The 57,671-nt window shown below is 69.6% G+C and carries 42 protein-coding genes (2 of these 42 only partly in view); 17 read left to right on the forward strand and 25 right to left on the reverse strand.

Annotated features, from left to right (window positions below; genetic code table 11):
* Both KY501_RS25085 and recA read left to right on the forward strand, forming a co-directional pair.
* A protein-coding gene (locus tag KY501_RS25085) for a hypothetical protein (protein WP_224365882.1) crosses the window boundary here: on the forward strand, positions 1-222 show its final stretch. The gene continues 708 nt to the left of window position 1, outside the view; the window shows 222 of its 930 coding nt (coding positions 709-930); its start codon lies beyond the left edge, outside the window; it ends in the stop codon at positions 220-222.
* Positions 223-451: 229 nt separating this feature from the next.
* Entirely contained in the window at positions 452-1,486 is a 1,035-nt protein-coding gene (gene recA / locus KY501_RS25090) for a recombinase RecA (protein WP_224365883.1), read from the forward strand.
* A 61-nt stretch (positions 1,487-1,547) separates the two neighbouring features.
* Here the strand turns inward: recA and KY501_RS25095 are convergent, their stop codons facing one another.
* The 4 genes from KY501_RS25095 to pssA all read right to left on the reverse strand — a co-directional run bounded on the left by KY501_RS25095 (position 1,548) and on the right by pssA (position 5,816).
* On the reverse strand, positions 1,548-2,051 hold the full coding sequence (locus tag KY501_RS25095) for a DUF1285 domain-containing protein (RefSeq protein WP_224365884.1): 504 nt from the start codon (positions 2,049-2,051) through the stop codon (positions 1,548-1,550).
* A gap of 54 nt (positions 2,052-2,105) precedes the next feature.
* Positions 2,106-3,629 carry a hypothetical protein gene (locus KY501_RS25100; protein ID WP_224365886.1) on the reverse strand — a complete coding sequence of 508 codons (1,524 nt, stop codon included), beginning with the start codon at positions 3,627-3,629 and terminating at the stop codon, positions 2,106-2,108.
* Positions 3,626-4,891 carry a CinA family nicotinamide mononucleotide deamidase-related protein gene (locus tag KY501_RS25105; RefSeq protein ID WP_224365888.1) on the reverse strand — a complete coding sequence of 422 codons (1,266 nt, stop codon included), beginning with the start codon at positions 4,889-4,891 and terminating at the stop codon, positions 3,626-3,628. Before KY501_RS25105 ends, KY501_RS25100 begins: the two co-directional genes overlap by 4 nt.
* Before the next feature lie 70 nt (positions 4,892-4,961).
* Positions 4,962-5,816, reverse strand: coding sequence for a CDP-diacylglycerol--serine O-phosphatidyltransferase (gene pssA / locus KY501_RS25110; RefSeq protein ID WP_224365890.1), 855 nt, complete (start codon positions 5,814-5,816; stop codon positions 4,962-4,964).
* Between the two features lie 90 nt (positions 5,817-5,906).
* Between pssA and KY501_RS25115 the strand changes: the two genes are divergently transcribed.
* Positions 5,907-7,034 carry an alpha/beta fold hydrolase gene (locus KY501_RS25115; RefSeq protein ID WP_224365892.1) on the forward strand — a complete coding sequence of 376 codons (1,128 nt, stop codon included), beginning with the start codon at positions 5,907-5,909 and terminating at the stop codon, positions 7,032-7,034.
* On the opposite strand, the gene KY501_RS25120 is transcribed toward KY501_RS25115, so the two are convergent.
* Positions 7,021-8,451: a DUF1565 domain-containing protein gene (locus KY501_RS25120; RefSeq protein WP_224365894.1), complete on the reverse strand. Its 1,431-nt coding sequence runs from the start codon at positions 8,449-8,451 to the stop codon at positions 7,021-7,023. The genes KY501_RS25115 and KY501_RS25120 overlap by 14 nt on opposite strands.
* A gap of 317 nt (positions 8,452-8,768) precedes the next feature.
* Between KY501_RS25120 and KY501_RS25125 the strand changes: the two genes are divergently transcribed.
* On the forward strand, positions 8,769-9,038 hold the full coding sequence (locus KY501_RS25125; protein ID WP_224365895.1) for an HU family DNA-binding protein: 270 nt from the start codon (positions 8,769-8,771) through the stop codon (positions 9,036-9,038).
* A gap of 56 nt (positions 9,039-9,094) precedes the next feature.
* Here KY501_RS25125 and KY501_RS25130 read toward each other — a convergent pair whose 3' ends face one another.
* Both KY501_RS25130 and ltaE read right to left on the reverse strand, forming a co-directional pair.
* A complete protein-coding gene (locus KY501_RS25130) occupies positions 9,095-10,126 on the reverse strand; it encodes a M23 family metallopeptidase (protein ID WP_224365897.1) in 1,032 nt (343 codons plus the stop codon).
* Between the two features lie 32 nt (positions 10,127-10,158).
* Complete coding sequence (ltaE, locus tag KY501_RS25135; protein ID WP_224365899.1) at positions 10,159-11,184, reverse strand: low-specificity L-threonine aldolase; 1,026 nt, start codon at positions 11,182-11,184, stop codon at positions 10,159-10,161.
* A gap of 71 nt (positions 11,185-11,255) precedes the next feature.
* Between ltaE and nth the strand changes: the two genes are divergently transcribed.
* Entirely contained in the window at positions 11,256-11,948 is a 693-nt protein-coding gene (gene nth, locus KY501_RS25140; protein WP_224365901.1) for an endonuclease III, read from the forward strand.
* On the opposite strand, the gene def is transcribed toward nth, so the two are convergent.
* The 5 genes from def to KY501_RS25165 all read right to left on the reverse strand — a co-directional run bounded on the left by def (position 11,914) and on the right by KY501_RS25165 (position 22,216).
* Complete coding sequence (gene def, locus KY501_RS25145; RefSeq protein ID WP_224365903.1) at positions 11,914-12,435, reverse strand: peptide deformylase; 522 nt, start codon at positions 12,433-12,435, stop codon at positions 11,914-11,916. The two genes, nth and def, sit on opposite strands and share 35 nt — an antisense overlap.
* Before the next feature lie 56 nt (positions 12,436-12,491).
* Entirely contained in the window at positions 12,492-12,953 is a 462-nt protein-coding gene (locus tag KY501_RS25150; protein ID WP_224365905.1) for an inorganic diphosphatase, read from the reverse strand.
* Positions 12,954-12,961: 8 nt separating this feature from the next.
* Positions 12,962-18,793, reverse strand: a complete 5,832-nt coding sequence (locus KY501_RS25155) for a hypothetical protein (RefSeq protein WP_224365907.1) — start codon at positions 18,791-18,793, stop codon at positions 12,962-12,964.
* A 15-nt stretch (positions 18,794-18,808) separates the two neighbouring features.
* On the reverse strand, positions 18,809-21,091 hold the full coding sequence (gene priA / locus KY501_RS25160) for a replication restart helicase PriA (protein ID WP_224366144.1): 2,283 nt from the start codon (positions 21,089-21,091) through the stop codon (positions 18,809-18,811).
* 150 nt (positions 21,092-21,241) lie between these two features.
* A complete protein-coding gene (locus tag KY501_RS25165; RefSeq protein ID WP_224365909.1) occupies positions 21,242-22,216 on the reverse strand; it encodes a zinc-binding dehydrogenase in 975 nt (324 codons plus the stop codon).
* 119 nt (positions 22,217-22,335) lie between these two features.
* Between KY501_RS25165 and soxR the strand changes: the two genes are divergently transcribed.
* Together soxR and KY501_RS25175 are read left to right on the forward strand one after the other, a co-directional pair.
* Positions 22,336-22,788 (forward strand): redox-sensitive transcriptional activator SoxR, encoded by a 453-nt coding sequence (gene soxR / locus KY501_RS25170; RefSeq protein WP_224365911.1) that lies wholly within the window; start codon positions 22,336-22,338, stop codon positions 22,786-22,788.
* Between the two features lie 127 nt (positions 22,789-22,915).
* The gene (locus tag KY501_RS25175; RefSeq protein WP_224365913.1) at positions 22,916-23,737 is read left to right on the forward strand and encodes an SDR family NAD(P)-dependent oxidoreductase; all 822 of its coding nucleotides are present in this window, start codon (positions 22,916-22,918) and stop codon (positions 23,735-23,737) included.
* Between the two features lie 12 nt (positions 23,738-23,749).
* Here KY501_RS25175 and KY501_RS25180 read toward each other — a convergent pair whose 3' ends face one another.
* A complete protein-coding gene (locus KY501_RS25180; protein WP_224365915.1) occupies positions 23,750-25,048 on the reverse strand; it encodes a hypothetical protein in 1,299 nt (432 codons plus the stop codon).
* A 303-nt stretch (positions 25,049-25,351) separates the two neighbouring features.
* On the opposite strand from KY501_RS25180, the gene agmC reads away from it, so the two are divergent.
* Positions 25,352-27,370 (forward strand): adventurous gliding motility protein AgmC, encoded by a 2,019-nt coding sequence (agmC, locus tag KY501_RS53235; protein WP_255636828.1) that lies wholly within the window; start codon positions 25,352-25,354, stop codon positions 27,368-27,370.
* 12 nt (positions 27,371-27,382) lie between these two features.
* Here agmC and KY501_RS25195 read toward each other — a convergent pair whose 3' ends face one another.
* The 5 genes from KY501_RS25195 to galU form a co-directional block, all read right to left on the reverse strand.
* Complete coding sequence (locus KY501_RS25195; protein ID WP_224365919.1) at positions 27,383-29,707, reverse strand: bifunctional SulP family inorganic anion transporter/carbonic anhydrase; 2,325 nt, start codon at positions 29,705-29,707, stop codon at positions 27,383-27,385.
* Between the two features lie 606 nt (positions 29,708-30,313).
* Positions 30,314-32,809: an HD domain-containing protein gene (locus KY501_RS25200; protein ID WP_224365921.1), complete on the reverse strand. Its 2,496-nt coding sequence runs from the start codon at positions 32,807-32,809 to the stop codon at positions 30,314-30,316.
* 39 nt (positions 32,810-32,848) lie between these two features.
* Positions 32,849-33,571, reverse strand: coding sequence for a lysozyme family protein (locus KY501_RS25205; RefSeq protein WP_224365922.1), 723 nt, complete (start codon positions 33,569-33,571; stop codon positions 32,849-32,851).
* Positions 33,572-33,774: 203 nt separating this feature from the next.
* Positions 33,775-34,533 carry a LolA-like protein gene (locus KY501_RS25210; protein ID WP_224365923.1) on the reverse strand — a complete coding sequence of 253 codons (759 nt, stop codon included), beginning with the start codon at positions 34,531-34,533 and terminating at the stop codon, positions 33,775-33,777.
* Positions 34,530-35,432 (reverse strand): UTP--glucose-1-phosphate uridylyltransferase GalU, encoded by a 903-nt coding sequence (galU, locus tag KY501_RS25215; protein WP_224365924.1) that lies wholly within the window; start codon positions 35,430-35,432, stop codon positions 34,530-34,532. The genes KY501_RS25210 and galU overlap by 4 nt, the downstream gene beginning before the upstream one ends.
* Before the next feature lie 59 nt (positions 35,433-35,491).
* Between galU and KY501_RS25220 the strand changes: the two genes are divergently transcribed.
* A complete protein-coding gene (locus tag KY501_RS25220; protein WP_224365926.1) occupies positions 35,492-36,340 on the forward strand; it encodes a PorV/PorQ family protein in 849 nt (282 codons plus the stop codon).
* 6 nt (positions 36,341-36,346) lie between these two features.
* Here KY501_RS25220 and KY501_RS25225 read toward each other — a convergent pair whose 3' ends face one another.
* Complete coding sequence (locus KY501_RS25225; protein WP_224365928.1) at positions 36,347-41,203, reverse strand: tetratricopeptide repeat protein; 4,857 nt, start codon at positions 41,201-41,203, stop codon at positions 36,347-36,349.
* 21 nt (positions 41,204-41,224) lie between these two features.
* Between KY501_RS25225 and KY501_RS25230 the strand changes: the two genes are divergently transcribed.
* Positions 41,225-42,238, forward strand: a complete 1,014-nt coding sequence (locus KY501_RS25230) for a glycosyltransferase family 2 protein (RefSeq protein WP_224365930.1) — start codon at positions 41,225-41,227, stop codon at positions 42,236-42,238.
* On the opposite strand, the gene KY501_RS25235 is transcribed toward KY501_RS25230, so the two are convergent.
* The gene (locus KY501_RS25235; protein WP_224365932.1) at positions 42,189-43,163 is read right to left on the reverse strand and encodes an RluA family pseudouridine synthase; all 975 of its coding nucleotides are present in this window, start codon (positions 43,161-43,163) and stop codon (positions 42,189-42,191) included. The two genes, KY501_RS25230 and KY501_RS25235, sit on opposite strands and share 50 nt — an antisense overlap.
* Positions 43,164-43,237: 74 nt before the next feature.
* On the opposite strand from KY501_RS25235, the gene KY501_RS25240 reads away from it, so the two are divergent.
* Positions 43,238-44,758 carry a gluzincin family metallopeptidase gene (locus tag KY501_RS25240; RefSeq protein WP_224365934.1) on the forward strand — a complete coding sequence of 507 codons (1,521 nt, stop codon included), beginning with the start codon at positions 43,238-43,240 and terminating at the stop codon, positions 44,756-44,758.
* 14 nt (positions 44,759-44,772) lie between these two features.
* Here KY501_RS25240 and KY501_RS25245 read toward each other — a convergent pair whose 3' ends face one another.
* The 3 genes from KY501_RS25245 to KY501_RS25255 all read right to left on the reverse strand — a co-directional run bounded on the left by KY501_RS25245 (position 44,773) and on the right by KY501_RS25255 (position 47,001).
* Positions 44,773-45,114, reverse strand: a complete 342-nt coding sequence (locus KY501_RS25245; RefSeq protein WP_224365935.1) for a hypothetical protein — start codon at positions 45,112-45,114, stop codon at positions 44,773-44,775.
* Between the two features lie 150 nt (positions 45,115-45,264).
* Positions 45,265-45,783, reverse strand: a complete 519-nt coding sequence (locus KY501_RS25250) for a hypothetical protein (RefSeq protein WP_224365937.1) — start codon at positions 45,781-45,783, stop codon at positions 45,265-45,267.
* Positions 45,784-45,975: 192 nt separating this feature from the next.
* Entirely contained in the window at positions 45,976-47,001 is a 1,026-nt protein-coding gene (locus KY501_RS25255; RefSeq protein WP_224365939.1) for a hypothetical protein, read from the reverse strand.
* A gap of 101 nt (positions 47,002-47,102) precedes the next feature.
* Here KY501_RS25255 and KY501_RS25260 point away from each other — a divergent pair, with 101 nt between their 5' ends.
* Complete coding sequence (locus tag KY501_RS25260; RefSeq protein ID WP_224365941.1) at positions 47,103-47,900, forward strand: hypothetical protein; 798 nt, start codon at positions 47,103-47,105, stop codon at positions 47,898-47,900.
* 65 nt (positions 47,901-47,965) lie between these two features.
* Here KY501_RS25260 and KY501_RS25265 read toward each other — a convergent pair whose 3' ends face one another.
* The gene (locus KY501_RS25265; RefSeq protein ID WP_224365942.1) at positions 47,966-49,147 is read right to left on the reverse strand and encodes an acyl-CoA dehydrogenase family protein; all 1,182 of its coding nucleotides are present in this window, start codon (positions 49,145-49,147) and stop codon (positions 47,966-47,968) included.
* Between the two features lie 119 nt (positions 49,148-49,266).
* On the opposite strand from KY501_RS25265, the gene KY501_RS25270 reads away from it, so the two are divergent.
* From KY501_RS25270 to KY501_RS53985, 4 genes are all read left to right on the forward strand, one after another.
* Positions 49,267-50,031: an SDR family NAD(P)-dependent oxidoreductase gene (locus KY501_RS25270; RefSeq protein WP_224365943.1), complete on the forward strand. Its 765-nt coding sequence runs from the start codon at positions 49,267-49,269 to the stop codon at positions 50,029-50,031.
* Positions 50,032-50,132: 101 nt separating this feature from the next.
* Complete coding sequence (locus tag KY501_RS53980; protein WP_224365944.1) at positions 50,133-51,929, forward strand: outer membrane protein assembly factor BamB family protein; 1,797 nt, start codon at positions 50,133-50,135, stop codon at positions 51,927-51,929.
* 107 nt (positions 51,930-52,036) lie between these two features.
* Positions 52,037-52,486: a hypothetical protein gene (locus KY501_RS25280; RefSeq protein ID WP_224365946.1), complete on the forward strand. Its 450-nt coding sequence runs from the start codon at positions 52,037-52,039 to the stop codon at positions 52,484-52,486.
* Complete coding sequence (locus KY501_RS53985; protein WP_224365948.1) at positions 52,479-53,066, forward strand: beta-sandwich domain-containing protein; 588 nt, start codon at positions 52,479-52,481, stop codon at positions 53,064-53,066. The genes KY501_RS25280 and KY501_RS53985 overlap by 8 nt, the downstream gene beginning before the upstream one ends.
* A gap of 18 nt (positions 53,067-53,084) precedes the next feature.
* On the opposite strand, the gene KY501_RS25290 is transcribed toward KY501_RS53985, so the two are convergent.
* Positions 53,085-54,917 carry a methyl-accepting chemotaxis protein gene (locus tag KY501_RS25290; RefSeq protein ID WP_224365950.1) on the reverse strand — a complete coding sequence of 611 codons (1,833 nt, stop codon included), beginning with the start codon at positions 54,915-54,917 and terminating at the stop codon, positions 53,085-53,087.
* 223 nt (positions 54,918-55,140) lie between these two features.
* Here KY501_RS25290 and KY501_RS25295 point away from each other — a divergent pair, with 223 nt between their 5' ends.
* On the forward strand, positions 55,141-57,671 hold the 5' portion of the coding sequence (locus KY501_RS25295) for a hypothetical protein (protein WP_224365952.1). Its footprint extends 811 nt past the window's final position; 2,531 of the gene's 3,342 nt are visible here — the first part of the coding sequence; its start codon is at positions 55,141-55,143; its stop codon lies off the right edge, out of view.

Consider the following 57,671-nt stretch of genomic DNA (forward strand, 5'->3'; position numbering starts at 1 on the left):
TACCCGGTCGTGAACCGCTACTACTACGGCTACGGCGGCAGGCCTCACTACTACCGCCCCAGCTATCGCGACGGATACCGAGAGAGGGACCCGCGCGGCGGATACCGAGAGCGGGACTCGCGCGACGGATACCGAGAACGGGACCACCGTGGGCCGCCTCCCGGGAACTACCACCCCGCGACTCCCGCCCGTGAGAACCGGGGCGGAGGCCGGCACCACTAAGCTCCTTCAGGCCCGTCCCGAAGGGGTTCGAGTTCACGTCGTCCACGCGCACCGTCTCACGGCATCCACGGCCGTGGACGGTGCGCGCGCGTTTTGGGCGTCTCGCGCCTCTGCTTCAGAGGGGAAGGCTCACGGCATGCTCATTGCTCATGGCTCCACGCGATGCGTTCGGCGGCGTTCCACCCGAGCGCAGCACTCATGTCCCGAGAAGGGCGGCGTTGGAGAAGCGATGAACAAGGTGACGGAGAAGTTGAAGGCGGTGGCGGCGGCGGTGGCGGCGATCGAGAAGCAGTTCGGCAAAGGGGCGGTGATGCCTCTGGGAGGCGAGGCACAGGAGCAGAAGGTGGCGGTCATTCCCTCGGGCTCGGTGAGCCTGGATCGGGCACTGGGGGTGGGCGGCTATCCGCGTGGGCGCGTGGTGGAGATCTTCGGCAACGAGTCCTCCGGCAAGACGACGCTCACGCTGCACGCCATCGCGCAGGTGCAGGCAGCGGGCGGCGTGGCTGCCTTCATCGATGCGGAGCATGCGCTGGATGTCCACTACGCGCGCAAGCTGGGCGTGCGTGTGGAGGAGTTGCTCATCTCGCAGCCCGACACGGGCGAGCAGGCGCTGGAGATCACCGAGCACCTCGTCCGCTCGGGGGCAGTGGACCTGATCGTGGTGGACTCGGTGGCGGCGCTGGTGCCGCGAGCCGAGATCGAGGGTGAGATGGGCGATGCGCACATGGGCGTGCAGGCCCGGCTGATGAGTCAGGCCCTGCGCAAGCTCACGGGCGCGGTGAGCCGTTCGGGTGCGTGCATCATCTTCATCAACCAGATCCGCATGAAGATCGGAGTGATGTTCGGCAACCCGGAGACGACCACGGGCGGCAACGCGCTGAAGTTCTACTCCTCGATGCGGCTGGAGATCCGGCGCACGGGCAACCTCAAGGATGGAGAGAACGTCATCGGGACTCGGGCAAAAGTGAAGGTGGTGAAGAACAAGCTGGCCCCGCCCTTCCAGGAGGCCGAGTTCGACCTGGTGTACGGCGTGGGCATCCACCGCGCGGGCGAGGTACTGGACCTGGGCGTCCAGGCGGGTCTCATCGAGAAGTCCGGCAGCCACTTCAGCCTGCGGGGCGAGCGGATCGGCCAGGGCCGTGAGCGGGCCGCCGAGTGGCTGCGCGAGCACCCCGAGGCGCTGGAGGGGCTGGCCACCGAGTTGATCGGCGTGGCTCCGCCCGTCCCGGCAGCAGCGTCCGAACCGACAGAGGCGGTGGCTTGAGAATCGCCTGAGAACAGGAGGCCGGGTCCTTCATGAGCCCCGACCTCTTCGTTTCTTTTGCTCAGGCCGACGGCGACTCGAGCGACACGGGCAGCGCCAGGCGGCTCTGCCCAGCTCGGAGGAAGAGGCGGCCTCCCTCCCCTTCCTCCAGCAGCTCGCCCAACTGGTGCTGGGCATCTCGAGAGAAGCGGGCCTTGGCCCGGCCTCGCTTGACCCGGCAAGAGAAGACACCATCCGGATCCAGCGCGAGCGTGGCGAGATCGAGCGCCTCAGCCGTGCGGTCGCTCAAGCGAACGGACACACGCTCGTCTGGCGTCACGTCCACCGTGCGGACCTCGTAGGCGGCGTCTTCCACCTGGATGAAGCACCAGTCCTGGCCGATGCGCAGTTGGTAGCGCCCGTCGTCATCGATCACCAGCGAGGTGTTGAAGAGCTCGATGATCTTCGGATGCTCGATGGGCTCGTCGTCGTGCCACCAGCGCAAGGCCTTGTCGAGACGGATGCCACTGTCCTCGCGCGTGTGCCAGCGCTTGCCGAAGGGAGGCTGACCGGTAGGCGGTTGCATGACGCTCCTTATGTGCACTCGCGGCCTGGCGGACGCAACCCAAGCGGTGCCCAGCTACCAGTTCCGGACGTACTCGGTGTAACCATGGAAGGCTGCGGCGCCCCAGAAGTTCACCAGCACGCCGAGCCCCACGGCCACCTGCACCCAGCGGTTGCGCAGGGCCCAGCCCCCAACGGCGAAGAGCAGCAGCAGGTAGGGCGTGTAGTCGAGGCTGAAGCGGAAGCCGAACTGCATGTAGCCCGTGTTCTGGTAGAAGAGCCCCGGCAGCGCACACACCGCCACGGTGAGCCACAACGGCCAGTGCAGCCGCGGGCGCGTCTTCGGGATGACCAGGAAGACGAGCAGCGGCAGCGTCAGTAGCAACGTCATCCCATACGGGTCGTAGCCCAGCTCGAGCGGGTGCAAGGACACGCGCGGAAGCTTGAGGAACGCCGCTTCCAGGTTGCGCTGGAGATAGGTCAGGTTGAAGAGCCCATACCGATCGATGTCCGTGTTGACGCGGTTGTTGTAGAGGAATGCGTGGCCGAACTCGCCGGGCCTCCCGAAGCGGTAGAGGTTGTAGGCGGCTGCCAGGACTGCGAGCGGCGCCGCCCCCAGGGCGAAGAGGCCCACCTTGCGAGCCGCAGGCTTCCAGTGGCTCGACAGGGCACGGAGCTGCGCGAGCCGGTCCGGCCCCGGGCACAGCGCCTCCAGCACGAAGAAGAGGCCCGAGAAGAGCAGGGGCGTACGGGTGAGCGTCGCCATGGAGAAGAACACCCCGGCCAGCACGGGACGGTGCGCTCGGACGGCGTTGCGCGCGTAGAGGCACGTCAGCGCCACCCCCATCACCTCCGCGCTGAACCACACCTCTCCGCGGATCGCGCAGTAGAAGAACAGCGTGCCGAAGGCGAGGATCAGCGCGAGCGCGATGTTCTCGTTCCGGTTCCTTGGCGACTCGCCCTCCTGGGCGAGGTAGCGCAGCAGCGAGTAGAAGAGCGCCACGGCCAGCGCTCCGATGATCACCCCAAACGAGGTGTCATTGAACTGGTACCCATGCAGCGCCACGAAGGGCAGCATCGCCACCGCCGGGAACGACGGAAAGCTCACGAACCAGCGATCCGTCGGCAGCGGCCGACCCTCGCAGCGGACCTTCGCTCCGCCCACCACTCGCACGCAGGCCCAGTCTTCCAGGTTGGGCAGCACCTCCGGATCCACGTCCAGCCGCCCCTCCATCCAGGACTGTGCCTGGTAGATGAAGTGAGGGGCCGCGCTCTGGCGCAGGAATCGCTGCGAGCTGAAGCTCGCCAGCACCACGAAGCTCACCAGGAAGAGCAGCACCTCCACCCGATACGCGGAGAACCAGATGCGCGCGGCCGCCCAAGCTCCCTCACCCGGTGATGCCGCGACAGGCTCGGGTGGATCACCCGGCTTGTCCGATACGGCGGCATGAGGCTCGGGCTGGGAAACCTGCACTGCCTGCGCAGAGCCTGCCTCCGGGGCAGGAGCCGGAACGGGTTCGGCGGACAACGGAGGCGAGGCCGGCGAGGAAGCCTCCTCGGAAGAGGAGTCCTTCTTGGAACGCTTGGACTTGCGGCTCATGGAACGGAGGCTCGCGAGAGAAGATGCTGACGCAGGAGTTCGAGCGCTGAGTTGGCCGCAAAGAGGCGCACGCGCTCTCGATCTCCCACGAAAGTGAAACGCTCACAGTGGGTCGGGTGCCCCTCGGCGGCGAACCCACAATAGACGGTGCCCACGGGATCCTCGGGCGTGCCTCCCGTAGGCCCCGCATAGCCCGTCACCGACAGGCTGTAGGTCGTCCCACAGGCGGTACGCACACCCTCGGCCATGGCCACCGCCGCCTCTCGCGACACGGCGGTGTGGCGATCCAGCACCTCCGGGGGAACTCCCACCCAGGCCATCTTCACCTTCTCCGAGTATGAAACCGCGCCTCCTATGAAGAAGGCGCTCGACCCCGGCACCGCGGTGAGCTGGGTAGCGATGAGGCCTCCCGTGCAGCTCTCCGCGGTGGACAGTGTGGCCTTCGCCTCGGTCAGCATCCTGGCGATCACCGCGGCGTAGTCCTCGTCATCCACGCCGAAGACCTTCGTTCCGACCACCTGCCGGGAAGCCGCCTCGGCGGCTGCGAGCGCCGCATCCGCCTCGGCCTGCGTGCCAGCCGTCGCCATCAGCTTGAGGTGGTTCTCCGGAGCATGGGTGCGAAAGCCAAACACCACCTGGGGATGCCGCGGAACCAAGGGAGCCACACTCGCATCCAGTTGGGACTCGGGAATGCCCACGGTCTTCAGCAACCGGAAGGCCCGGTAGACGCGCTCCGAGTCCTTCTCCAGCGCCGCTCGGATGCGCGGCAGCACCTCATCCTCGGCCAGGGCCTTGTACTCGCGAGGCACTCCCGGCACGAAGAAGAGCTGGCAACGCCCCAGCCGGAAGAGGACCAGGGGCGCGGAGCCCACGGGGTTGCGCACCACCTCGGCCCCTCGAGGAATCCGCGCCATGCGGAAGGCGCCCGGGTTCAGCGGAAGGGAGCGCTTCGCATACCGCTCGCGAATCCACTCCATCGCCTGGGGACTCTCCTCCAGAGGAACGCCCGCCGCCGCAGCGGCGCACTCGAGCGTGAAGTCGTCCATCGTCGGGCCCAGTCCTCCCGAGACGAGCGCCACGTCCGCGCGGGAGGCCACCTCCAGCAGTGCCTGGGTGATGTCCGGGCGAACGTCGCCCACGAGGAGCACCCGCTCCACCTTCACGCCCAGTTGGAAGAGCTTGTCCTCGAACCAGGGACTGTTGGTGTCCGTAATGAGCCCGGTGACGAGTTCATCACCGGTACACAGGAGCTCGACGCGCATGGGCGGAGCATCCTAGCGGCACTGCCGGAAACGCCAAGGTGCGGCGGAACGGCTCAGCGGGAAACCCGGTTCAGGAGCCAGCAGCCTCTTCCGCGGCCTCCTCGTCCTCATCCTCGTCCTCATCCACCTCTTCCTCGAGGACCGCCGCGGCAGCGACCACCCCCGCAGCCCCCACCTTGCGCGCCACCAGCCGCTTGCGCACCAGGAACGCGGACTCGATGAGCCCCATGGCCAGGTACGCGGAGGAGTACGCCACCAGCACATACGCCGGGCGCAGCTGCGTGCCGATGGCCAGCCCGCTCAGCGCCACGAGCATGAACACCACCGCGGACTTCTTCGACAGCCGCAGGTCCTTGAACGTGCGGTAGCGCACCGTGGACACCATCAGCAGCGCCAGCAGCCCCACCACCGCCGCGATCGGGCCCCGAACCGCGGAGGCCGGCTCGGCCCCGACGATGACGTGGTGGGTGATGATCATCGACACCAGCACGCCCGCGGCCAGCGGGATGGGAAGGCCGACGAAGAAGTTGCCGCCACCACCGTGCGGGTTGCGCATGGCCAGAACATTGAAGCGCGCCAGGCGCATCGCGCCGCACGCCGCGAACGAGAACGAGATGAACAGCCCCAGGAAGCCCAGAGGCGCCAGCGCCCACTTGTAGACCAGGAGGGCAGGCGCCGCGCCAAAGGACACCACGTCCGCCAGGCTGTCGAGCTGCATGCCAAAGTCGCTCTGCGTCTTCGTCAGCCGCGCCACGCGCCCGTCGAACCCGTCGAAGAACATGGCGAAGAGGATGGCCAGCGCCGCCTGATAAAGCTGGACAGGCGTGGCCTCACCGGCGCACAGCGTGATGGCGTAGAAGCCACAGAAGATGGAGGTGACCGTGAAGAGGTTGGGAAGGACGAACATCAGTTTCCTCAGCTTCATCGGTCGCCTCTCTCTCCAGATGCCCGTTGGCACTTGCACGGCGGGGTGAACGGACCATAGCAAGGTTTTATTGCGTCCACGGAGGGTTGGATGGATCCGGGAAGTTGGGTGCTCTGGGGACTGCTGCTCCTGCTGGCCGTCGTCCTCGGAAATGTGGTCTGGGTGCTGGGGGTTCGCCGCCTCTACCGTCCCCGTACAGCACCACCACAACTGCTCAGGGCGCGCTGCCAGGACGGGTGGGAGATTGCCGTTCATGCCCGCCGGTCGCTGAAGCGGCGCTTCGAGGAGCCTGTCCTGCTGTGCCATGGACTGGCCGCCAACCGCTACACCTTCGACTTCGCGCCTCCCTATTCCGTGGCGCACTACCTGGCCGAGGCCGGGTTCGACTGCTTCAGCGTCGAGTGGCGCGGCACGGCGCACTCGCGCCTCCCGCCTCCGGGACGCCGGTACACCGACTTCTCCATTGATGATCACATCCTCCAGGACGCCCCCGCTCTGCTGGAGTTCGCGCTGAAGGAGACCGGCGCGAAGCGGGCCTTCTGGCTGGGGCACTCGATGGGCGGACTGGTCGGGTATGCCGCGGCCCAGGGTCCTCTGGGACCCCAGCTGGCGGGGTTGTTGGTGCTGGGCTCCCCCGTGTTCCTCAAATCCGAACCCCTGCTGCGCTCCCTGCTGGGACTCGGAGTGCGCGCCGCGTGGCCCGGGCGCCTCCGGCAGGAGTGGATGAGCGCTACGTTGGCTCCCTTCCTCGGCTACGTCACCCTGCCGCTGTCGGATCTGCTCGTGAACCCCCAGCACATGCCTCCGCAGATCCAACGGCAGGTCTTCGCCACCATGCTGTCGTCCATGAGCCGCAAGGTGCTCCTCCAGTTCCAGGATTGGATCGAGCACGACTCGTTCCGCTCCTATGACGGCAAGGTGGACTGGCGCGCGGGCATCTCCCGCCTCAACCTGCCCGTGCTGGTGATGGGGGGCAGCAGCGATCGGCTCGCCACCGCGGAGAACCTCCGCAAGCAGTACGAGCTGCTCACCACCCCGGACCGCACGCTCCACGTCTTCGGCCGCGACCGCGGAGACAAGATGGACTACGGCCACGGGGACCTGATGTTCGGCACCGGCGCCCCGATGGAAGTCTATCCACTCATCCGCGCCTGGCTCGAAGCCCGGGCCACGCCGCTGCCCGAGCCCGTGGAGCCACCCGCGCTCACCTCGCCGTGACACAGGAGGCCGTCAGGCCTCGGCGATCCTCTGTCCTCAGGCGCCCCAGGTGGACCTGCGCCGTCCCCTCGCACTCGGCCCAGACCAGGCCCTCGGCGAGCCCGCTCGCGGTGAGCACATCCACCCAGACCTCGCCGTCCCGGAGCACCGCCAGCGCCACTCCCTTCGTGTCACGCACCTCGAGCCCCGTGGCGCTCACCCGCGCCAGGCTCTCCGCCTCGAGCCCCGCCTGCTGGCACCGCACCAGCGTCACGTCTCGAAGGGTGACCTCCGCGCCCTGGGCCGCCAGCACTCCGACTCCGGGCGCATCACGCACCTCCACGCTCTCGACGTCCGCCACCACTCCGCGCAGGTGCAGGCCATCTCCCGTGAAGCCCTCCTTCGAGCGCAGCCGGGTGATGCTCCCATCGCGCGCCCGCAGCTTCCCCTTCGTGGCTGCCACGCCGTAGCCGTCCACATCGTCCAGCCGGAAGTCGCGCACCTCCAGGTCCGAGTCCACGAACTGCAGCGCCCCGAAGCTCCCGCTCTGGCGCACGTGGATGTCCTCAAGCCGCCCCGTGGACCGGGTGAGCCCCATGCCCGCGCGCTCCGCTCGCACCGAGGTGAACCCTCGTACGTCGAGCCTCGCCCCGTGGCTGGCCAGCCCGTACTCGTGGCCGATGACCTGCGCCTCGTCGATCTCCAGCGTCCCGTCCGTCACCAGCAGCCCCGGCCCCCGCCCTGCCTCCACCGTCACCCGTCTCAGCCGCGCACGGCCACCCTCCTGGTCCAGCGCCATCACCGCGTCCTGGAACCGCACTCCTTCCAGCACCACCTCGGCGGCCCCCTGCATGCGCACCCCACGCCTCCAGGGCCCCACGAAGGTGCTCTCCCGGACGTCCACGCTGCCCGGGCCCTCCACGGAGACTCCCACCGTCTCCGAGAGGCTCGCCTCGAACCGCGCCCCCTTCGCCACCAGCCGGCCTCCGATCATCCGGACCGCTCCCTCCCGCTGGCCGCTGAAGGCCACGCCCTCGAGCTCCAACGTCCCATCGGTCTCCACGGCCCAGCCCCCTCCCTGAAGCGCCAGCCGCTCGAGCCGAGCCCCCACCTCCATCCGGAGCACGGGCTCCCGGCCCTCCACGTACAACACCGTGCCCTCTCCCTCCCCCACCAGACGTGTCCCCGCGGGGAGCACAAAGGGCCCGGCGTAGAGGCCTCGGGCGACGTGCACGGTGGGTGCGGGACGCACCACCAACCCCTCCGCCAGGGTCCGGAACGGCCGCTCCCGCGAGCCATCCCCGGACGCCCCCCGAGCCCCATCCACCCACACCTCGGCTCCCGGGGGTGGAGGCGTCAACGGGACGACAGGCGGCACGGAGGGTGCCCGGCAGGCGGCGATCAGCAGCAGCGCGAAAACGAGGGGGCGCGGGCTCATGGAGCCCCCCACTCTAGCCCCACCCCACCCATGCCGCTGGATCAGCGGAGCCCCGTAAGCGATCGAAATGACAAAGAAAAACCAGCTCACCCGATCACAATCCCTCTCAATGCATCGCATGCGTGCCATGTGACGGTGTATCGGATTTCGCGATCATTTCCTCTCTACGCTCGTTGTCTCAGTCGTCAATAAATCGGAGGCCGCGCCCATTTTCAGGGAGGGGGGTCAGGTCTATCATTGACAGGGAAAAGAGCGATTTGTTACCAACCGCAACCAGGTTGCGGTTCCAAGCCAGACAACCCTAGACGGAGGGGAGAATGACCAAGGCAGAGCTCGTGGAGGTGGTGGCCGCGCAGTCCAAGCTGACGAAGAAGTCGGCGGCGGAGATCATCGACATCGTCTTCGGCAACATCGGCAAGGCGGTGAAGAAGGACTCGCGCTTCAGCTACCCCGGGTTCGGGACCTGGTCGGTTCGCTCCCGCAAGGCGCGGAAGATCCGCAACCCGCAAACCAACGAGATGATGAAGCTGAAGGCCTCGAAGACCATCGGCTTCCGTCCCGCCAAGGAGCTGAAGAACTCGCTGTAGTCCCGGTGCCAGCCTCCTGAGCGCCCGCCTCGGCTGGCGCGCTCGGCGGCATCACCTCAGGGGCGTCGTCCTACTGGGCGGCGCCCCTGTCGCTTTTCAGAGGGCGGCGCGGCTTCGAGCGACACGGTGCCAATCTCCACCGCGTCTCCACGGTCCAGCTCGTCCAGCGGATCCCTCGCCCGGCCGTCCTTCCACACCTCGAAGTGCAGGTGCACGCCGGTGGCCATGCCGGTGTCCCCGGCCAGCCCCACCAAGTCCCCTCGCTCGAGGATCTGCCCCGGCTCCACCATCACCCGCGCCAGGTGGCTGTAGCGCGTGGTGATGCGCGCGGCGTGCTGGATCTCCACCTGGTAGCCATAGCCACCGTTCCATCCGGCGTTGAGCACCACGCCCGGCGCCGCGGCCACCACCGCCTGGCCACGCCTCGCCGCGAGGTCCACCCCCAGGTGCTCCTTCATCTCTCCCAGGATGGGGTGCGCCCGCTCTCCGAAGCCGCTCGTCACGGAGACAGGAGAGATGGGCCAGGTGAAGCGCGGCGGCGCATCCACCGTCTTCACCATCAGGCGACGCACGTCCGCCATGCGCGCCACCAGCTCGCTCACCCGCGTCATCACCGACTCGGCGAGCTCTTCGGGGATGTCACCGTAGGAGCGCGCGTCCTCCTCGAGTTCCGCCTCCAGCGTCACCCGGGCACGGACGATGTCCATGGCGGAGGTCTTCTCCGCCGGGCGGAGCAGGAAGGTGTCCAGGGCGCCCGTCACCTGGACCCAGTTCTCCTCCTGCTCCCCGGGCATGGGGCTGCCCCGCTTCACCTGCCGGCGGTACTCCCGGGCCTTGTTCACGAACGCGGCGAGCGCCGCTTGGAGCTCCGGCGAGGTGCTCGCCGTGGGCAGGTCCTTTCCAGGCGCCTTCAAGTCCCGTGTCCGGTTGCGCACCCGGGCCCTGGGTGCCTGCACCTGCATGGGAGCCGCCTCTGGCTCCTCCGGAGCCGGGCCGAACGCCTCATCGAAGCTGATCTTGTCGTCCGCGCGCGAGGTGACGCACGCGGACAGCAGCGCGATCAGAGAGAGGGCAATCAGGCGAGACAAGGCTCCTGGAGCCTACCACGCCCTCTCCAGGATCAAGATTCGAGGGCCTTGCGGATCCGGGTGAGCGCCTCGTCGATGTCGGAGGCCGACACATCCAGGTGGCACACCAGGCGCGCGGTGTGCGTGCCCGTGGCATTCAGGAGGACCCCCAGGGTCGCCAGCCGCGACACCATTTCACTGGCCGGACGCGTGAACTCGACCAGCAGGATGTTGGTCTCCACCCGAGCGGGCTCCACCTTCACGCCCTGCAGCTCCGCCAGCCCCGCCGCCAGCCGGCGCGCGTTGGCGTGGTCCTCGGCCAGCCGGTCCACGTGGTGCTCCAGCGCGTGGAGCGCCGCGGCGGCAAGGATGCCTGCCTGCCGCATGCCGCCTCCCAGGCGCTTGCGGAGCCGCTGCGCCTCGCGGATGAGCGCCGCCGAGCCCGCCAGCGCCGAGCCCACCGGTGCGCCCAGCCCCTTGGAGAAGCAGACCGAGGTGGTGTCCGTCAGCTTCGCCCAGGCCGAAGCCGGGGTGCCCGTGGCCATCTGGGCGTTGAAGAGGCGCGCCCCATCCAGGTGCACCGCGAGCCCCGCCTTGCGAGCCGCCTCCACCACCGACTGGAAGCGCTCCAGCGGCCACACCGTGCCACCTCCCCGGTTGTGGGTGTTCTCCAGCGACAGCAGCTTCGAGCGCGGCGCGTGGATGTTCTCCCCTCGCACCGCCTCCGCCACCTGCGCCGCCGTCAGCAGCCCGCGCTCCCCAGGCAGCCCCTGCGGCTGGATGCCCCAGAGCGCCGACAGCGCGCCGCCCTCGTACTGGACGATGTGGCTGCCTACCTCGGTGATCACCTCGTCGGACGGGCGGCAGTGCAGGCCCATGGCAATCTGGTTGGCCTGCGTGCCAGAGGGCACGAAGATGGCCGCCTCCAGCCCCAGGCGCTCGGCGACCCGCTCCTGGAGCCGGTTCACCATGGGGTCCTCTCCATAGACGTCGTCCCCCACCTCTGCGTCCGCCATGGCGCGGCGCATGGCGGGAGTGGGCTTCGTCACGGTGTCCGAGCGGAAGTCGATGGGCTTCATGAGTTTTCCTACCTACCTGGTGGGTGGGTTCCCTCTTCTGTGACGAGGGCGGTTATGTCATACAACGAAGCGTGGGACGCGAGACTCTCGAGGCGAAGCGAAGGCGGGCAAGCACGGTGCTGGATCGGCTGGAAGCCGAGATGCCGGAGGTGCGCATCGAGCTCGACTATCGCACGCCGCTGGAGCTGCTGGTGGCCGTCATCCTCTCCGCCCAGTGCACCGACAAGCGGGTGAACATGGTGACTCCCGCCCTCTTCGAGCGCTTCCCGGATGCCCAGGCCTTCGCCTCGGTGAAGCCCGAGTTGGTGGAGCCCTTCATCCAGACGTGCGGCCTGCACCGCGCCAAGGCGAAGAACATCGTCGCGGCGGCCCAGGCGCTGGTGGCTCAGCATGGTGGACAGGTGCCCTCCTCCCGCGAGGCGCTGGAGCAGTTGCCAGGTGTAGGGAGAAAGACGGCGGGGGTGGTGTGCATCCACCTGGGAGGGGATTCGGCCTTCCCCGTGGACACCCACGTGAAGCGGCTGGCGGGCCGGCTCGACTTCTCCCGGCAACAGCACCCCGACAAGATCGAGAAGGACCTTCAGGCCGTGGTGCCGCAGGAGCGGTGGATGAAGGGCCACCAGCTCCTGGTGTGGCATGGGCGAAGGACGTGCTTTGCCCGCTCGCCCGAGTGCGCACGCTGCGTGGTGGCGGACCTGTGCCCCAAGCGCAGAGTGCGCGTGAAGCCGACTACGCCGACGGACGCTCCTCGCGCTCGGACTTGAGGCGCTTCATCCGCTTGCGGATGAGCTCACGCTTGAGCGTGGACACGTGGTCCACGAACACCGTGCCGTTCAAGTGGTCCGTCTCGTGCTGCACCGCGATGGCCAGCAGCCCGTCGCACTTCAGCGTCTGCTCCTGGCCCTCCGGGTCGAGGAACTTCACGGTGACCACGGCCGCGCGGTCCACGTCCTCGGCCTCGCCGGGGATGGAGAGGCAACCCTCCGTGTAGGTGGTCTCGCCCTCCATGGCGATGAGCTCCGGGTTGATCATCGCGATGGGCTTGGACTCCGGCTGCCGGGGCGTGGTGTCCAGGACGATGATGCGCTGCAGGATTCCAATCTGCGGCGCCGCGAGGCCTACGCCGTCCGCGGCATACATCGTCTCGAACATGTCCTTCACCAAGGTGCGGACGGCGTCGTCCACCTTGGTCACGGGCTTCGCCTTCTGCTTCAGGATGGGATCAGGCCAGATGAGGATCTCGCGAACCATAGGGGTTCCTCTTAACCCTCCTGGGGCGAGCGGGCAACCCAGGCAAGCGCCCGGCGTCACCCGTTCCGCAGCCCACCGTCCGGGGCGACGAGCCACCCCCGAAAGCGGGTGTCCGGTACCTGACCGCGCACCCGCTGGAGCACCCGCTTGAAGCGCGCATAGAAGCGGAAGAAGCGCTCCACCCCCACCCGCTCCCGCTCTCCCAGCGGCCGGTGGCTGCAGATGACCTTGGGGTCCCCTCGCCCCGCGTCGATGAAGTCCACCACGCCCACGACGGGGACGTGCAGGCGCTCGCCCTGGCGCAAGCGCGGACCGAGCACCAGCGCATCCAGTGGATCTCCGTCATCGGACGCGAAGCCGGGGATGCAGCCGTAGTTGTAGGGGTTTGGCACCGGCGAGATGAAGTCGATGCTCCCGTCCGCCCTCCGCTTCACCAGGGACCAGCGCGGGCACTCGATGAGGACCTCGGGCTCTCGGGGCAGCCCGGGCAGCGGAGAAGTCTCGGGTCCAGCGGCCATCTCTCGCCTCAGTCCAGCAGGTTGCGGGCGTACTCCGCGCGGAGCTTGTCGTCGGCAAGAGCGCGCGCCGCCTCGGCCAGCACGTCGCGGATCTGCTGAGCGCGGTACTGGAGCGAGGCGTCCGGGTGGCCCGCGAACCTCAACGGGTGGAACTCCGTGGAGAGCCGCTCGAAGGCGCGCTTCACTTCCTCTCCTCCCGCCGTGCGGGCCAGGCCCAGCACCGTGAAGTAGTCCGCTTCCTGGATCTCCTCGAACTTGGCCTCGAGTCGACGGACGTCCAGCTCGGGCGGCAGCTCGCCGGCCGGTTCGGTCGAGGGACGCAGCGAGACCAGGCCCAGCGCCCTCGCCACCGCGAACGTCTTGAGCACCGTCTCCTGGGGCAGCCCTGCTCCCAGCAGCAGCTCCTCCAACGTCCGCTCTCCGTCCACCTTCGCCAGCAACTGGAGTTCTCGCGATGGGAGCCCGAAGCCCTCCGGCTGGAGCCCCGCATCCCCCCGTGAAACCACGGCCCGCAGTCCGCCGACCTCCGTCACGAAGGACTCCACGGAGATCGAGTTGCGCAGCGCCTCGGCCAGCAGGTGCAATGGTGGACGCGTGGCCGCCGCGAGCGCCACCTCGTGTGGAGGCGCCTCATCCGTCACCCGGTAGAGGGTAGACGCCTCGGAGAAGGCATCCAGGAAGACCTGCTCCGTGTAGCGCTGCACCAGCGGCACGGCCTCGGCTTCGCGCACGTAGCCCCGGCCTCGCAGCGCTTCGAGCAGTGCGCCCGTGGAGGTGGAGCGCACCAGGCGCAGCTCGTTCTCCTGGCGCGCGTTGATGAGCCCATCGCGGCGCGCTCGATCCACCAGCGTCTCTCCCGGCGCCGACGAGAGCGCGCCCACGAGGCTGCCCCTCCTCAACCAGAGCACTCGCAGAGCGTCGGTCGCCTTGAGCTCCAGGCGCACATTGGCGTTCCCCTCGCAGAGCCGCAGGAGCAGGTGCGCCAGTCCTTCCTGCGTCACGCTGCCGCCTCGCGGCACGATGACCCGATGCTGCCCCGCCGCTTCGATCTGCAGGACGGCGGACTGCATGCGCGCGGCCAGCTCCTCGGCCTCCGCCTTCGCCTTAGCGACGGCCTCCACCTCGCGGCGTCCAGCCTCCTCGGTCTCCCGGCGCGTGCGCTCGGCGGCGGCCAGACGCTCCGCAGCCTCGGCCTCGGCTCGCGTCTTTTCCGCGTTCAGTTGCTCCAGCTCCTGGGAGAGCCGCTCACGCTCCTGGCGCACGCTGGCGACTTCAGACTCCAGCCGCGCAAGCTGCTCCTGGAACTGTCTCTGGCGCTCAGCGGCCTCGGCCGCCGCCTGGCGTGCCGCTTCGTCGAGCTGCCGCGCCTGGGCCTTCCAGTGGGCGAGTTCCTCGGACGCGCGGGTGGCCTCGGTCTCCGCTTCGGCCTGAAGCCGCTCGAGTTCCTCTCGCAACTGCTCCTCGGCCGAGGCACGCGTCTGGAGTTCGGACTGGAGCCGGGCCTCCGCCGCGAGGCGCTTCTCCCGCTCCTGCCTGGCACGCGCGTCGAGGTCCGCCCGAGCCTTCAACGCGGCCTCGAGGCGCGTCCGCAGCTCCTCGTTCGCCTGGGCCTCGGCGCTCGCTCTCTCCTCTGTGAGCGATTGAGCGTGCACCAGAGCCTGAAGCTGCTGCTCGACCTCCGCATGCTTGCGCGCGGCGGCCTCTGCACGGGTTTCCGCGACGACCCGGGCCTGCTGCTCTTCCTTCGCACGGGCTTGCGCGGCAGCGCGCGCCTGCTCCTGCTCCTGCGTACGGGCCTCCGCGGCAGTGCGCGCCTGGAGCTCCTGCTCGGCACGGGTCTCCGCGGCCGTCCGCGCCCGACCCTCTTCCACCGCACGCGCCTCCGCCGCTGCGCGCGCCCGGCGCTCTTCCTGGATCCGGGTCTGCGCCTCGCTTCCGGCCTGCTGCCCCTCTTCCGCCCGCGCATCCGCCACGGCTCGGGCCTGGCGCTCCTGCTCAAGGAGAGCCTCCGCCGCGGCTCGGGCCTGACGCTCCGCCTCGGCCTGGGCTTCTGCTTCAGCCCGAGCCTGATGCGCCTCCTCCGCCTGCTCCTCCGCGGCGGCTTGCGCCTGCAGGGCGGTGGCCATGGCGGCTTCGGCATCGGCCCTGCGCCGCGACTCTGCCTCCGCGTTCGCTTGTGCCTCCTCGCGGGCTCGCGCCTCGGCATCCGCCCGGGCCTCCGCCTCCGTGCGAGCCTGCTCGGCCGCCTTGGCCCGGCCTTCCAGCTCGGCCCGAGCCAGCGCCTCCGCCTCGGCCTGGGCCTCGGCCTCCGCGCGAGCCAGGGCTTCCGTATCGGCATGGGCTTCCAGCTCCGCGCTGCGCTGGGACTCCGAGGCCGCGCGCGCCTCGGCATGCTGGCGTGCCTGAGCCTCCGCCTCCACCTGTCCTTCCGCCTCGTCCCGGCCCTGCCGCTCCGCCTCGAGGTGGGCCTCCGCCGCGACTCGGGCCTGACGCTCCGCCTCGGCCTGAGCCTCCGCTTCGGTCCGGGCCTGACGCTCCGCCTCCAGCTGCGCTTCCGCCTGAGTCCGAGCCTGCTTCTCCTCCTCAACCTGGGCTTCCGCTTCGGTCCGGGTCTGACGCTCCGCCTCCAACTGCGCTTCCGCCTGAGCCCGGGCCTGATGCTCCGCCTCGGCCTGGGCTTCCGCTTCGGTCCGGGTCTGACGCTCCGCCTCCAGCTGCGCTTCCGCCGCGAGCCGGGCCTGCTTCTCCGCCTCGGCCCCCGCTTCCGCCTCCTGGCGCGCCCGCCCCTCGGTCTCGGCCCGCTCCTCGGCCTCCGTCCTCGCCTGGAGGGCTGCGTTCACCCGAGTCTCGGTCGCCGCCCGCGCCTTCGCCTCCCGCTGGAGCCGGGCTTCCATCTCCGCCCGCTTCTGCTCCTCCTCGCTCGCGCGCTCCTCGGCCTTGGTCCGAGCCAGGGCCTCCGCGTCCGCGCGCACCTGGGCATCGAAGCGCGCCAGCTCCTCCTCACTGACCCGAGCCTCGATCTCGGACCGCGCCCTCGCCGCCCGCGACTCCGCTTCGGCCTGCGCCCGGGCTGCCGCCTCTACCCGCGACTCCGCCTCGGTGCGGCCCTGGGCCTCGGCCTCGGCGCGAGACTCCGCATCGGCCTGCGCCTGCGCCGAGCGCTCCGCCGCCGCCTCCGCTTCCCGGCGCTTCCGGGACTCCTCCTGGACTCGTGTTTCCAGTTCGGCCCGCTGGCGGCTCTGCTCGCCCGTCTCCTTCTGGAGCGCCGCCAGCTGCGTACGGAGCTGCACCAGCTCCTCATCCTGCGCCTGGAGCCGAGTCTCCTTGGCGCGAGCCGCCTCGGCCTCGGACTCCATGGCCTTGCGGCGCTTCTCCTCCTCAGCGCGAGCCTTGGCGATCGTCGCCTCGCGGCCGCGGAACTCCATGACCCAGCGCTCCGCCTCGGCACGGAGTCTCGCCTCGTGGTCGCGATCCTTCGTCAGCTGCGCGAGCCGGGTCTTCAGCTCCTGAGCCTCCTGCTCAGCCTGGTGCCGGAGTTCCTCTTCCGCCCGCCGCAGCGCCTCTTCCCGGCCACGCTCGGTCTCCGCCTCCAATTGGGCGGCTTCTGCCAGGGCCCGGAGCGCGACCTCCCGCTCGAACTCGCTCTGCAGCGCCGTCGTGCGGTTCCGCTCCACCTCGGCCTCGTGCTCGGCCTGCAGCCGGAGCGTGGCCTCCTTCTCCAGCTCGGTCCGAGCCGCCCTCATCAGCTCGCGAGACTCGGTGTCCTCCGGTTTCGGTGCCTCCTCCTGCGCCGGAGCCTCCTCCTCCACCGGAGGCGCCGCCACGTCATCCTCCACGGGCGGCGGCGCGCTGTCCGGTACCAGGTCTCCCAGCTCCTGCGACAGCACCTCCGACACGGAGGGCTCGGCCGACGTGGTGCCCGGCTCCACCCACTGCAGCGAATGCGTCGCCTGCTCCTCGGACGCCTTGGGCAGGGGCGTGCCGAACTGCACCCAGCGCGCCGTCCGCTCCATCCGCTCCTGGAGCGTGGAATCCGGCGCCTCGGCGAAACGAGCCCAGCGCTGCGTCCGCTCCATCCCCTCCTGCGAGGTGAGGGGCACGTCTCCGAAATGGGCCCAGCGCTGCGTCCGCTCCATCCGCTCCTGCGGAGTGAGAGCGGCGGACGGATCCGCGGCCTCGGCTGTCGGCGCATCTTCCTCGGGAGGCGCCTCCTCGGGCGCGGCAGCCGAAACCGGAGCCGGAGCTTCCCCACGCAGAGCGCGCAACTCCGCCTCTGCCGCCTCCAGCGCCTGAGCCCTCGCATCCTCCGCCGCGCTGGGACCAGACGGCTCGGTATCGAAGAAGCCTTCTTCTCCCAGCCGAGGCTCCGCAGCCACGGGCGCTGCTGGAGGAACGGTCTCTTCCGCAGCCGCCGGAACCTCCGCGACAGGCGGGGCCACGGACGCAGCCGCCGTCTCCGCGGCCAGACGCTCCCGCTCCCGCTCGAGCGCGGCGTCGATCTCGAGCTGAGCCAAGCGCTCGGCCTCGGCCCGCAGCTCAGCCTCCACGCTCCCGCCCGGCTCGCTCGTCCCCGAGCCAATCCCCGACCAGCCCTGCGCGCGGGCCAGCTCCTCCTCCGGAATCTCCTCTTCCCCCGAGAGCGAGAACGCCTCGTCCTCGGGAGTCACGAACGCCTCTTCCAGCCCCTTCTGCGCAGCAGGGGCCTCGGCGGCAGCACTGTCCTGGGAAGAAGCCGCAGCGGGCGCAACAGCCTCGGAGGAGTTCTCCTGCTTCCGGCGCCGCCGCTCGGCAGCCTCGCGGCGCACCTCCTCTTCCATGCGGAGCAGTTCGTCCTCGTCGCCGTCCGTGTCAGGCGCGGCCTGCGGAGCCTCCTCCTCCGGTGCAGCCGCCTCCGGAGCAGTCTCCACGGCCACCGGCGGGGCCGCCGGATCCTGCACGGTGATCTCCTCGGCCGCGGAGAAGTCCACGCCGGACGAGGAGTCGAGAGTCGCCGGCATGGCCTCCACGGCGCCCGGGACATCCAGCCTCATGTCCACCGGATCCAGGTGGTGGTGGATGGGATCCGCGGAGACGGCCAGCGCCTCCTGCTCGGAAACCGGCTCACTGCCCACGAAGGTGAACGGAGAAGCCGCGTGCGGCTCCGCCTCGGCGGCCGGCACCGGCGCCGGAGCCTCCTGAGGGGCGAACGGCGACTCCAGCGAGGCCCCCGCTTCGGCCTCCATCTCCGGGTGAGCCTGATCGAAGGCCGCCTCCATGGCGAAGGAGGCGTGCTGCGCGACCGGGACCTCGGGCGCGGGAGCCGGCGCCTGCGCACCGGGGCCCGAAGCCCAATCCACCGGCGGAGGCGTCCCCATGTCCCCGAAGAGGGCATTGGCCAGCGCGGGGTTGCTCCGCTCCGAGGGCGGAGGCACCTGCCACGGGTCGGCCTCCACCGACGCCTCGGCGTGGGGAACCGGGAAGGAGTGCTGCTCCTGGACGCGCCAGTCCTCGGCTTGCGCAGGGGCGCGCACCAGCTGGTTGACCGTCTCGATGAAGCCCTGCCCATCCAGCGGCAGGGGCGCCACCGGCAGGCTGTAGCCCTCAATGGGCTCGCCCAGCAGCAACAGCCGGGCCTTGTGCCCCTCCGGATGCTGGGCCAACTCCTCGAGCACCAACTGCCCCCGGCTGCTCTCGACCGTGGGCGCCAGGATGATGAGCGAGGGCTGGTAGTGGCCGAAGGCGATCAGCGCGTCCGCGACGGACGTGGCGAGGATGACCTCATGCCCCTCGCGCGAGAGCAGCCGGCGGACGGTGGCAATGGTGGCGATGTCGTCGTGGACGAGGAGGACCGGGGCGGCCATGGAAGCCGCCCGAGTCTACAGCATCGCACCCGGATCCACGTCGATCGTGACCTTGACCCCCGACGGAATGTCTTCCAGCTTCACCTCCAGCCGGGCGAGCAAAGGGGCGAGGGCCGCATGGTTGGGCCCCTTGAGCAGCAGTTGCCAGCGCGTCCGGCCCCGGAGGCGGGAGATGGGCGCCAGCGCCGGTCCCAACAGGCGCACACCGGCGGAGGGGGGAGGCATGCGCCGCGAGAGGAAGTCCCCCAGCATCCGGGCCACACTGGCAGTCTGTTCCGGGTGCTCCCCCTCGAGCCGGATGGCCGCCATGCGGGTGAAGGGGGGATAGGCCAGGGCCTTGCGCCATTCCAGTTCCTGCTGGGCGAAGCCCTCGAAGTCATGGGCGAGCACCCGCCTCACGGGCTCGGAGTCCGGGTTGTAGGTCTGCACCAGCACGCGGCCCGGATCCTTGCCCCGACCTGCCCGGCCGGCCACCTGGGTGAGCAGGTGGACGGTGCGCTCGGCGGCGCGGAAGTCCGGGATGGCCAGGGAGGTGTCCGCCATGACCACGCACACCAGGGTGACGCCGGGGAAGTCATGGCCCTTGGCCACCATCTGCGTGCCCACCAGGATGTCGATCTCCCTGCGCGCGAAGGCGGCCAGCAGTTCGGTGACGCGCTCGCCGCTGGTGGCCGCATCCCGGTCCAGCCGGGCAACACGGGCCTGGGGGAAGCGCTCGGCCACCTCCGTCTCCACGCGCTCGGTGCCAATGCCCAGCCGGAGCATGGGGCCGGTGCACTCGCGGCAGCGCTCGGGCACGGGGGTGGCCAGGCCGCAGTAGTGGCACATGACGCGCGAGGCCGCTCGGTGGAGCGTGAGGCACACATCACACTCGGAGCACTTGAGCGTCAGCCCACACACCTCGCACAGCATGAAGGTGCTGTGGCCGCGGCGGTTGAGGAAGAGGATGGTCTGCTGCCCCTTGTCCAGCGTCTCCTGCATCGCATCCAGCAGCGGCTGCGAGAGGATGGGTGCCTCTTCGGTGACGGGCCCCCCGTCGCGCGGGCGCTCGATGCGCAGGTCCACCATCTCGATGCTCGGCATGGGCCGGTCATCGACACGGTGCTTCATCTCCAGCAGCTTGTAGCGGCCCCGGTGCACGTTCTCCAGGGACTCCAGCGAGGGCGTGGCCGAGCCGAGCACCACCAGCGCCCCGGCCTGCTTGCCGCGCATGACGGCCATGTCGCGCGCGTTGTAGCGGAGCTTGTCCTCCTGCTTGAACGAAGGGTCATGCTCCTCGTCCACGACGACGAGGCCCAGGTTCTCCACGGGAGCCCAGATGGCCGAGCGCACGCCCACGGCGATGCGCACCGTGCCCTTGCGCAGCGCCTGCCAATGGAAGAGCCGCTCCCGGTCCTTCAAGCCCGAGTGCAGCACCGCCACGTCCGATCCGAAGCGGCTGCGGAAGCGGCCCACCAGCTGCGGGGTGAGGGCGATCTCCGGCACGAGGATGAGGCTGCCCTTGCCCTGCGCGAGCGTGTGCTCCACCGCGCGCAGATACACCTCTGTCTTCCCACTGCCGGTGACACCGTGCAGCAGCACCGTCTGGAAGCCGCCCATGTCGAGCGAGTACTGCAGGGCCTTCACCGCGACATCCTGCTCGGGGGTGAGCACCTCCGGGCGGTTCTGGCCGAGCCCCTCGCGGACACCCGGCTTGAGCACCTGCTCCTCCAGGCGCACCAGCCCGCGCTGGGCCAGCTTCTTCAGCGTCTCGCGGCCCCCGGGGATGGAGTGGGCCACCTCCTCCACCGGAGCGCGGCCTCCCACGGCGAGCAGATAGGCGAGCGCGGCGGACTGGGCGGGAGCGCGGCGCAGCTCCGGCGGGGTCTCGGCGACGAGCGCCACCGCGAAGTGCTGCACATCCGGCCGGGCCTCCTTCTCGTCCTCGGCCTTGGCGAGCCCGGGCGGAAGCGCGCCGCGGATCACCTCACCGAGCGGATAACGGTAGTGCTCGGCGGCGAAGCGCAGCAGCGCGATGAGGTCCGGCGGGAGCGAGGGCGACTCCTCGAGCACGCGCTGGATGGGCTTGAGCTGGATCCCCTCCTCGGCAGGCGAGGAGGCAGGCCCCAGGAAGAACCCCAGCGCCGTGCCGCGCCCGAAGGGCACCAGCACCCGCTGACCGGGGGCCAGGCGCCCCGAGAGTGTCTCTGGGACGACATAGGTGAACTCGCCCCGGACAGGGCGGCCCACAGCGACAGAAGCAAGGGAAGCGGACGAGCTCACGGGGACCACAGTAGCGGAGTGATCCGACACGACCATTTCCTGCCAGGTCGCGCAACCCCGAGTGTGATCCACCGTCCCACTGGGAGTGGGCAGCAGCTCCAGTTCCCCGCTACCGCGAGAGGGCGAGTGGTCCATGTCCCAGGAACGCGCGGGGAGCCCCTCGCCGTCCTGCCCGCCGGAAGATTGTCATTCGATGACCAGAAGGGCCTTGCCGAGAACCTGCCGGGCCTCGAGGGCGGCGTGTGCGTCGGCGGCACGCTCCAGGGGGAAGCTCTGCCCGATGATCGGCCGGAGCCGGCCCGCCGCCGCTTCCGACAGCGCCTTCTCGACCCACCGCTGCTTCTCCGCGCCCTTCATCTGCACGTCCTGGATTCCGCGCAGGGTCACCCCTCGCTGCTCGGCCTCTTTCGGATCAATCCGGGCGAACCCGCCACTGGGAGCCCCGTGCGCGGAGAACCAGGCTCCACGGGCTGCCACTTCGAACGCGGCCCGGCCGAGCTGACCGCCAGCGCCATCGAAGACCACATCCGCGCCATGGCCGCCAGTGGCCTTGCGCACCTGCTCGACCCAATCTGGCTCGGAGTAGTCGACCACCGCGTCGGCACCGAGCTCCCGGACCAGGCTCAGCTTCCGCTTGCCGCGAGCAGCGCCGATGACCCGTGCGCCGGCCTGATGCGCCAGTTGCACCAGCAGCGCGCCGAGCCCACCCGCCGCCGCCACCACCAGCACCCACTGGTGGGGCTGGATCCGGGCGGCGTGGGCCAGCGCCATCGCGGTGGTGCCGTCGTGCATGAGCGCCGCGGCTTCGGGCAGGCCCAGCCCCTGGGGAACGGCGATCAACGCCTCCGCCGCGACCACGGCCTTCTCGGCATAGCCTCCGCGCCGACCGGTATCGGCGATGACGCGCCGCCCGATCCAGCCCGGATCCACACCCTCCCCGACGGCAAGCACCTGTCCGCCCACTCCGAAGCCCGGCACGTATGGGGGCTTCATATGGAAGTACTCGGCGCCCCAGCCGCTCCGGATCTGCGTCTCGACGAACAGGATGTCCGCGACGGAGACACCCACCACGGCCTGCCCGGCCCCTGCCACCGGATCGGGCGCCTCGGTGGGAACGAGCACTTCAGGCCCTCCGAACTGAGATACCTGGATCACACGCATGGCTACCGCTCTCCTTTCCGAGCCGTCCGGCCACATGAGCGCCCCGAACGGCGGTAGCCACAAACCATGCATCTTCAAGTTCACTTGAAGTCAAGGGGATGTGGCGCCCATATTCGGACATGTCCGACCTGCTCACGATTGGAGAGCTCGCACGCCGCACGGGCGTGGCGACGTCCGCGCTTCGCTTCTACGAGGAGCGAGACCTCATCCGCTCGGAGCGCACCTCGGCCGGCCATCGCCGCTTCGCGCGCCCGATGATCCGGCGCGTGGCGTTCATCGTCTTCGCCCAGCGAGTGGGGCTCAACCTGGAGGAGATCGGCCAGGAGCTCGCGAAGCTACCCACTGACAGCGTGCCGAGCCGGAATGACTGGTCCAAGCTCTCGCAGACCTGGCGCTCGCGGATCGACGAGCGGATTGGCGAACTCGAGCGGCTCAGGGATGGCCTGGCGGAGTGCATCGGCTGCGGCTGCCTCTCGCTCGATCGCTGCCGCTACGCGAACCCCGGAGACCGGGCCGCGGCTTATGGGCCTGGGCCGCTCTTCTGGATCCGGCCTCGGCGGCCAGTTGGGTAAGCCCCGTGCTCGGCAGGCTGCTCTCCGGTACGACGACCGGCGCGCCAGCGCTCCACCATGGCCGCCTGCACGCATCATCCGAAGATTGAGCCGAGGTTCTTCACCCCTTCACTCCAGGAGAAGGTTGATGACTCCCTCGGAATCCGGAATCACCCGACCGTTCGCCGTCGTCACGGGCGCATCGAGCGGCATCGGCTATGAGCTCGCCCAGCAGTTCGTCCAGAACGGGTTCGACGTGCTCATCTGCGCGGAGGACAGCGGCATCATCGAGGCCGCGAAGAGGCTCTCCGATGGCTCGCACGTCGAGGGCCTGCAGGTGGATCTCGCCCACTACGACGGCGTGGAGAGGCTCTATGGGAAGATCCAGTCGATCGGCCGGCCCATTGACGCGATCGCGATCAACGCGGGCGTCGGTGTCGGTGGAGATTTCGCGCGAGATACGAGCCTGGAGGAGGAGCTCAACCTCATCAACCTGAACGTCACCTCGGCGGTCCACCTGGCCAAGCGCGTGGCTCGGGACATGGTCAGGCGTGGCAGCGGACGGATCCTCTTCACCTCATCGATCGCGGCGATCATGCCCGCGCCGTTCGAGGCAGTGTACGGCGCGTCGAAGGCCTTCCTGCTGTCCTTCTCGGAAGCGCTCCGCAACGAGCTCGCCGATGCCGGCATCACGGTGACGGCCTTGATGCCAGGCCCCACCGACACCCAATTCTTCCACCGCGCCGGCATGGACGACACCAAGGTGGGCCAGGAGGAGAAGGATGACCCGGCCCAGGTGGCTCGACAGGGCTTCGAGGCGCTGATGGCCGGCAAGGACAAGGTCATCGCGGGCTCGCTCAAGACCCGGGCCATGGCCGCGGCTTCGAAGCTGCTGAGCGATCCTGTCAAGAGCCAGGCGCACCGGCGCATGTCCGAGCCGGGCTCCGGGCTCAAGCCGGATCACAAGTAGCGAGCCTTTGGCTCAGTCCGCTCCGGTGGGACGGCCATCGGGGCGGATGAGCGGAGGTGGCGCCACCCACAGTGCCGTGGGGTGCTGGTAGCCCAACTCGAAGGACTGGAGGATGGGCGGCCAGCGGTCCGCGAACACGGCCCAGTTGTACTCGGTGGCCTGCGAGGTGAGGAACCGCCCATCCCGATCCCTCTGCTTGCATGCGTAATCGGTGAACTTCCACATGACGGGCCCCATCTCCAGGCAGATCAGCGGCGTGAGGGCCTGCATCAGCTCGGCGCGAGGCACCTCCTCCGGGAAGGGCTTGGGCGGCATGAAGGCGGGCTGCACCGCGGTGAACTGCTCCTGGTAGGCGAGGAAGTTGTTCGCGATGCCGATGAGGGCGTCTCGCACGGAGGGGCTGGGGGACAGCCGGGATTGCTCGTAGAGGGCGAAGGCCGCCACCACCAGGCTCTCCGAAGCCACATCGGGCAGCAGGCGCGCGAACTCCGCGGGGCGGGGCGCGTCATGGGCGTGCTCCAGCGCGAAGGTGTAGGCGCGCTGGGCCTGGTCTGGATGGGAGCCGGGGCGGGAGAACTCGGCGAGGACGCGAGCGGCAGGCGGCGAGCCGACGTTCTGTCTCCAGTGGAGATACAGCTCCGCCGAACCGCCGATGTCCGTGAAGATGAAGACGTTGCCCTGGTTGAGGCAGCGCTCCAGGGTGGCCACCACGGCCTCGGCCTTGGCGAGTGGGTCCTTGCCCGGCGCCTCCATATAGAGCTTGGCGAAGCGCTGCGCGGTGCACCAGAGGGTGCGTGGGTCCCCGAGCCCCTCGATGTTCAGCGCTCCGTTCATCGAGGCGAGGGCCGCGGCCACATCGCGCGGCAGGCCGTACCAGGTCAGCGCATGGGAGAGGGATTCGATGAGGAAGCGCTGAGGGAGTTGGAGGCCGACTCGATCCAGCGCCGAGGGAACGGAGGGCGAGGGCTCCCCCTGCGCGGCGTCGATGATGCGGTGGGCGATGGTCGCGCCCAGGATGCCCTTGCCGGCCTCCTGCGAGGCATGCGGGGCGAAGCCGAACCAGTTGGGCATCATCCGGCTGACGCCCCCGGGACGAAACTCCGGGTCGATGATGGCCTGCATGGCATGAGCGATGCGCAGGTAGCCCTGGGTGATGAGCCGGTTCTGCTCCAGGGGAGAGGCCTGGCTCGGCAGCGGAGAGATGAGTTCGGGAGCTGGGGTGCTCAGAGTGTTGCGCTCGGGGCTGAGCGAGAGCTCGGAGCGGCTCGAGGAGGACTGCGAGGACGACCTGGAGGATCGACGTAACTCCACGCGGGCACTCTCCGGAAGGAATCGGCGGGATGCCGGGCTCCCATTTTACGGAGAGGGCTTCACGGAAAAATCCCAGGGGGCAGGCGAACGACGGTGGCGAACACTCCTCGGTCGAACACGTTTGTCCCGTGGACACTGATAACGGAGGCGCTGCCCCTTCCTTGGGACACAGGCAACGACATGACCCGCTTGCGGGCGCGGCCTGCACGAACCGGCAGAGCCCTGCCTGAGCGAGAATGGCCTCTTCGTCCGAGGAGCGCATCCACCTCGACCCATACCGACCGGCTGGGGCAGCATGTCCCCATGAGGATTGTCTCTTTCCTGCTCGGACTCCTGCTGTCCGCCAGCGCCCTCGCCGAGCCCGACACCTTCTGGCTCGGCTCCGGACGCAATGGCTCCCTGACCGTCAATCAGCCCAACACCGTCGTCAACCGCTACGCGCAGCTCACCGCTGACGCTCCCGCCGGCACGAAGGCACTGACCGTCTCCACCTCCAGCACCTTCACCGCTGGGGAGCTGGTGCTCCTGCATCAGTCGACAGGCCTGACGCCCTCCCCGGCCTCTGGAGACCAGGATCCGATCAGCCTCGACTCCAGCACCGTGGGCCAATTCGAGTTCGCGCGCGTGGAGTCGTTCTCCTCTGGAACGTTCCAGCTCACCGCCCCGCTGACTCACAGCTACCCCGCGAGCGTCACCCAGGTGGTGAGCGTGCCCGAGTACACGGATGTGCAGGTGCTCTCCATCGGCTCACTGCAAGCCCGCCCGTGGGACGGGAGCATGGGCGGCATCCTCGCCTTCCTGGCCTCCGGCACCCTGACCAACAACGGCCTCGTGTCCGTGGACGGCGCTGGCTTTCGCGGTGGCGCCTTCCTCAACCATGCCACCCTGCTCAACTGCCCCCTGGCCCCCGACCTCCCTCAAGCCGATGGCGGGACCTTCAAAGGAGAAGGGCTGGTGCCAGGCAGCTATGGCACGGCCACAGGCCGAGGTAACCTGACCAGTGGAGGCGGCGGCGGCAACTGTCACAACTCGGGAGGAGGTGGCGGTGGACACGGAGGCCGAGGCGGCCAGGGTGGTCGTGCTGTCGCGCCAGAGACCGACGCGGGCGGCCTGGGCGGTGCCGCGGTCGAGTACCTGCCCCATGAGCGTCTCCTCTTCGGAGGCGGCGGCGGTGCGGGTGAGGGCAACGACAACGTCGGGACTGGGGGCGGCGCAGGAGGCGGGCTGATGATCATTCGGGCCGCGGCGGTGGAGGGCAGCGGACGCTTCAGCGCGAAGGGCTCCTCCGCATCTCCCACGCCTGACGCGGGAGATGATGGCGCAGGAGGCGGCGGTGCGGGCGGAGCCATCTCTCTGCGAACCCCGGGTGGGCTCACGTGCAGCGGCGCGGAGTCCTCGGGCGGCGCGGGGGGAAATGCCTCCAATCCAAGCCTCATCACGGGTCCTGGAGGAGGAGGCGGCGGTGGCATCGCCTTCCTGCAAGGCGACCCCCTCACCTGTCCTCGTGTCGTGCTCGCCGGTGCACCCGGCGTCTCCGCGGCGACGGGCACGATCCGAGGTGCAGGCCCCACCCGCGTCGATGCCGGCGTCTCCTACGGCTCGGATCCATCGCTCCCGGTCGCCTTGAAGATCCCAGAGACTCCCTCCGTGACACGGCCCGCGGATGGAGATCGCCTGGTCGAGCAGCGGCCCCTCATCGAGGGCACGGCCGAGCAGGACGTCCCGGTCCATCTCTTCCTCGATGGAATCCTCTACGCAAAGCTGGAGGCGACCGGCAGTGGAGGGAGCTTCACCTATACCGTCACCTCGGACCTGCCCCTGGGTTCGCACGAACTGAGTGCCTCCGCCGAGGTGCTGGGAATCTCCAGCGAGCCCTCCACACCGAACCGCTTCGAGGTCGTGGCACGCCCCGTCCTCGTCATCCCCGCCGAGGGTGACCAGGTGGACCCCACGCCCCTGCTCGCCGGTACAAGCCTGAGTGGAGCCTCGGTCAGCGTGGAGATCGATGACGTGGAGGTGACCCGCCTGCCCGTAGGCTCCGAGCGGCGCTTTGCGTACACGCTCGGCGCGGCGCAGGCGCTCGCTCCAGGCCAGCACCGCGCCACCATCCGCTTCTGGGATGCCGCGGGCAACCCGGGCCTCGCCTCCCCCGTCACGAACTTCGAGGTCTTGGATCCCACCAACCTCGATGTGAGCTGCGGGTGCGGTACCTCTCCGAGCTTCGGACTGGGAGCCGCGGCGGCACTGCTGGGAGCGTGGGCCGCTCGCCGCCGCAGAGGCGGGCGCTGGCCTCCCGCAGACCAGCACCCAGGGGGCAGTTGAGCCCACTCCAGACTATGCGTCCGCGCGCAGCGCCGGAGACTCCCCGCCCTGGGAGCCATTCCTCAGAGGAGCGACCTCCTCCCGGGGCTCATGGCTCCCCAGCAGCTGCCAGCTCTGTGTAGCCGCATCCCACTCGAGCAGCTCCGCGTGGCCCACGTCGTAGAACCACGCGTGCAGCCGAACCCCACCTTCCTCGTACTTGCGGCGCAGCACCGGATACGTGAGGGCGTGGCGGAGCTGCACCAGGGCGTTGCACTTCGCCGCATCCTCGACGGAGGCATCGGGCCGTAGCTCCACCAGCGTGCTGCGAGCCTCCTCCAGCCAGCGCTGCACACCGGGCAGCCCCTCGGGATCGTCCTTGCCCATCAACGCTCGCATGGCGCCGCAGCCCGAATGTCCGCAGACGATGATGTCCGTCACCCCCAGCACCTCCACGCCGTACTCGATGGCGCTGCTCACCGAGGCCGCCATGGGCGAATCCCCGTGGGGAACCAGGTTGCCCACGTTGCGGACGATGAACAGCTCGCCCGGATTCGTGGACGTGATGAGGCTGGGGTTGATGCGGCTGTCCGAGCAGGTGATGAGCAGCGTGTGCGGCTTCTGCCCCTGGGCGAGCCGTCCGAAGAGCGTCCCGAAGCGCCGCCGGTTCTGGCGGAAGCGCTCCACGCCATGCACCAGCCGCTCCCTCGCGGACAGGTGCGCCGAACCCTGAAGCAGGGATGCCACGTCCGTCTCCATCACGGCGAACAGCGGCTCCAGCCGCTTGCCGTGCTCGTGGTGCAGCAACACCTGCTGGACCTCGGGCCTCGCTCCCTGAATCGCAACCCGCGCGCCCCCGTCCAGCAACGAGCCCACCAGCTCCACCAGGAGCTCCGTGCCCGAGGCATCCAGCGCCGTCACCTCCGAGAGATCGATGACGACACCTCGGGACGGATCGAGCGTCCGCGTCTGCTCACGCAGCCGCTCCAGCTTCGCGATGGACAGGAACGTGAGCGGACCGCTCAGCAGGAAGCGATAGGGTCCCGGCATCCCCACGGGGAGCAGGCCCGCCCGCGTCTGCCCCAAGCGCACCGCCACGATGGCGAACGCCACGATGAGGCCCGCCTGCACACCGACGATGAGATCCACCAGCACGATGGCCAGGAAGGTGACCAGGTACACCGCCGCCTCCGTGCGCGACACCCTCCACAGGCCCATCAGCTCACGCGGGTGCAGCATGCGCAGCGCCACCGAGAGCAGCACGCCCGCCAGAGCGGCGATGGGGATGCGTCCCATCACCGGCGCGAAGAGGAACACCGCCGCCAGCAGCACCAGTGAGTGGATGATGGCTGAGCGCCGGGTGCGCGCTCCGGCCTGCACGTTGAGCGCCGAGCGGGCAATCACCCCCGTCACCGGGATGCCGCCGAAGAACGACACGGCCACGTTGCCCAGGCCCTGGCCCACCAGCTCCTGGTCCGGATCATGGCGAGGCCCCTTGGAGAGCTTGTCCACCGCGCCACTGGAGAGCAGCGTCTCCAGCGACGCCAGGGCGTAGACAATGAACGCGGTGCCCAGCAACGGCCCCCACCCGGACTCCGGCAGCGTGGGCAGGTGCGGCGCGGGCAGTGAGCGAGGCAACTCGCCGATCGTCTGCACATCGAGCCCCAGCGCCACGACGGCCACGGTGGGGACGATGACCGCGATGAGCGGAGCGGGCAGACGCGGCAGCACCTTGGGAAGCCCGAGCGCGATGGCCAGCGTCACCCCCGTGAGGGCCAACGCGGCGGGCTGAGCCTGGTGCATCAGCTGCACCATGTGCGCCATCACGTCCACCACATGGCTCTGCTCTGGGGGAGGTAGACCGAAGGCGCGCGGGAGCTGACCAATGAGGATGATGGCGCCAATGCCCGCCGTGAAGCCGGCCACCACCGGCACGGGCACGAAGCGGATGAGCCGCCCGAAACCGAGCACGCCGGTGAGCACCTGCAACACGCCCACTGTCAGGCCGATGACGAGCAGCCCTCCCAACCCATGTTCCTGCACGGCCGCGGCAATGAGCACCGCCATCGCCGCCGCCGGACCGCTGACGGCCAGAGGGGTGCCGCCGAAGATCGCGCAGACGATGCCCGCGACGATGGCCGTGACCAGCCCCACCTCGGGAGCCACTCCCGACGCCAGGGCGATGGCCAGCGAGAGCGGAATGGCGATGCAGGCCACGGTGAGGCCCGCCAGCGTATCTTCCTTCAGGTGGCGTGGGGACAGCAGGGCCCTCCATTCCGGGAGGAGCTGGCGCAGGCCCAGATCGAGACGCAACGAGGACAGATGCGGCCGGAGCCGCGAGAGGATGTGGGTATTCATGGTGGACCGGAGTTCTCAGGACAGGGCTCCGCCATCACGCCAGACAACACCCGGCACGCGGAGCCCCCGAAAGGGTTGAACGAAGCAAGGCCTCACTCGACTCGCGCGAGACAGCACCCCACCCGGGGGCGTCTCACGCGCGGACTTGCGGAGGCTCTTCCCAAGAACTCCGAGGAGGCAGCAGCGCTGCGCGCCAGTGGCTCTCGGCGGCCTCACAGCTCCGAGGAGCCGGGCCTGGGTTTCTCCATCGCACCGGCCGCGCCGGCACGGGCGACACTTCTCCCTGGGACCGCAGCCCTGCCCTGAGCGCGAGCTGGGGCGCCAAGCGCAATCCGTGGAACTTCTCCCCTTCCTCCTCGGGAAGCGGGCCTTGGAGAGGAGCCTGGGAGCCCGCCACGGTGCCCGCGGCGGACCCGCCCAGAGCGCGGACGAACGCGGACGGCTGCTGCAACGCCAGCAGCGCGCACAACGCGAGCTTGAAAAAGGTCGTCCAGCTCAAGGCATTAGCAATAACCACGAGCGTGACGCGTCGCATCCCGGAGTGGGAGAAACCGGCCACTTCGGGACCGAGGGCGGGGATCGCCGCCCTCTGCCCAACAATTCCCGTCAGTGCAATCGCAACATCGACGGGCGCTGGAAGATCCAGGTCCTCCGCTTGCGCCCGTCCGTCGGCGTCCATTCCTTCTCGGACACCTGGACGCTCGCCATCACGTCGTGGAGTGTCACGCCCCAGGCCCGGGAGATGTAGACCCCCAGCAGCGCGGGCAGGTGCACCAGCAAGCGGCCCGCGGCGGTGTGCCCCGCCTCGTGGCAGGGAATGACGATCAGATCCGGGAACTTGCGCACCGGACGCTCCGAACCGTCCACCAGCGTCACCTCGTCCCGCTCGCCCACGAACTCCTGGAGCATCGCCAACGTGAGCGGCGTGCCGGCGCGGTAGCCAATGGGCAGTCCCCCCGGCTCTCCTCCGCACGAGAGCACCGCGAGGCCGATGTCCAACCGCTTGTGGAGCTCATAGCCCTCGAAGTTGAGCTGGTAGCGCTCCCACAACCGCGCCTGCTCCGTGGCCCACCGCGCAATATCCTCGCGCACGGCCAGCGGCTCCGCGTCATCGCGCGTGGCCACGTCCGTGGAGCCCTGCAGCGCTCCCGTGAACTCGCGCGAGTAGCGCGCGCGCAGCCCGCCCGCGGTGATCACCGACAGGCCCGCCCACCGCTGCATTGCCCCAGAGGCGATGCAGATGCGGCCAATGCACTGCCCGCTCGCGTCCAGCACCGGGCGCACCATGGGCGCCAGGAACTCCATCAGCGCCGTGTTCACCCCGCGCGCCGTGTTGCCGATGCGCCGCAGCAGCTTCGTCGCATCCAGCGTCTTCCAGTCGTTGGCCTCGATGACCGTCACCGGCTGGCCAGGGCGCTCCTCCAGCTTCAGCGTCACGTCCAGCGTGGGAGCAATCCGCCCCAGCAGCTCGCTGAACGAGATGCGCTCCTCCGACTCGGACCAGTGGTCCCACTGATCGCTGCGGTCCAGCAGCATCTGCTCCCAGTCCCGCTCGCGCGACAGCCACACGCGCACCCGGGTGCCACCCTCCGGCAGCTGCTCCTCCGGCTCCGCGGGATGCAGGATGGGGTGCGCACCCAGCCCGTTGTCGAACTCCAGGACGTGCGTCACCTCCTGCTGGAAGGGCCGGGAGACAACCCGCAGCCGCTCGCCCCACATGAACACGGAGAAGAAGCCGATGCCGAAGCGGCCCGCCGGAACAAAACCACTGGCCGCCAGCCCCGGGTAGTCCCGGCTCATGTCCTCCGTCGTCCAGTAGCTCGTCCCGAAGTCCATGAGGTGGCGCATCAGCACGCGCTCCGTCATGCCCAGGCCCGTGTCCACCACCTCGATCCAGCGCCCGTTCGCGTCCCGCCCCACCTTCACGGTGATGGAGCCCCAATCATCCTTCAGCCCCTCCAGCGCCCGCCGCGCCCGGACGGCATCCGCCGCGTTCTGGATGAGCTCTCGCAGCGGCACCGAGGGATCCTTGCGGTACAGCTGCGCCCCGCCGATCTGCGCGATGAGGCTCGGCACCTCCGAGATGTGCACCCGCGCATCCACCGGCATCCATCCCTGCGTCTTCACGTGGCTGGCCAGCCGCGTCGCATCGTCCGCGTCCACCACGCCCCGCGCCAGGAAGCGCGACCGGCCGCTCGCCGACAGCAACAGGTCCACGTCGTGCAGATCCCGATCGATCTTCCGCAGCGCCTCGAAGCAGGCCCAGAACATCTCCGCCTCGCTCCGGTTGAAGGGCTCTCCGGAGCCCGTATAGAGGAGGCGATCATGCACGAGCGTCGGCCGGCTGAGCTTGCGGCGGCGCTCCTCGACGAGGAGCGTATCGGCGGCCCGCAGCGCGGCGGCCACCTTCAGCGCATCCACCGTCCAATCCGAAGGAGAGGGCGCCGGCGCCTCGAGCTTCCGCGCCGCGAACACCCGGTTCACCTCCGCCATGTCCCAGCTATGGCTGTAGGCCAGCTCCCCCAGAATCTCGCCGAACTGCCCGCGCAGCGCCGCATCGTCGAGCAGGTACAGCTCCTCGCCACCGGGGCCCTTGCGCGGCGTCAGCGCCAGCTTCTTCGCGTGCGCGAGCGCCAGCACCCGGAGCGCCTCCTCCGTGGCGGCTTGCATGTACTCGGCCGAGGGGCGTGCCATCTCCGCGGGCGTGGGCGAGCGATCCGTCTCCCGCCGGATGCACGTGGTGAGCGCCTCCCTCCACTCCGGCGTGGTGTGCAGCTCCGCCTCCCCGCTCTGCGGCCCAGCGAACCCGGGCCCGAGATCCGAGAGGATCAGCGCACTGCCCAGCACGAAGGCCTCGGCGGCATTGAAGGGATAGTCGTGCCCGACGATGAGGTCGACCCGCTCCCACAGCGCGACGAAGCGGCTGCTGCCTTGCGGGTTCAGCGTGGGGTACGCGGTCCGGATCTGCTCGGCTAGCTGCTGAGCGCGCTGCCATGCCCGGCGCAGCTGCTCGCGCAGATGGGCCCGCGCAGCCTGGGAAGCATCTCCCGCCCTCTCACCCAGCGTCCGCTTCCAGAGTTCCGTTCGCTCGTAATCGAACATGCCCCCAGAATACGGGCGGGCAGCCACTGGGGGCTACTTTCAAGCCCGACCTGTCACCCGGGAGTGCGAGCGAGGGAGGGCAAATCCCATGGGTTCCAACGAAGTTCCTGGCACCTCCCCGTTCGCGGAAGCCCCCTCCATGCCCCCGAAGTGCGGAACCAGCGCCTGCGCCCGCGCCCACACGTCGTTGGAATAATCGTCCCCGGTGGTGCCACGATCCATGTCCCGGATGGTCCGCACGTGGCCCACGCCCGAGTCATACGCCACCACCGCGCCCCGGAGCTGCTGCTCGGCCGGCCAGCCGGGGTGCATCGCCTTCACCTCGCCCAGCAGCCGCGCGAGCACCTGCGCCGCATGATCGATGTGCTCGGCGCTGTGGGCCCCGCCGCGGGGCCGGTAACGCGAGTCGAGCTGCATCAGCCCGAAGCACTCCCCACCGCCCACCAGGCCGTTGTTGTCGAGCAACGCGCCCGCCCGGGACTCGCGGCTGGCCAGGGCAGCCAGGAGAGCGGGGGGTAGGCCGTGCTTCAGCGCGGCGGCCTCGAAGGCGGACTGGTGCTTCAGCAGCCGAGGCAGGTCCGTGCGAGCCAGCTTGTGCGAGGCGCAGATGCCAGCCGACAGCCCATCCTGCCGCGCGGTGGCCACCGAGGCGCCCTTCGGCAGGAACTTCGAGAGCAGGGCATTCGGGTGGGGCGCGTGGGCAGCGGCCTCCTTCATCCGGGCCTCTCGGTGCTCACGCGTGCGCGCAGTGCGGTTCTGCATGGTGTGCTCCTGGCAGCGCCCGACTTCCGGCCAAGGGCGTTGGCTCTGCCTGCAATTGTCCAGGAGGCCGCAAAAAAGTTTCTGCGCACCGCGTCATGGTGGGGGGAAAGCCGCCTGTTTCCGCAGCCCTACCACGCTCCGTACGACACGCCAGTCCTTGATGCCGCGCGGCAATTAGCGGCGATTTTCGGCGGCATTTCCGCTCAGGGGGTGAAGAGCTTGTCAGCGAGGGAGGCGCGCGTGTCCGACTTGATGGCGGTGAAGCGCAGGGTGCGCTGGCCATCGCGCCAGACCTCGATGCTGCGAGGCATCCACTCGCCGGTGGCGGGCGAGGTGTAGTCGATGAAGCGCACATCCCACGCCGTGCCGGACTTCTCCTTCCAGCGCACGCGCGCGGGGCGGAAGTTGTCCTTGTAGATCCAGAACTGGGGCTTGCCCTCCTCGGGATCGCCGAGCACGTACGCCACCTCGCCGCTGAAGCGGGCCAGGGAGGTGGTGCGCGTGGCGATGCCCAGGCTCTGGAGGTACTGCTCCACGGCGTCGCGCGTCTCGAGATCATGCTCCGAGGAGGCTCGAGCCGCGAGGATGGGGCACACCTGGCTCATGGCCGCGGACAGCGCGGGCAGCTCCGAGCCCTCCACGCGCCGGCGCGGGCCCACCTGCACCACGGCCAGCTTGTTGCCCTCCTGCATGGACAGCTCGAAGCGGCAGCGGCCCGGCGCCTTCAGGAGGATGGCGCCATCCGCCACGAGCTCCGAGCGCTCCGTGGGAACGTTGAGCGCGGCGGAGGCCTCCCTCACCCCCGGCCCCGAGAAGATCCAGGAGCCCTCCACCCTCGCGGAGGAGGGGTATTGCGCATCCTGTCCGCCCGTCATCCGGCGCAGGATGGAGCCACCCGGCAACACATACGCCCCCGCAGCCAGCGCGGTGAGCACTCCGACCAGAGCGACGAGTCGCTTCACGGCTTCTCCGTCTTGACGATTTCAGCCATCCACTCGAGCAGCGGGCCCCGGAGTTCGGGGCGCTTGAGGGCATAGGCGATGTTGGCCTTGAGGTAACCCACCTTGTCGCCCGCGTCGTAGCGCTGGCCCTTGAACCGGTAGCCCAGCAGCCCCTGCCGCTGCTGCAGCGTGGCCAGACCGTCGGTGAGCTGGATCTCCCCGCCCACGCCGGGCGGCTGCTTCTCCAGGATGCCGAAGATCTCCGGCGGCAGCACGTAGCGGCCAATCACCGCCAGGTTCGACGGGGCGGTGCCGCGCTTGGGCTTCTCGACGATGCGCTCGATCTGGATGATGCCATCGCCGATCTCCTTGCCGGCGGCGATGCCATACAGGTGCGTCTCGCTGTCGGGCACCTCCATCAGCGCCACCACGCCCTGGTTGTGCTGGCGGAAGACGCGCGCGAGCTGGCGGATGCCGGGATCGTCCGAGTCGATCATGTCGTCGCCGAGCATGACGCCGAACGGCTCGTTGCCCACGAGCTCCCGGGCACACAGCACCGCGTGGCCGAGCCCCAGGGGCTCCTTCTGCCTCACGCTGATGATGTTGGCCATGTCCGAGATGGCGCGCAGCTTGCGGAACTCCTCATCCTTGCCGCGGGCCTTGAGCGTGGTCTCCAGCTCCACGGCGAGGTCGAAGTGGTCGACCATGGACTCCTTGCCGCGGCCACTGATGAGGATGACCTCGGAGATGCCCGCCGAGACCGCCTCCTGGACGATGTACTGAAGCGTCGGCGTGTCGACGATGGGCAGCATCTCCTTGGGAATGGCCTTGGTGGCCGGCAGGAAACGCGTGCCCAGACCCGCCGCGGGAATCACGCACTTGCGAAGCAGGGGCTCTGGTTTCGGGGAGGGAGCAGCCATAGGGGGTCGAATCTAGTGATCGCCCTCGGAGGCATCAAGGCGGATAGGATGCGCGCTCCATGCCTCACCGATTGATGCTCCTGCTGGCGCTGTGTCTGTCCACCACCGTCCATGCCCAGGCCGAAGTCGAGGATCTGCGCGAAATCCAGAGCGCGCGGGGCTACGCCATGGGAGGGGCCTACCGCGCGCTGGGGCTGGGTACTGAGGCCATCCTGGGCAACCCCGCCGCCATGGCCCTGTGGAAGACGTACCGGATGGAGCTGCACGGCTCCTGGGACACCCATGGCAAGGACGCCTTCGGCGGAGTGTCCTTGATGGACGCCAAGACGAGCGACCTGGCAGCCGGGCTGGACTACCACCTGCTCAGCCTGCGCAGCGGCGCGGGCCGGACGACGGGGCACTTCAGCACGCTGGGCTTCGCCCTGCCCCTCACGCCGGGCGTGCTCATTGGCGCCTCGATCCACTACCTGCGGCTGAGCGGCCCTCGGTCGGCCAACGCCACCACCGCGGATGCGGGCCTGCTGCTGCGCTTCTCCGAGGGCCTCACCGCGGGCTTCTCGGCCCACAACCTCATCGACACGCACAACGACGAACTCACGCGGTACTACTCGGGGCACGTGGGCTACCTGGCGGGGAACCTCGCCCTGGCCGGGGACGTGCGCGCGGACTTCGAGACGGGAGAGAAGACCCTCTTCACCTACAGCGTCGGCACCGAATACCTGCTCGGCCAGTCGATCCCCGTGCGCCTGGGCTACACCTATGACGGGTTCCACAAGGCCTCGCGGCTGGGCGTGGGCCTGGGGTTCCTCACGGGCGAGGGTGGCGGCATCGACATCGGCTACCGGCATGATCTCGGCGGCGAGAAGGCCCGGGTGCTGGCCCTCAGCATCAAGCTGCAGGTGGGCTGAGCGGCCTCACGAGGCGCTGCGCAGTTGGAAGTAGCGCTCGGAGGCGGCGAAACGCACCAGCTCCACCACCTCGCGCTCCAGGGCGCGCTTCATCTTCAACGCCGCGAGCGCCGGGCCCACGGCTCCGCAGGCGATGAGCCCCGCGCGGTTGGCTGAGTCCCGAGCCGCATCCGCCAGCGCGGACACGTCGAACTGCCGCGTCGCGGCTCCGAACAGATCCGTCGCGCGCGAGAGCTGCTCCGGCGTCAGGGACTCGCGCACCACGCGGGCTTCGAGGCTGTCGGACTTCCCATCCTTGAGGACCGTGGAGAGCAGCGCGATGCCGCGCAGGACCTGGTCCTTCTTGAGGCTGCGCAGGGCCAGCAGGTCCGGCTCGAGGCAGATGATCGCGCGGCCAGCGTAGAAGCGCAGCTCCGGAGCGGGGAGCACCTGCCGCACCGCCTGCTTGCCCACGAGCAGCCGCGGGGTATTCGTGAAGACGAGCGAGAAGGGCGGGCCGTTGTCCTCGGAGAGCACCACCTCCGGGGCCTCGATCCCCAGCAGACGCTGCGTGAGCTTGAGGGCCTCCATGGACACGGGGGCCCCGGGTCCCAGGTTCGAACGGAGGGGCTCTTTCGTGCCGGCGGCCCGGCCATGCATGGGGAAGAGGCGGCAGAGCGCCACGCCCACGAACGTGAGCAGCTCTCCCGCGGGCGTGCGCAACAGCGGGTGGCGCAGCCCCGAACGCGCATCAGGCGAGAGTTCCTGGCGCGGCGGAAGAACCTGGGTGCCCTCCCGGCCCTCGAGCGCGTCGGCGATCTCGCGCATCAGCAGGGCGCGCGCTCCATCCTGCCGGCCCTCGAAGTAGTCCGCGATCTGGAGATAGAGCTCGGCATCGAGCGGGTACTCGCGCACCTTCTTGAAGACGGCGGGCTCGGCCGCGGGTGGCTCTGGCGACGGAGCCTTGGCCGTGCCAGGGGCTCCCTTGACGCGGGCCACCCGGCGCACGGGCTCCATCTTCCCGGGAGGCGCCTCCCAGGAGATGATCGACGTGTTCTGCACGGAGCCGCTGATCTGCGCGGGCCGGCCGACCTCCGCCTCGGGAGGCGAGACCTTGGCGAAGGCCGAGTCCGCGGACTCCTGGCCTTTGGGAGTCCGTTGTCCCTTGGCGGCAGTGCCCCTCGCGTTCAGGGTCACGCTGCTGGTGCTCAAGGCTTCGCGAGGTGGCGGCGGAGGCTTCATCGCGGCCTGACGAGCCTCCGCGGGAGGCTTGGCGCGCGCGGGCGGCGCCTCCGGCTCGGGAGGTGGTGGTGGAGGAGGCGGACTCTCATCTGGGAAGACGGGGCGCACCCTGCTCATCCGCGCGGTGGCCTTCCGTACCGGAGGCTTCTCCAGGAGGGTCTGCTTCTCCGGAGGCGCAGCGGGCGGTGCAGCAGCACCGTCCTTGGAGGGCGACACGGCCCGCTTCAGGGACCAGGCCGACAGGGACGGGCTGGTGTGATCGGCCTCGTCCTCGCCTCCCCCGAGCAGCGAGTCCAGCTCCCGCGAGGGATCCAACGCCGCGATGTCGACCTTCTTGCTCGCGGCCTTCTTGGGAGCTGCCGCCGCGGGCTTCGGGGCCTTCTCGGGACGAGCAGCGGACCGGGTGGCCTTCGCGGGCGGAGGTGGAGACGCGGGCGCGGGCTCCGAGCCGGGCGGGACGAATCCCTCCGGAGCTTCGGTCGCCGTCTTCTCCTCATCGGAGAAGGGCATCTTGTCCCCGGGGAACGTCACCGCGGAGAACTCGATGGTCGGCCGGGCGTGGTCGGGGAGACGTGACGCCACATCCTCGTGGATGTCGGTGCTGGGCTCGTCCGCCACCGGAGGAAAGGCCTGACCCGACGGCGTCAGATCCAGGTTCCCGGGTGGAGGCATGAGCACCTGGGGACGAGAGCCCGTGCCCTCTCGGCGAGGAGGAGCGCTGCTTCGCGGCGCCTCCGGGATGGGAGGCGAGTTCTTGTCCTCGAGCGAGCGCCGCAGGTTCTCCGCGCGCCGGGAGTACATGTCCGCGCGCGCGGGGTCCTTGAGCACGTTGTGGCAGAAGCTGGCCAGCCGCTGCCAGGTGCGCAGGCGCTCCGCCTCGTCCTCCATGGCGGAGGCGGCATTGTCCAGCGCCCAGGCCGCTTCGCCGATCTGTCCGTGCTCGGTGAGGCGGTCGGCCAGCAGCAGCCAGGCCTCCTTGTGGCCGGGCTCGAAGCGCACGGCCTGCCTCAATTCGGTGAGCACACCCTCCGCGTCTCCCGAGTCCTCCAGGGTGGTCACCAGCTCGATCCGAGCCAGGCGCGCCGTGGGGCCTCGGGGCTCTCGGGCGATCTGCTCGCGCAGAAGGTGGCTGAGCGCCGTCCTGTCTCGCAGCACCCGCGCCAGCTCCAACAGCCGCTCACGCGCGCGGGCATCATCGGGCTCCTCGGAGAGCACCTCGGTCCAGGCCCACTGCGCCAGCTTCGGATCCTTCAGCGAGTCCTCGGCCACGGAGGCGAGCACGCGCAGCGCCTCGGCGCGATCCGGAGAGCGGCGAGGCGCGGCGGAGAGCGCGGACCGCAGGCGGTTGGCCAGGATGGGCCGCTCGGCGTTGGGCACGCAGCGCACGAGCCCCGCGAGCACCAGGAGCATCCCGGGCGTGAGGGCCTCGGCCGTCTCGAAGTCAGCCTTGGCCTGGGCCTTCTCCCCTGCTTCGAGCGCCCGCTCGGCGCGGGTGAGGTAGGCGGCGGCCCGGGCCTTGGCCGTGCGCGCGCTCTGCACCGCCTCGTCGAGCGCCCGCCGCACCAGGGAGGGGTCTCCTCGCTGCGAGAGGAGGCGCAGTTGCTCCTTCAAGGCATCGCGGTCACCAGTGAGCGAGACGATCTCCCGGTAGATGCGCGCCGCGCCCGAGGGATCGCTGAGCTCGTTCTCCATCAACTCCGCGAGCCGGGACAGGGCCTCGGCACGGAGCAGCGGCTCCTTCGCGCGATCAGCACGGGTGAGGTAGAGCTGCGCGAGTTCGCGCCAGGACTTTCGCGCGATGAGCTGCGCTTCCAGGCGCTGCTCGGCCAGGGGATCTTCTTCCTCCTCGTCTTCGGGCGCAGACTCTTCGGACTCGGCGTCCTCCTCGAGTTCGTCGGAGGTGACGGGATGCGCGGAGTGAGCGGTCGTCTCGTCGGGGATCTCCAGCAGCTCGGTGAGCGGCGCCCCTTCTCCGCCCGTGAGCTCGTGTCCCTCTTCCTGGTCATTAGGGGCCGCGAGCTCGTCACTGTCCTCTAGAGGAGGCGGCGGGGAACTCTCCGCAGGCGCGGCGACAAAGGGGGCTATCGCCTCGGCCTGGGGGGCAGCGGAGATAACAGGCTCGGGCGAGGGCTCGACAGCAGCCTCCTCCGGAGACTCCGAGGGAATCGCAAAGGCGGGCTCCGATGGAGCGGCGGCCTCCTCGGGCGGAGCCTCAAGCTGCGAAGGCTCTGCCATCTCCGCGGGAGGCGGTGGGCTGGCGACAGCAGGGCTCTCAGGGGCAGCGGCCTCCACGAGAGGAGCCTCGGGCTGCGAAGACTCTGCCATCTCCACGGGAGGCGGAGAGCTGGCGACAGCAGGGCTCGCAGGGGCAGCAGCCTCATCGGGCGGAGCCTCGGGCTGCGAAGACTCTGCCATCTCTACGGGAGGCGGCGGACTGGCGACAACAGGGCTCTCGGGGGCAGCAGCCTCATCGGAAGGAGGAGCCTCGGCTGTCTCGGGCTCAGCGATGGGAGCAGAAGCGGCCTTCTCGGGCGGAGCCGAAGGCGTGGGACTCGCAAAAGCCACACCCTGGGGCGAAGCGTCCTGGACCGGAGCTGGAGAAGGAGGTGGCGCAACCTGCACGCGGGGAGCCGCGGGAGCGATGGCCTCGGGCTCCGGCATGACACTCAGGCTCTGCTCGGAAGCCGCGGCGGCGAGCATGGCCTCGAGCAGAGGCAGGGACATCTCGACCGTGGCGGTGTTCCTGGGGATGCGGGCCTCGGACGAAGCGCTTTGCGCGAGAGCAGGCTCCGAGGAGCCCGGCTCGACTCGGGGCGGAATGAGCTTCAGCTCCTCCAGCACCTGGCGCGCCTGGGCATCCCGGCCAAGCCGGGCCGCGGCGCTCATGCACACGGACGCGGCCGCGGTCAGCACAGCCTCGGAGGCCCCCGAGGCATGGAGCACCCGAAGCCCATCCAGCCGCACGGTGAAGGCGCCCACCGCGTCTTCCATCTGCTCCAGGTAGTTGGCGGCCTGCCCGTAGCTCTCGGCCGCGCGAGCCAGGTTGCGCAACTGCTCAGCCTGGATGCGGGCGCGCCAACTGGCGGCTCGGGCCGCGCGGTAGTACTCGCCGCGCTGGAAGGCGTCCTGAGCCTCGCGCTCCAGGGAGAACACGAGCGCCTCCCACTTGCCGGTGCGCTCCAGCAGCAGTTGCAGAACCCGGCGCGAGGCGTGGTCATCGGGGACCGCCGCGAGCAGCGCATCGAGTACCTCGATGGCGCGAGGCAGTTGCTCCACCTTGCGCAGCACCCGCGCGAGCTGGCGGCGCACGTCCCGGCGCGCCAAGCCCTCCACCTTGTCCACCGCCGAGGAGAGCAGAGTGATGGCAGCGGCCTCGGTGCCGGCACGGAGCGACACGGTGACGAGCGCCGCTGCGAGCCGCCGCGTCATCGGCAGGGAGCGTGTAGCGCGCACCAGCTCGCCAAAGGCCTTGGGGGCCTGCTTCTCGCGCAGCAACCGGAAGGCCTCCTGGAGGTGCTGCTCCACGCGGCCCTGCACGAGACGTGGGGGAGGCGCGGAGATCGCGTCGACGGCGAGCGTCTCCTGACGGGGCCCGGACGCACCGGGCTCGAGTTCGCTCTTGCCGTTTCTCACGCCACCCATCGCTGAGGCAGTCTACACACGATGCCCGTCCCGGTCGTCACTGTCCTCCTTCCTGCCCGCAACTCCGAGTCCACCGTGGCCCGAGCCGTGGAGAGCCTGCTTGCAGGGACCCTGAGTGAGATCCGGGTCCTGGCGGTGGACGACGGCTCCACGGATGGGACGCGAGGGGTCCTCCAGGAGCTGGCGACCCGGGATTCCCGGGTGGAGGTGCTGGACGGAGGAGGACGGGGGCTGGTGGCCGCGCTCCAACTGGCGCTGGCTCAAGCCACATCCCCCTACGTGGCCCGCATGGACGCGGACGATGAGGCCCTGCCTCGCCGGCTGGAGGCCAGCGTAGCGGCCTTGGAGGCGGACTACCGCCTGGCGGGGGTGGGCACGAGCGTGGAGCTGTTCCGGGATGATCAGCCGGTGAGCCCTTCACTCCAGGCGTACGCGGCCTGGCTCAACGGGCTCACCACGGCGGAGGAGCTCTTCCGCGAGAGGTTCATCGAGAGCCCGCTGTGCCACCCCTCGGTGTGCCTGAGGCGCGAGGCACTCATGGCCAGCGGAGGCTGGGAGCATGGGGATTTCCCCGAGGACTACGCGCTGTGGCTCAAGCTGCTACATGCGGGGCATGGGCTGAGGAACCTGCCGGAGGTGCTGCTGCGCTGGCGGGACAGCTCGGGACGGCTGACTCGGACGGATCCGCGCTACGCGGTACGACGCTTCACGTGGGTGAAGGCTCGCTACCTGGCAATCGGCCCCCTGGCGGAGGGGCGGCCGTGCACGGTGTGGGGGGCGGGCCCCAGCGGACTGACGCTCACGCGGTTCCTCCGTGAGCAGGGAGCGGCCGTGGAACGACTGGTGGACGTGCATCCGCGCAAGGTGGGCACCCGAATCGAGGGCATCCCCGTGGTGTCTCCGGAGCAACTGGGGCCGCCGAGCGGAGAGTTGCTGCTGGTGTGCGTGGGAATCCGTTGGGCGCGAGAGGAGATCCGAGCGGACCTCACGGCTCGCGGCTGGGTGGAGGGCGTGGACTTCCTGTGCGCGACGTGACGGGGAGGATGGGGCCTTCGGGCACGGGGACGCCGGCCGCGGAGAAGAAGCGCCGCAGATCCTCGGGCACAGGGGCTTCGATGCGCAGGGGCTTGCCGGTGCGCGGGTGTGACAGCTCCAGGGCCTGCGCGTGCAGCAGGCAGCGCGGTGCGAGGAGTTCCGCGGCCCGTGCTGCGCCTCCGTAGCGGGCGTCTCCGAGGATCGGTGTCCCGAGCGCCGTGAGGTGCGCACGAAGCTGGTGGGTGCGCCCGGTCTGGGGGAGCAGTTCCACGAGGCAGAACGCCTCACCGGCGTACAGGGTACGAAAGTCCGTGAGCGCGGGGACTCCATTGGCGGCACGGCTCGCGCGCCAGCGCCCGGGACGAGACGGATCCTTCGACAGGGGAAGATCCATCGTACCCGATGCTGGAAGCCCTGGCCCGGTGGCCGCCACGTAGCGCTTGTGCGCATGGCCCTCGCGAAACTCCGCCGCCAGCGCCGACGTCGCCGCTGACGTCTTGCCGAAGACCGTGACGCCGGAAGTCTCCCGATCCAACCGGTGCACGAGCCCTGCGGGCTGGCCGAGCCGCTCGCTCACCCGATCGACCAGGCTCTCCCCCACCCTTCCTTCCGTGGGCTGTGCGGTGATGCCGGGTGGCTTGTCCACGGCCACGAGGTCCTCATCTTCGAACAGGATGCTCAGCGCCGGAGGCGGAGTTGGAGCCGCGAGCGGGCTGCGGCCAGCCTCCTCCAGCACCACCGCGACAACCTGCCCCTGGCGCGGACGGGCATCGGGCTCCCTGCAGCGGCGTCCCGCGAGGTACACGGCGCCCGCCTCCACGAGCCCTCGTGCCACCTCCGTGGTCATCCCGAGTTCAGCGGCCACCGCCTCCACCACGGAGCGCCCGACGAGCCCGCCCTCGACCTGAAAGGTTCTACGCTTCACGGTGGCCCTCCGGGCGGCACTGTATGCCCTGCAAACCCTTCCCTGTCGCGCGCTTCCTGCATAGGGTGGCCGCCATGGACCGTCCCGTGCACTCCGTTCGTGCGAGGCTGGACGATTTCCTCGCCGAGCTGGCCACCCTCCACTATCGCCACGGCGCTGGACTCTCGACAGACCTTCCCGTCAGCGCCCTCCACGCCACCTTCCCCGAGCTCTCCGACCCCGCCACCTTCGCCGCCGCCACCGAGGCCCTGGAGAAGGCCCGCTCCAAGAACGACACGCTCGCCGCTCGCCGCCTCCAACTCCTGCGCGAGCTCATCGCCGGGCAGGTGGAAGAAGCCCTCGCCGCGAGCGACACCGAGGCCGTCGCGAAGCTGGAGGCCCAGGCTCGCCTGCCCGTGGATGATCAAGCCCTCTCCTTCGGAGAGGTGCTGGCCCAAGTCCCTCTCGAGACACAGCGCGGCCGCCGCGCCCTGCTCGAACGAGCCGTGGGCAACTTCCTCTGGGGCGAACGAGGCCGCTATGGCGCCCGGCGCGAAGCAGCCCTCCGGACCACCGAACGGCTCGGAGCCAAGAGCTATCCCCAACTGCGCGAGGCCGTCTCCGGCATCGCCCACGACAAGCTCGTCCAGGCCGCGGAGGAGACCCTCAAGCGCACGGAGGACGCCTACCGCGATGTCCTCAGCTACGTGCTGCGCAAGCTGGAACCCACGCTGCGCCCACTGCCCGGCGGAGACGCGCGCCGGCACGATCTCCAGGCCGCGCTCCGAGCCCCTTGGATGGACAGCTTCTTCCGCCGCGAAGACCTGATGCCTGCCGTCACGCGCTGGCTGGAAGAGTGGAACCTCCCGCCCGCCGCGAAGGGCCGCATCCGCATCGACGACGAGCCCCGTCCCGGCAAGGCCCGCCGCCCCTTCGTCACCGCCGTGCGCGTGCCGGACGAGGTGCGCCTGGTGATCCACCTCGAAGGAGGCATGGACGCACTGAGCGGCCTGCTCCACGAATTCGGCCATGCTCAGCACCTGGCCCACGTGTCGGACACAGCCCCCGTGGAGTTGCGCCGGCTGGGAGACGCCTCCGTGACGGAGGCCTACGCCTCGCTCACCGAACGCCTGCTGCTCTCCCCCGAGTGGCTCAAGCGCTACCTCCACCTGCCCACCACTTCGGCGCGGGACACGGTGCGTCTGGCCGCCTTCCAGGCCCTGGCGGTGATGCGCCGCCACTGCGCGAAGCTGGTTTACGAGCTGTCCCTCTCCACACGTGGAGCCTCGGAGGAACGGGCCGAGGAGTACGCGGCGGGCCAGCGGCGCGCGCTCTTCGTCGAGCCCCACCCAGGCTTCTTCCTCTTCGACGTGGATCCCCAGTTGTACTCGGCGCGCTATCTGCGGGCGTGGGCGCTGGAAGCTCGCCTCACGGCCCGGCTCATGGAGCGCTTCAACGAGGACTTCTGGCGCAACCCCTCCGCCAGCGCCTGGCTCAAGGGGCTGTTCTCCCGCGGAGGCACCGACGATGCGGAGGCGCTCTCCACGGAGGTTTCTGGCACGGCCCTGTCGCTGCCCGAAGCGGGAGCCCGCCTCGTGGCCATACTCAATGGGTAGCCCCCCGCTACCGGCTACTTCTTCTTGCGCAGCGCGCGGACGATCTTGTCCTTGGCCGCGTTGCCGGACTTCTCGCTCGTGCGAGCAGCGGTCGCCTTGGGCTTGCTGGCCGTCTTCGTCTGGCCGGTGCGCTCACGCATGGCCTTCATCAACTGCATCTCGATGACAAGAAGCTCGTCGGCCAGCTCCTCGTTGTTGCCCGCCGCACGGGGGAGCGGAGCGCTGGTGCTCGGAGCGCCCGCACCGTGACGCATCCGCAACACCTTCTCCTCTTCGGACGTCAGGGTGCGCGCCTTCTCCAGCGCCGCCTTGACCTCCTTCGTCGTCACCGTGCTACTGCCAACCTTGCGCTCCATCTCCACTCCCTTGAAATGGCGCCATCTGAACACATGAGCATGTCAGACGCGTCTGGGCCGCAACCAGTGGGGATTCTAGAAGACGCAAGGGGTCGGTCAAATTTTCTTCCAACAGGCTGATCCCCATCTGTAGCAGGCCAACCCTCCGGCCTAGAGATGGAGGCCCAGTCCGACGAAGGCCGAACCGAGCGCCTGGCGCTCCCCCGAGAGGGGATCCCCCCCGGTGGAGAAGCTTTGATATCGCGCTTCGGTCGCGAGGAAAAATCCCTGTCGGAGTTCCACCCCCACCCCGCCGCTCACCTCCGCGCCCACGAGCAGGCTGGAGGGGGACGTGACAGGGCGGACCGCCGACGGGACGTGGGGGACCAGGAGGCTGGCGCCCAGGCCCAGGTACGGCCGGACCCAGGAGTCCCTCAGAGGGGTGAAGCGCACCGCCAGAGGGGTGGCCGTGGTGAGCAGCTGGCTGGTGGCCACGTGCCCTCCCACCTCGGCCAGGGCGTCCGCCCGGCGGTAGACCCAGCCCACCTCGGCGGCGTAACCAATGAGGCGGCCCTTGGGAGTCCCCGTGAGCATGAAGGCCCCCACGGGCGCCACGGTGAGCCCCAGGCTCTGTCCCTGGGCCCACGCCGAGGAGGCCCCCAGGCACGACAACACGAGCAAGAGCAGCACGAAACGACGCATCCCCCTGCGCACAGCAAGCCCAGGGCCATCCGAGAGGCTCCGGATTTCAAGGGCTTACAGAGCCTCGCGGCAAAAGGCAGCCCTCCGCCGGGACACGCGGGTCAGGGCAGCCAACCAGGCCGCCCTATCAGGTAGGGCGTCGCGTCACGCACTTCGCCCCACACGCCGTGCTCCGGTGGCTCAGGGCGCCTCGTCGTCCGGGTCCGTCTCGCCCGGAGTGCCCCCATCCGCGCCGTTCTTGGCGCGCGGGATGCCAAAGCGGTCGAGTGCATCGGCGATACCCTGAGGCTTGTCCTCGTCCGGCAGGAACTTCTCGGGCGGCTGCAGCTTGGGGTCCCGGCCAATCTCGGTGAGGGTGGTGTCCAGGGTGATGTGCAGGCTGGCGGCCTCGGGAGACTTGGAGGCGGGCACCTCGAGGCGGCCATCCAGGTGCGTCTTGAGGACGACGGAGGTGGCCGCATCCACCAGCACCTCGCCATCCAGGCTCTGGGGGACGCGGTGCTCGAAGAAGGCCAGGCGGCGCCGGGTCGTCTCATCGCGCCCGTTCTTGGGCGCCAGCAGCGTGGGCAGCTGCTTGGAAGCAGTCTCATCCGGCTTCTCGCCCAGCTTCACCTGGTAGCGCCAGGCCGTGCGCCCCTCGTAGGTGATGGTGCCCTGGGGCTCCAGCAACATGCGGCCCTGGAAGAGCCCATCCATGTCCCTCAGCGCCCCGGTGAGCTCCGCGCGGGTGCGCTCGGCCATGCCCCGGTCGCGCAGACGCTGGCGGAAGGGGCCATAGCGGTTGCGCGCGTACACCTTGCCCCCCACGCGCATCACCTCGAGCCCCTGGTCCCGACTGTTCTCCAGCTGACCATGGAAATCCCCGCTGACACCGCCCGGGCCGGCCTGCAGGGTGCGCTTCTCGGAGAGCTTCATCGGCGCGGCATCCCGGGCGCTCCACTCGAAGTCGACCTGGGCGTTGTAGGTGTGCGGCCCCAGGCGCTCGGTCACCTCGGCGGCGTCCATGCCCAGGATGCGGCGCGCCACGCGCGGGTTGTCGGCCACGTCCTCGGGCGGCAGCTTCTCGGCGGCCGAAGCCACCACCTTGGGGGGATCCTCGGGCGAGAAGATGCGGGCCTTGGCCGCTTTGTCGACCGGATCGCTGGTGCAGGCCGCGGTGGCGAGCATCAGGGCGGCGATGAGTGTGGACCTCTCGAAACGACTCACAGATCCTCCAACATGGGAGTGGCGCAAGTTATGTGGCGCGTACAGAGGCGGCAAGCGCCCCTTGCGCTCCGCTGTGCAAGGGATAGAACGCCACACTCACCATGCAGAACCTGCGCGACAAACTCCTGAAAGCTGGCCTCGTATCCGAGGATCAGGCCAAGAAGTCAGAGACGAGCGCTCCGGCCCCCCGCCGCTCGCCCCCTGCCCAGACACCGCGCCAGGAGGCTGGCGCGCCTCGGCGTGAGGACCGTCCGCCACCGCGCCGGGACGATCGGCCGCCCCGCCGGGACGACCGGCCGCCCCGCCGGGATGATCGCCCGCCCCACCGCGAGGGAGGAGGCCGCCCGCAGCATGGCCGGCCCGCCGCCGCGGCGGCTCCCGAGCGCCCCATTCCCAAGCTGCCGCCGATGCCGGGCTCCAAGGAGTACCAGCGCATCGAGTCGAAGAAGCAGTTGGAGCTGGATCGGGCGCTGCGCGAGCTGGTGATGGGGGCGCAGGTGGCCACCGATCCGGGCGCGACGGCCTTCTACTTCATGACCCGCAAGGGGCGGTTGCGGCGGATGGAGCTGACCGAGCCGCAGGCCAAGGCGCTCGAGGAAGGCGTGCTGGCGGTGGTGGAGCGGCCCGAGCCGGCGCAGATCGAGCACGCGCTGGTGCCAGCGGCGACGGCCGAGCAGATGTTCGCGCTCTCGAAGAAGGCGGTGCGGTTCCTGAATCGCAAGGAGAACCCCATCGGCTTCATGAGCGACGAGGACGTGAAGACGCAGCAGGCGGCCGAGGCCGCGGGCACGGCGCCGGAGATTGCCGACGAGCCCGAGGGTGACGAAGCGGCTGCCGCGGCGCCCCCCGCCGAGGGTGGCACGCCCGAGGGTGGCAGCACCGAGCCTCAGGCCCAGTAGCTGTCTCGGAGCGCGGCCGCGAGCTGGTATGCCTGTCATACCAGTGGGGCCAGGCCGCCTCCGCCTCAGTTGAACGCGTCGATGCCGGTGATGGCTTTGCCCAACACCAGCGTGTGCACCTCGTGGGTGCCCTCGTAGGTGAAGACGCTCTCCAGGTTGAGCATGTGCCGCACCGGTGGGTACGCGTCCGAGATGCCGTTGGCCCCGTAGATGCTCCGCGCCGAGCGGGCAATGTCGAGCGCCGCCTTCACGTTGTTGCGCTTGGCCAGGCTCACCATCACCGGCGTCACCTGGCCCTCGTCCTTCAGCCGCGCCACCCGCAGGCCCAGCAACTGCGCCTTGACGATCTCCTGGAGCATGTCCGCCAGCTTCTCCTGCGTGAGCTGGTACCCGGCGATCGACTTGCCGTCGAACTGCACGCGAGACAGCGCGTACTCCCGAGCGCCCTCGAAGCACGAGATGGCCGCGCCCGTCACCGCGAAGGAAATGCCCAGCCGCGCGTTGTTCAGGCACGACAGCGGCCCCTTCAGCCCCGTCACCTTCGGCAGCACGTTGCGCTCCGGCACGCGCACGTCCTGGAAGGACAGCTCGCTCGTCACCGAGGCCCGCAGCGAGAACTTCCCGGGGATCTCCCGCGCCGTGAAGCCCGGCATCCCCTTCTCCACCAGGAAGCCGCGCACGGACTCAGGCCCGCCCTCCTCCGTCTTCGCCCACACCACCGCCACGTCCGCGATGGAGCCGTTGGTGATCCACATCTTGGTGCCGTTGAGCACCCACGTGTCCCCGTCCTTGCGCGCCCGCGCGCGCATGCCGCCCGGGTTCGAACCGAAGTCCGGCTCCGTCAGGCCGAAGCACCCGATGATGCGCCCCTGCGCCATGCCCGGCAGGAAGCGCTGCTTCTGCTCCTCGCTGCCGTAGGCGTGGATGGGGAACATGCTCAGCGAGCCCTGCACCGACGCGAACGAGCGCAGCCCCGAGTCCCCGCGCTCCAACTCCTGGAGGATGAGGCCGTAGCTGACCGCGTTCATCCCCGCGCAGCCGTACCCCTGGAGGTTGGCGCCCAGCACGCCCAGCTCCGCCAGCCCCGGAATGAGGTGCGCGGGGAAGGTGCCGTCCCGGAAGTGCTGACCGATGATGGGCAGCACCTCCTTGTCCACGAAGCGGGCCACCGCGTCTCGAGCGGCCTTCTCCTCGTCCGTCAGCAGCTGGTCGATGAGGAGCAGGTCGGTGATCTCCGCGCGCGGCATGGCTCTTCCTCGGGTGACGGGGGTGCGCGGCTTGTAATCCCCACTCCCAGGGCAGTCAAACCACCCCCGCCGTGCATCCCTCCCCCGCCCCCAGGCGCGTCCGGCTATCCTGCCGCGCCATGACGACTCCGACGAAGACAGCGGTGGTAACGGGCGCCAGCCGCGGCATCGGCCGCGCGGTGGCCCTGGGCTTCCTCAAGCAGGGCTACACCGTGTGGGCTCTGGCCCGCTCGGACGAGGCCCTCGAGGGACTGCGGCGCGAAGGCGGCGAGGCCCTGCACCCCATCCCCTTGGATGTAACGGACGAGGCCGCGGTGCTGGCCGCCTGTCGCACCGTGCTCCAGGCCGGTGCCCCTCGCGTGCTCGTGAACAACGCGGGCATCTCCGTCTCCGCGCCGCTGGCGAAGACGCGCACGGAGGACCTGGCGCGGGTGATGGCCATCAACGCCACCGCCCCCTACCTCTTCTGCCGCGAGCTCATGCCCGCGATGGCCGCGGCCGGTGGCGGGCGCGTCATCAACATCGGCTCCGTCGCCTCGATCCGCGGCGCCGCGTACACCTCGGCCTATTGCGCCTCGAAGCACGCCCTGATGGGCATCACCCGCTCACTGGCCGTGGAGTTCGCCCGCAAGAACGTGACGGTGAACCAGGTGAACCCGGGCTGGGTGGACACCGACATGCTCACCCAAGCGGTGAACACCATCAGCAAGTCCACGGGCCGCACCGAGCAGCAGGCGCGCGACACGCTCGCGAGCATGAACGCCAGCGGCCGCGTCATCCAGCCAGAGGAGGTAGCGGCGGCCTGCCTGTTCCTCGCCTCGGAGGAGGCCGCTGGCATCACGGGCGCCGCCATCCCGCTGGCCAACGGCGACTTCGGCAGCTGAGTCCGGCCGTCTGCTGAGACACCGACCCCGACCTGGGTCCATTGCGCCGGGAAGATCCGGTGGACAGCCTCCCGCATCCCTTTGAAGGCGGGAGGTCCCTCGTGAGGTCGTCGTCGTGGAGTGTGGTGGCAGGGCTGCTCGTGGCTGCTGGGTGTGGAGTGGAGAACGACCCGTCGGCTCAATGGGCCGGGTTGACGAGCTCGCCTCCCACTCGTGCCCCTACCCTCGTCACCGTGGAGCCAGGCGCGGTGATGTTCCCGCGCACCACCGTGGGCCACTCCGTCACCACGTCCGTGCGCATCCGCAATCACGGTGAAGGCACCGCGCAGCTCTTCCTGGGCATCCCCGAGCCCTTCACCGTGGCCCTCACCTCGCTGACACTTGCTCCGGGTGCGGAGCAGATGGTGGATCTGCGTCTGGAGCCCACCCGTCCCGGAATCGCGGGAGCCGTCCTGCAGCTCCTCGCCAAGGACCGCAGGATTGAAATCACCGTGCGAGGCGAAGTGGATCCCGCCTCCACCGGAGGCTCCGAGGACAACTCGGACGGGCAACTGTCTACGCCCAGGTGCTCTGGACCGGCGGGCACGGCACGGCTCGCCTGGTCCTACGTCCCGCCGCAAGACCAGACGCTCGAGTTCACCGGCGCCATGGACAGCGAAGGCCACCTCTATGCCACCGAGTGTCCGCGCTACTGGGACACCTCCGAGGACGGCCCGCTCGACCAGCGCACCTGCCACCTCCTCTCGCTCGATCGAGACGGGCACGTGCGCTACCGCAGCCCCCTGGCCGGCACCCAGTACGTGCACGTGGACCTCATCTCGGGAGAACGCCTCTACGGAACCTTCGAGCGGACCTCCCCACGCGTCACCTCGCTGAGCGCGGCGGATGGCAGCGTGCTCTGGTCCACGCCGCTCCTTCCGATGCTCGACGCGGGGTGCAAGTGGGCCTACTTGTCCGCGCCCGTGCTCGCGGGGCCGAACGTCGTCGTCGCGGTGTACGCCATCGGCGACGGAGTGACATGCAACGCACTGCTGGCGCTGAACGCGGACACCGGAGCGCTGGCATGGAAGGTGAGCTCGGGCTCGCGCTTCACCCAGCCCATCGCCGACAACCCAGGCAACCTCTATACGAGCCACTACGCCATCGCCCAGGACCACTCGACGGTGCTCTCGTACTCCTCCACGGGCTCCCTGCGCTGGCAGTCCGAGCGGACCGGCGAGAGAACCCCACTCGCCGTCAACGGAGGGACCCTGATGCTCTCGGCCGAGGAGCTGGCCGATCCGGACACCGGCGTGTATCGGACCGCACTGGGAACCGCGGGCATTCCCCGGCAGCACTCGGAAGGAGCGCTCCCGTTCGGCCCCTCACCGCATGCCGACGTGGCGCTCAGCGCCCAGGGCCTGATCGCGCTCCCGGACGGCCGCTGCACCGGAGCCGCGTGCCCCACCGACGCGCATGTGAGCGGGCGCTTCTTCTATGGGCTCGATGCCACAACGGGACAGCTGCGCTGGAGCGTGCCGGTGGGCGGGTACCCGTCGGCGCCGCTGCTCACGGCTCGCAACTCGCTCCTGCTGGTGGATCGCCCCGTCCCCGAGGACTGTGAGTTCGGCTGCCAGGGCAGTGACTCGTCCTTCGAGTCGTACCTGCACGAGTTCTCCCTGGACGGCCGCGAACAGGTGGCCTGCAAGCTCCAGGGCCTCGCGCCCTTCATCACCTCTCCGGCGCTCCACAAGGGCCGGCTGTTCCTGGGCGCGTGGCTCAACTGGAACATCGAGAATGACGCGACGCGTTTCCTCGGCCTGCACGCCTACGAGTTGGGCACGCCGACGGATCCGGCCACCACGGGCTGGGTCACCGAGGGCGGTAGCCACGAGCGCCAGGGCCAGCCGACGCTCTAAACCTCCGCGAGTCCTTGCAGCTCCAAGCCGTTGCCTGGAAGTCCCGACTCTGTCACGCTTCCAGCGTTTACCGGCGTTGCACGCTTCGGTAATGGCTGGGGGACAGCATGAAGACGACCACGCTCTTGCTCTCTTCGACCCTCGCGGTCCTGGGGCTGGGTCCGCACCTTCAGCCCACGGCCCCTCCCACGCCATCGGCGGTTCCCAGCCCCGCCGCCCCCGCTCCGGACTTGCAGCAGTTCATGGAGAAGGAGCTCAACAGCGCGCTCACCGACGTGAGCTACCAGGTCTTCCACGCCCGTAGGTCGGGCGACGCGCCCGCGCCCGAGCTGGTCGAAGCGCTCGAGCGGCTCTCCACCAAGGCCTCGCTCTTGGCACACCACCCCAGAGGCCAGGATGCGGATGGCACTTCGTTCCGCATCTACTCCGTCCAGCTCCAGGTCGCCGTGCGCGGACTCACCGAGGCCAGTCTAGAAGGAGACGAAGTCCAGCAACGGTTCTGGATGACGCACGTCTCTTCCGTGTGCAATTCGTGTCACGCTGAGTACCGTGAGTGACACCCTCCTTCCGAAGATCGCCCTCGCCGTCCTCGCCTCCCTCCTCGCACTGCCCGCCACGGCTGGAACCGTGAAGGGCAAGGTCCCCGTCGCGGATGCCCAGGAAGCAGAGCGAACGGTCGTCTACATCGAGCAGCTCCCCGAGGGGAGCCTGCCCCCACCACCTACCACGCCGGTGAAGGTCTCTCAGCGCGGCGCCCGCTTCTCTCCGGCGGTGATGCCAGTGGTGAAGGGCTCCTCGGTGGACTTCACCAATGATGACTGGGTCACCCACAACGTCTTCTCCAAGTCCAAGGTGAGGACGTTCGATCTGGGGCTCTACGCCAAGGAGCAGACCAAGGTGGTGAAGTTCGATCAGGCGGGCCCGGTGGAGATCTTCTGCTCCATCCATCCGAGGATGAACGCCGTCATCCTGGTGCTCCAGAACCCGTACTTCACCAAGCCCGCGGAGGACGGCTCCTTCACGCTGCCCAACGTGCCCGCGGGTGAGTGGAAGCTCCGGGTGTACCGGCCCGGACTGGAGAAGGAGCCCGTGTCCGTGAAGGTTCCCGCCAAGGGCACCATCGAGGCCAACCCCTGACGGAGCGCACGGCGCCGGCTACAGCTTGTAGCGACGCACCATGGTGGTCACCTCGCGCGAGGCGCCCATGAGCCGCTCTGCCGCCTCCTCGGTGGCCTGCAGCCGCGCCACCGTCTCCTGCGAGAGCGAGGACAGATCCTTCAGCGCGTCGAAGAGCTGGGCGATGCCCGCGTCCTGCCGGGCCACCGTCTCGGCGATCTCCCGGACGACGAGCCCGTTTTCGTGGACCAGCGAGGCCAGCGCGCGAAGGCTGTCTCCCGTAGCCCGCACCTGCGCCAGCCCGCCCTCCACCTCGCGCGCGCCGTGCTCGCTGGTCTCCACCGTGTTGGAGATGGCCACGCGGATGTCCTCGAGGATCTCCTGCACCCGCGCCGTGGCGCCCACGGACAGATCCGCCAGCGAGCGGATCTCCCGCGCCACCACCGCGAAGCCCTTGCCGTGCTCCCCGGAGCGCGCCGCCTCGATGGCGGCATTGAGCGCCAGCATGTTGGACTGGTCCGCCAGATCCTTCACCGTCTGGGTGATGCCGCCGATCTGCGCCGTGCGCTGCTGTAACTCCTGGCTGGTGTGGGCGATCTGATCCACCTGATCGCGGATGAAGGTGAGCCCACCCACGCTGCTCTCGATGGCGCGCTCACCGGCCCGGCCGAGCGAGTCCGCGCGCTCGGCGCCCTTGAGGACGGCCTGGGCGCGCTGGGCGGCGCTCTGCGAGCTGCGTTGAAGCTCCTGCGCCGTCACCTGGGTCTCGTAGAGCGCGGAGGCCTGGCGGGTGGCGGTGCGGTTCTGCGCCGCCGCATCCGTGGAGAGCTGGGAGGCGGCGTGCTCCAGCTCGTTGGCGGAGGCATCCAGCACGAGCAGCACCTCGCGCAGCTGGTCCATCATCCGCCCGAACGAGGTGCCCAGCTCGCCGATCTCGTCCTTGGAGCGCACCTCCAGGCGTCCACGGAAGTCTCCCTCGGCCACCACGCGAGCGGCCGCGGCGGTGAGCTGGCGCAGCGGCCCTGTTACCCGGCGGGCCAGGAGGAAGGCCACGGCTCCGGCGGCGAGCGCCCCCGCCGCGGCCAGGGTGAGCAGCGAGAGCAGCGTCCTGCGGAACTCGGCGAGCTCCCCCTCCGCGCTGCGGATGAGCACCATCCGCAGGCCATCGCCCATGTCCAGCCGGATCGCCAGCAGCCGGGTGGTGTCTACCTTGAGGAAGCCCTGGGAGTCGCCCGCGGTGGGCAGCGCCTTGAGCACATCCTGGGGTTTCAGCGCGACCAGGCCGCTCGCGCTGACCGTCTGATCCGACAAGAGGAAGGTCTGCGCGCCGCTCTGCTCCCGCAGGCGCCTCAGCAGGGAATCCCCCAAGCGGACTCCCAGGACGGCGTAGCCGACAGTCCTCCCGTTGGCCTCCACGGCGTTGAAGACGCTCCAGTAGGGCGTGCCGTCGATCATGAGCAACCCGGGCTGATTGCGCGCGATGAAGGTGGTGAGATCCGTGGGAACAGTCCCCTGCAAGCTGCCCGCGCGCACCTTCCCGCTCGGGTCCGTGAGCAGGAACAGATCCACCTCCATCAACGCGCGCTGCTCGTGGGCGACACCCTCGAGCGTCTCCCGGTCCATTCCCTCCGCGGAGAGCAGCGCGCGCAGCGTCGGGTTGTTCACGACGCCCCGCGCCACCACGGCCAGCACGCGCCCCTCCTGATCCAGGAGGCTGCGCCAGCTGGCGATGTCCTGGTCCAGGTTGACAGACAGACGGTCCCTGAGGCTCCCCCGTAGCGACATGGCCACGAGCGCGATGCTGCCGAAGGACAGCACCAGCACGACGAGCAGGAAGGCCGCGGTCAACCGGGCGGCAAGGCTGAGCTTCATACGCGGCGAAGAAGGAACGAGAAGGGCGGCAAGACGAAAAGAGCCTAGTCCGAAAGCGGAGGCACTTGGAGGGGCAGATGTCGCACGAGGTACCGAACGAAAGGGAAGGGCCTCAGGTACGGCTCCAACCCTCCTGGCGCCTGCTCACCTCCTCCCTGGGTTCATGACTCTTCAGCACGTCTGAGGAGCGATTGATCTAGCCTCCAGAGCGCTCGGAGGTGTCATGCAAGTCCCCACGCGTGAAGCGCTGCTCAAGCAACTGGACTCCCTTCCTTATGGAGCTCGCATGGCGCAGGCGGCTGCCGTGGGAAGGCAGGCCCGAGGCACAGCGCCCTTGACGCAACTCATGGACGAGTTGCTCGCCGGAGAGGCCTACGAGGCGAGCATCGCGCTGCAGATGGCCCGTGCCACGAAGGACGAAGCGGTGCTGCTGCGCGGCCTCTCCCACCCCTCGTTGATGATCCGGACCCTGGCCGCCTCACTGGCGGGCCCCTGCATCCAGGATGATGCCTCGTTGGAGCGGGTACTCCCGGAACTGGCCCCGGCGCTGAGGCGGCGCGTGCTCAAGGGCCTGGCGCTGGCTCGCAGGAGCGCGCTGGCCACCCGGCTCCTGCCACAAATCCTCGCGAAGCATGGCGCTGGAGAGGCCGTCCTGCTGCTGCCCGCGTTGGATGAAGCCTCGGTGCGACGGCTCCTGCCGGAAGTAGGCCACGCGCTCAGGAGCTGGCACACGCTGACGTGTCGCTACCCGGACGCGGTGCTCGAGTACCTCCGGGCCCTCTTCGCCGCCGTGCCCGAGCGACAGCGCACCTACCTCTTCTACACCTACCACGCGCCGCTGGAGGAACTGACCAACCTGCGGAGCGCCGCGGTGCTCGCCCTCGCACGCGACTACTCATCGCTGGAAGTGCTGCCTCGCGCGCTGATCGCAGGGAGCCGCAGGCTCACCCGGCGACACCCGGAGCAGATGTTTGACCTGCTCACGCGGCCGTCCCTCCGAAGCTGGCTGAAGAACCAGGGTCTACCCGCGGGCGTGCTGTTGGAGGCGGATGCCTTCTCGCCCGAGCAACAGCTCGCGCTGGCCCGGATCCTCGGAGAGGTTCCCCATAACCTCGCGGCCTTCCTGGGTGCCCTGCCGCCCTCACGCCGCGCGGCCCTCTTCGCCCACGCCTTCGAGGGAATCCCCACGCGCGAGCTGCCGGACGCGCTCCTCTCCGTGCTGCCCCACACTCTGCGGGACGCGGAGGCCGCGCGGAGGCTCACGTTCCGCGAGATTCAAGAGGATCGGGATCGGCTGCTGGCCACCCACGCCCTGCGACTCATCGAGCACGCGCGCGAACCGCTGACGAAGGCCGCCTTCGCGGCGAAGGCGGAGGATCGGGCCCAGGCGCTCGTCCACCTGGTGAACGCGACGGGGCTGTCCCGCCGGGGGATGACGGAGACGCTGACGCACCTGATGCGGCTGCGCAACGAGCAGGATCCGGTGCGCATGGCGGCGCTCAACGCGCTGGCGAACGTGCCGCTCTCCAGCTTCACCGCCGAGCACATCCCCTCGCTCAAGGAGCTGGTGACGTACGTCGTGGAGGCACGGGACTCCTCGTCGACGACACGCGCGGCGCTCCAGCGGCTGGCCTTCCGGCTGATGCAGGGCCACGCCACCGAGCCGGAGGGCCCTCTGTTCCAGTTCGCGCTGGAGACGCTGAAGCGGCTGGCCGGGCAGAGCGGGACGCTGTCGCTGCCACGGCTCGAGCAGGATCTTCCGCGGGGCGCCGAGTTCCGCATCGTCTCGACCCTGCTGCCGATGATCCGCTCCGCCGCCGAGCGGGACAACCACGTCCTCACCCTCTCCCTGGCCCAGGCACTGGGGCGGCGCGCGTGGAATGTGGATTTGCTCCAGGCGATGCTCGAACCGGCGACGAACAGCTCGCCGGAGGGCATGGCGATGACGGCCATCTCCCTGTGGCTGGCGCCGCCCCATACGCGGGACGTGCGGGTGCGCAAGCTGCTGGATCGAGACGAGACAACAGCGGTCCTGCCCCCGGTCTTCAGGCACCTGCACCGGAGGCGGCAGGACTTGCTGGACCCGTTCCTCCAGGGACGAGCGCTGCAAGGGCGCTTCATGAGGGGAGACGCGGGCTGGGTGCCCCACTATGCCGAGAACGGCTTCCACCGCTGGCTGCCCCGGCAACAGGAGCAGCTCCTGTCGTTGCTGCTGCGTGTCGCCCGGGATGGGCAGCGCAGCTCCAGTGAGCGGCAGAGCATGCTGCACATCATCCGCCGGATTCCCGTGGTGAAGGCGGACACGCTGGCCTCGTTCCTCACCTCCGAGGATGTGCCCACGGTGGAGGCCGCGCTCGGCGCGCTGGCGTGGATCGATCGGCCGGAGACGGCGCTCCCCATCCTCCTCGAGCACCTGGACGGAGATCGCGCGCGAGTCGCCATGTACGCGGTGCCCCGGGTGGCGAGACTGGTGACGGCGGAGACGCTGTCGGCGACCCTGGCGGAGCTGCTCGGGCGCGAGAAGCTGAAGGTGACGGTGCAGAAGGAGGCGGTGCGGCTGCTCGGGACGTTCCGGTCGCCGCACAGCCTGACGCTGCTGCGCCAGCACTTCGATCGCCCGCAGCTGCACCGGGACGTCCGCATCGCGGTGGGCCACGCGGCACGCCGGCTGCTGGACCAGGAGGAGGCGTGGGCCATTCTCGATGCGATGGCGCGGAGCCCGGACACGTACGTGGCGATGAGCCTGCTGGATCA

It is taken from the genome of Hyalangium versicolor (assembly GCF_020103695.1).
Lineage (GTDB): Bacteria > Myxococcota > Myxococcia > Myxococcales > Myxococcaceae > Hyalangium > Hyalangium versicolor.

Bases quoted from the DNA above. Each gene is read 5' to 3' on its own strand.
- recA (WP_224365883.1), top strand. From the start codon at position 452: ATGAACAAGGTGACGGAGAAGTTGAAGGCGGTGGCGGCGGCGGTGGCG.
- KY501_RS25095 (WP_224365884.1), bottom strand. From the start codon at position 2,051: ATGCAACCGCCTACCGGTCAGCCTCCCTTCGGCAAGCGCTGGCACACG.
- KY501_RS25100 (WP_224365886.1), bottom strand. From the start codon at position 3,629: ATGAGCCGCAAGTCCAAGCGTTCCAAGAAGGACTCCTCTTCCGAGGAG.
- KY501_RS25105 (WP_224365888.1), bottom strand. From the start codon at position 4,891: ATGCGCGTCGAGCTCCTGTGTACCGGTGATGAACTCGTCACCGGGCTC.
- pssA (WP_224365890.1), bottom strand. From the start codon at position 5,816: ATGAAGCTGAGGAAACTGATGTTCGTCCTTCCCAACCTCTTCACGGTC.
- KY501_RS25115 (WP_224365892.1), top strand. From the start codon at position 5,907: ATGGATCCGGGAAGTTGGGTGCTCTGGGGACTGCTGCTCCTGCTGGCC.
- KY501_RS25120 (WP_224365894.1), bottom strand. From the start codon at position 8,451: ATGAGCCCGCGCCCCCTCGTTTTCGCGCTGCTGCTGATCGCCGCCTGC.
- KY501_RS25125 (WP_224365895.1), top strand. From the start codon at position 8,769: ATGACCAAGGCAGAGCTCGTGGAGGTGGTGGCCGCGCAGTCCAAGCTG.
- ltaE (WP_224365899.1), bottom strand. From the start codon at position 11,184: ATGAAGCCCATCGACTTCCGCTCGGACACCGTGACGAAGCCCACTCCC.
- def (WP_224365903.1), bottom strand. From the start codon at position 12,435: ATGGTTCGCGAGATCCTCATCTGGCCTGATCCCATCCTGAAGCAGAAG.
- KY501_RS25150 (WP_224365905.1), bottom strand. From the start codon at position 12,953: ATGGCCGCTGGACCCGAGACTTCTCCGCTGCCCGGGCTGCCCCGAGAG.
- KY501_RS25155 (WP_224365907.1), bottom strand. From the start codon at position 18,793: ATGGCCGCCCCGGTCCTCCTCGTCCACGACGACATCGCCACCATTGCC.
- priA (WP_224366144.1), bottom strand. From the start codon at position 21,091: ATGGTCGTGTCGGATCACTCCGCTACTGTGGTCCCCGTGAGCTCGTCC.
- KY501_RS25165 (WP_224365909.1), bottom strand. From the start codon at position 22,216: ATGCGTGTGATCCAGGTATCTCAGTTCGGAGGGCCTGAAGTGCTCGTT.
- soxR (WP_224365911.1), top strand. From the start codon at position 22,336: ATGTCCGACCTGCTCACGATTGGAGAGCTCGCACGCCGCACGGGCGTG.
- KY501_RS25175 (WP_224365913.1), top strand. From the start codon at position 22,916: ATGACTCCCTCGGAATCCGGAATCACCCGACCGTTCGCCGTCGTCACG.
- agmC (WP_255636828.1), top strand. From the start codon at position 25,352: ATGAGGATTGTCTCTTTCCTGCTCGGACTCCTGCTGTCCGCCAGCGCC.
- KY501_RS25195 (WP_224365919.1), bottom strand. From the start codon at position 29,707: ATGAATACCCACATCCTCTCGCGGCTCCGGCCGCATCTGTCCTCGTTG.
- KY501_RS25200 (WP_224365921.1), bottom strand. From the start codon at position 32,809: ATGTTCGATTACGAGCGAACGGAACTCTGGAAGCGGACGCTGGGTGAG.
- KY501_RS25205 (WP_224365922.1), bottom strand. From the start codon at position 33,571: ATGCAGAACCGCACTGCGCGCACGCGTGAGCACCGAGAGGCCCGGATG.
- galU (WP_224365924.1), bottom strand. From the start codon at position 35,432: ATGGCTGCTCCCTCCCCGAAACCAGAGCCCCTGCTTCGCAAGTGCGTG.
- KY501_RS25220 (WP_224365926.1), top strand. From the start codon at position 35,492: ATGCCTCACCGATTGATGCTCCTGCTGGCGCTGTGTCTGTCCACCACC.
- KY501_RS25225 (WP_224365928.1), bottom strand. From the start codon at position 41,203: ATGGGTGGCGTGAGAAACGGCAAGAGCGAACTCGAGCCCGGTGCGTCC.
- KY501_RS25230 (WP_224365930.1), top strand. From the start codon at position 41,225: ATGCCCGTCCCGGTCGTCACTGTCCTCCTTCCTGCCCGCAACTCCGAG.
- KY501_RS25240 (WP_224365934.1), top strand. From the start codon at position 43,238: ATGGACCGTCCCGTGCACTCCGTTCGTGCGAGGCTGGACGATTTCCTC.
- KY501_RS25245 (WP_224365935.1), bottom strand. From the start codon at position 45,114: ATGGAGCGCAAGGTTGGCAGTAGCACGGTGACGACGAAGGAGGTCAAG.
- KY501_RS25260 (WP_224365941.1), top strand. From the start codon at position 47,103: ATGCAGAACCTGCGCGACAAACTCCTGAAAGCTGGCCTCGTATCCGAG.
- KY501_RS25265 (WP_224365942.1), bottom strand. From the start codon at position 49,147: ATGCCGCGCGCGGAGATCACCGACCTGCTCCTCATCGACCAGCTGCTG.
- KY501_RS25270 (WP_224365943.1), top strand. From the start codon at position 49,267: ATGACGACTCCGACGAAGACAGCGGTGGTAACGGGCGCCAGCCGCGGC.
- KY501_RS25280 (WP_224365946.1), top strand. From the start codon at position 52,037: ATGAAGACGACCACGCTCTTGCTCTCTTCGACCCTCGCGGTCCTGGGG.
- KY501_RS25290 (WP_224365950.1), bottom strand. From the start codon at position 54,917: ATGAAGCTCAGCCTTGCCGCCCGGTTGACCGCGGCCTTCCTGCTCGTC.